Below are 41,647 nucleotides of genomic sequence, written 5' to 3'. Positions count from 1 at the left end.
CGTACACATCACGTCCGCGTACACATCACGTCCGCGTACACATCACGTCCGCGTACACATCACGTCCGCGTACACATCACGTCCGCGTACACATCACGTCCGCGTACACATCAGGTCTGCGTACACGGAGGCGAGTTCGGTGACATTCATGATCTTGTCCATTGTTCTCGAGAGGAACGTCAGGACGGTGAGGGCACGGCCCGTTCAGGCGATCACGCGGCGCTTGCGGGCCAGCGCGAGCATGCCCAGCAGGCACAGCACGGCCACGACTGCGGCGAACAGCTGTACCGCAGTGAGCAGGCCGGTCCCTGTGGCCAGGAAGCCGACTCCGATGACGGGGACGCCGACACCGAGGTAGATGACGACGTAGAAGCCGGAGAGAACGACGGCGCGCCGGTCCTTGGACGCGACACGGTTGATCTCGGTGATTCCTCCGAGGAAGGCCAGCCCCTGACCGACGCCCCCGATGACAGTGGCGACCAGCAGCAGCGCGAGCGAGGCGATGCCGCCGACCACGACGAGCAGGACCAGCCCGGCGGCAAGCAGGACCAGCCCGGCGGCAAGCAGGACCAGGCCGGTGACCTGGATGCCGAGCGCCTGGCGGCCCGAGACGGCGATCCGGGCGATGACGGAGCAGGCCAGCATGAGGGCGACGGCTCCGCCGACCAGGGCCAGGTTGTCACTGCCGAACAGCTTAGTGACACAGGCCGACACGAGGACGAGAAACAGCCCGACCACGGAGAAGGCCAGAAAGCTGGCCGCTCCGGCCGTCAAAGCCGGGGACGGCCGGGTCCCCGTCCGTGGCGGTCGGGTCGTGGCGCCTGACGCCACAATCGCCGAACGCACCGTCCTAATCGAGTCCGACAGCTTCGAGCAAGCCGTCACGGCACACGAAAGTACGGCCTACCAGGAAACGCTGCTCGCCCTCTCCGACGCCATCGAGCGCGACTTCCACATCGCCGAAGACATCAACTAACCGAGATCCAGCATGACGCCGACCAAGCCTGCTGCCCGCGGTCGCGGCCTGGTACGGCATCACGGCCCGCGAAGTGGCCGTACTGCGCCAGGCCTCGGAGGGCCTGCCAGCGAAGCAGATCGCCCGCTGTCTCGGCGTGGCCCCCACACGGTCAACGACCACTTCAAGGCGCTCTACCGCAAGGTCGGTGTCTCGGCCCGGGAGGAGCTCCTGGCCGCTCTCGCGCACTGAGGGCCTTCCGGACGGGCCGCACTCGTCCTTTGACGCCGACGAACGCGTGCGGCCCAGAGCGCCCCGCGAGGAGCGCTGTCAGGTGGCTGTGGAGATCACGAGCATCTTCGTCACCGACCCGTCGTCGCCGACCACGTCCCGTACGTGGTGGAAGCCCAGGCGTTCGGCCATCGCCAGGCTGGCGGCGTTCTCGGCGCCCACCATGCCGTAGACCTCCTTGAGGCCCAGGTTGTCGGAGGCGTGCCGCAGCAGGACGCGGATGACCTCGCTCCCCAGGCCCTTGCCCCAGTACTCGGGGGCCAGGGCGGTGATGAGTTCATGGCCGTCGACATTGCCGGTCTTCTTGGCCTCCGCGTGCCCGATGTACCTCCCCTCGTGCCACAGGCCCCACACGTCGAACAGGCCCTTCGGGTAGATGTCGGTGAGGATCATGCGGAACGCCTTGCGCAGGTCGTCCTCGGGCACCTCGTCCTGACCCATCCAACGGCGCACCTCCTCGTCGCGCAGGAGGGTGACGAAGGCTTCCTCGTCCTGTGACCGGTACGGCCTGAACTCCAGCCGTTCGCTGTGCAGTGTCGGCGTCATCGGCGAACTCCTCGAACAGAGCTTGGAAACAGAGTGACGGCGTCAGGACCCTGCGTTCTCCATCCGCTCGCGCAGGCTGCGCGGGCGCATGTCGGTCCAGACCTCGTCCACGTAGGCGGAGCACTCGGCCTCCGAGCCTTCCTTTCCCACGGGGTGCCAGCCGGCGGGTACGTCGACGTCGACCGGCCAGAGCGAGTACTGGTCCTCATCGTTGCGCAGCACCTGGTAGCGGGTGTTCTCGTCCATGTCAGGGTCTCCGTGGTCGGTGGGGCGGTCGCGGTCCTCCGGTCGGACCGCGTCGTCCGCGGTGGGGGCCGCGGAACGGGTTCGGGGCGAGGGCCGCGGGCCGGTGGTCCGCGGATGCCGGGGCGGCGCGGACTCATCGGCGGTCCCGTGCGGGGGAGGCAGCGCTGCCCCGGGCGTGCGCGGCGATGTACCGCAGGCCGGTGGCGAACTCGTCGGCCACGCGGCGTACGGTCTCCGTGTCGTGCAGGCCGGGGCGGTGGTGCCAGGTGAAGGCGAGGCGGCCGTTCTGCACGGCTCCCACCACCTCCAGGGGGTGCGATCCGCTGTCCCGGGGGTCGTGGTCCTGGCCGAACGAGCCGTGCTCGGTGCGCACAAGCCCTGCCTCGGACGCGGTCGGGCGGGCGTCCCACTGGCCGAGGTAGTTGAACACCACCTGCCCGTGCGCCACCGAGCCCAGCCGTTCGCGGACCTCGGGCGGGCCGAACGTGCGCAGTGCGCCGAAGCCGAGCCCGTTGCCGGGAACGGCGCGCAGTTGGCGGCGTACGGACTTCACGAGGCCCCGCCAGTCGCGGGCCGGGCCGAGGTCGTCCGGCTCTGGCACCGTCAGGGCGACCGGGTGGACGGTGGTGAACCAGCCGACCGTGCGGGACAGGTCGATGTCGTCGAACACGTCCTCGCGGCCGTGTCCTTCCAGGTCGAGGCGGACCCGGTCACCGCCGGTCCAGCGGGCGAGGGCCAGGGCGAGTGCGGCCAGCAGGACGTCGTTGACGCGGGTGCGGTACGCGGTCGGGGCGGACCGCAGCAGGGCCGTGGTGTCCTCCTCGCCGAGCTCGACCGAGAGGGTGCGGGTCTCCCCCGCGTCGGGTTCCGGCCGGTCGGCGGGTGGCAGCGGCTCGGCCGTCACCGCCTCCTGCCAGTACGGCAGTTCGTGGTCGAGGCCGCCCTCGGCGACATGGGCGGCGAGGCGCCGGGACCAGTCCCGGAAGGAGGTGGTGCGCTCTCCCAGCGCGATCGGCTGCCCCTGGACGGCCTGGTGATAGGCGGCCTCCAGGTCGTCGGAGAGGATCCGCCAGGACACGGCGTCCACGACCAGGTGGTGGGCGACCAGGAGGAGGTGGACAGGGCGGTCGGCGCCGCCGGTGAACAGGGCCGCCCGCAGCAGCGGTCCGTGGCCTAGGTCGAAGCCGGTGTGCAGGTCGTCGGCGGCCTTCTCCATGGCCGCGTCGGCCTCCTTTGCCGACAGACCCGTGAGGTCGTGCCGGTCGAGGAGGCGCTCGGCCTCGTCGCCGTCGAACGGGGGCCGGTTGAACTGGCGCCATCCGTCGGCGTCGTGGGTGAAGCGCATGCGCAGGGCGTCGTGGTGCTCTAGCAGGGCGCCCAGGGCCGCGCACAGCGCCGTCCGGTCGGGCGCCGCATGCAGTTCCAGGAGCGCCGACTGGTTGAAGTGGTGGTGACCCGCGCGCGGAGTGGTCAGGAACCACTCCTGGATGGAGGTGAGCGGCACGTCGCCGGTGACAGGGCCGTCGCCGGGGCGCTGGGGCGCGGTGCGTACGACGGTGGCGAGCTCGGCCACGGTCTGGTGGGTGAACAGGTCGCGGGTGGCCAGGTGCAGGCCCTCGCGACGCAGCCGCGACACCACCTGCATGCTCAGGATCGAGTCGCCGCCGAGGTGGAAGAAGTTGTCGTGCGCGCCGATGCCGTCGACGCCGAGGACGTCGCCCCAGATCCGCGCGACATGGCGTTCGGTGTCGGTGCGCGGCGGAGTGTGCGACGCCGTGCCGGTGTGGGCGGGTCCGGGTTCGGGCAGGGCGCGCCGGTCCGTCTTGCCGTTCGGAGTGAGCGGCAGGCGCTCCAGCGGCACGAACACCGACGGGACCATGTGCGCCGGGAGCAGTCCGGCGAGGTGGTCGCGCAGTTCACCGACCGGCAGGTTCTCGGGATCTCCGGTGGCGGGGACGACGTACGCGACGAGGCGGCCGTGCTCTACGGCGCCCTCCCGGGAGTCGGAAGCTTCCTCGTCCGCCTCCCCCACGGTGTCGTCCCGGTGTGGTGCCGTGCGGACGACGACCGCCGCGTCCCGCACCTGCGGGGCACCGCGCAGCGCGCTCTCGATCTCGCCGGGCTCGATGCGGAAGCCGCGCAGTTTGACCTGGTCGTCGGCCCTTCCTACGAACCGCAGTTGGCCGTCGGCGGCCCACACGACCAGGTCGCCGGTGCGGTACATCCGCTCCCCCGGCCCGCCGAACGGGTCGGCGAGGAACCGCTGGGCGGTCAGACCCGGCTGGTTCAGATAGCCGCGGGCGAGGCCGGGGCCCGCCACGTACAGCTCCCCGGTCACTCCGGACGGGACGGGGCGCAGGGCCGCGTCCAGGACGTAGAGGCGCGTGGCGCCGGCCGGGCCGCCGATCGGCGGGGCGGCGGCGCCGGGGCTCAGCGGGCCCGTCCAGGTGGCGACCACCGTGGCTTCCGTCGGCCCGTACGAGTTGATCATCCGGCGTCCGGGGGCCCACTCAGCCACGAGGTCGGGCGGGCAGGCCTCGGCTCCGACGATCAGGGTGCGCAGGTGCGGCAGGGATCCCGCGGTGTGGGGCGGGACGGTGGCCAGGGCCGCGGGCGGGATGAGGGTGTGGCTGACGCGCTGCTCGGCGAGGGCGTCAGCGAGGCGGTCGCCGACAAGCGGACCTTCCTCGCCCGTCACCAGCGTCGCCCCGCTGAGGAGCGAGGAGCACAGTTCGAGGACGGAGGCGTCGAAGCTGGGTGAGGCGAACTGCAGGACGCGGTCGCCGGGGCCGACGGCGTACTGCGCGGCGGCGGCCGCGGCGAAGCCCGCGAGGCCGTGGTGCGGGACGACGACGCCCTTGGGTGTGCCGGTGGAGCCGGATGTATAGATGACGTAAGCCGGGTGGGCGGGCGTCAGGGCGGCCGTGCGGTCGGCATCCGTGGGCGCGGTGTCGGGGCCCTCCTGAACCCACACGTCCGCCGGGTCGCCAAGGACCAGCGTCGCGCCCGCGTCGCGGACCATGAACTCACGCCGTGGTTCCGGGTAGTTGGGGTCGACGGGCAGGAAGGCGCCACCCGCCTTGGCGACGGCGAGCTGAGCGATCACGCTTTCGCGGGCGCGCGGCAGGGCGAGGGCGACGATCCGCTCGGGTCCGACGCCCTGGCCAATGAGGCGGTGGGCGAGACGGTTGGCGGCGCGGTCCACCTCGGCGTACGTCCACTGCCGACCGCCCTCGTCGAGGGCCACCGCGTCGGGCGTGCGTGCCGTCTGCCGCTCGAACAGCTCCGGCAGGGTCACCGCCGGGACGGATCCGGCCGCGCCCCGGCCCTGGTCGAGCAGGGACTTCAATTCCGCCTCCGCAGCCAGCGGCAGGGTGCCGAGCGGGCGGTGCGGGTCGTCCGCGACGGCTGTCAGGAGGGTGGCGAGTTGGTCGGCCATCCGCCGGGCGGTGCCCGTGTCGAACAGGTCGGTGTTGTACGTGAGTACGCCGTGCAGGCCTCCGGAGTCCGTCTCGGCGAACTCCAGGGTGAGGTCGAACGCCGCGTGCCGGAGTTCCGACTCGACGTCTTCGACATGCAGTCCTGGCAGGTCCAGGTCGGCGGCCGGGGTGTTCTGGAGGACGACCATGACCTGGAACAGCGGGGTACGGCTGGTGTCGCGGGCCGGCCGCACCTCGTCGACGACCTGCTCGAACGGCACGTCCTGGTGGGCGAAGGCGTCGAGGACCGTCTGCCGGACACCGTCGAGGAAGGCCGGGAAGGCCTGGCCGGGGTCGACGTGGGAGCGCAGGACCAGGGTGTTGACGAAGAACCCGATGAGGTTCTGGATCTCGGCGCGGTCGCGGCCCGACGTGACGGTGCCGACGGCGATGTCGCGGCCGCCCGACACCTTGGCGAGGAATGTCTGCGTGGCGGCGACGAGCGTCGTGAACAGGGTGGCGCCCCGCTCCCTGCCGACCTGGGTGAGGCGCCGGGCCGTGTCGGACGGCAGGACCAGGCGGGCACTCGCGCCGTTGCGGGTGCGTACGGCCGGGCGTGGCCGGTCCGTGGGCAGGTCCAGGGGTTCGGTGTCGGCCAGGTGCTCCTTCCAGTACGCGAGCTGCGCTTCGGCGCCGGGCGCGGTGCGCTGCCAGTGGGTGTAGTCGGCGTACTGCACCGGCAGCGGCGGCAACTCGCCTGCGCCCTCGTCCAGTTCGGCCCGGTAGAGGTGGGCGAGGTCGCCGGTGAGTACGGCTGTGGACCAGCCGTCGGTGACGATGTGGTGCAGGGTCAGGGTCAGGACGTGCTCGTCGTCCGCGAGTCGCACGAGGCCGGCGCGCAGCAGCGGGCCGCGCCGCAGGTCGAACGGGCGGGCCCGCTCGGCCGTCAGCAGGTCTTCGAGGCGGGCGGCGCGCTCCTCCCCGGGCAGCCCCGTCAGGTCCTGAAGCGGCAGTGGCACCACGCCTGGCGGGTGCACGACCTGCACACCGCGGCCGTCCACCGCGTCGAAGGTGGTGCGCAGCGACTCGTGCCGGGCCACCAGGGCGCGCAGGGCCGCGGCGAGGGCGCGGACGTCGAGTTGTCCGTGCAGGCGCAGCGCGAGGGCGGTGACGTATTCGGCGCCGCCGGGTGCGAACTCCTCCAGGAACCACATGCGTTGCTGTGCGTACGACATCGGCGCCGTCGCGTCGCGTTCCACCGGGACGACGCCGGGGCGCGCCCCGCCGAGTGCCCGGTGGTCGCCGAGCAGCGCGGCGAGCGCGGCCGGCGTCGGGTGGGCGAACACCTCGCGCGGCGACACCTCGGTCCCTAGCTCCTCGGCGAGACGGGAGGCGAGGCGGATGCTGAGGATCGAGTCGCCGCCGAGGCGGAAGAAGTCGTCCTCCATGCCGGGGAGATCGATGCCCAGAACTTCCGCGAAGACCTCCGAGGTGCGGCGTTCGGCCTCGGTGCGGGGTTCGGTCCGCGTGCCGGACTCCACCTGGGTGTCCGGGGCCGGGAGCGCCGCCCGGTCCACCTTGCCGTTGGCGCTGAGCGGGAGCGCCGTCAGGGGCACGAACGCGGACGGGACGAGGTAGTCGGGCAGCGCCTGGGCGGCGTACTCCCGCAGCGCGGCCAGATCCTCGCAGGCGGGGCCGACGACGTAGGCGACGAGGCGCCGGGTGCCCGGCCGGTCCTCGCGGGCCACCACGGCCACGTCCCCGACCCCCGGGTGGCCGGCGAGGGCGGCCTCCACCTCGCCGGGCTCGACCCGGAATCCACGGATCTTCACCTGGTCGTCGGCGCGGCCCAGGAACTCGACCGTGCCGTCGGGTTGCCGCCGGGCCAGGTCGCCGGTGCGGTACATCCGGGTGCCGGGCGGCCCGTAGGGGTCGGCGAGGAAGCGGGCCGCGGTCTCGCCCGGGCGGCCCAGGTAGCCGCGCGCCAGGCCCTCGCCCGCCACGAACAACTCGCCTGCGCAGCCCGGCGGTACGGGGCGCAGGCGGGCGTCGAGCACGTGGACGCGCATGTCGTCCAGCGGGCGGCCGACGGGCACGGTGTCGGGGACGCCGTTCGCGTCCGCCAGGGCGTGGGAGGTGGCGAAGGTCGTGGTTTCGGTCGGGCCGTAGCCGTCCACCACGGTCAGTCCGGGGCAGGCGGCGAGGACGCGGCGCACGGCGGCGGCGGGGACGACGTCACCGCCGGTCCACACCTGGCGCAGCCCCGCGAAGCAGTCGGGGGCGTCCTGGGCGAGGAGCCGGAAGACACCGGCTGTCAGCCACAGCGCGGTGAGTCCGCGACGGCCACCGCCACCGACATCAGCACCGGCGTCGGGGCGGGCCAGGCTGCGCAGCAGTGCCGCGTCCACCGTCTCGCCCGCGGCCACGACGACGCAGCCGCCGGTCAGCAGCGGCCCCCACACCTCGAAGGTGGCGGCGTCGAAAGCGACCGGTGAGTGCAGCAGGACGCGGTCGCAGACGCCGTCGGCGAAGCGGCCGTCGGTGGCGAGCGACGCCACGTCGCGGTGGCGTACGGCGACGGCCTTCGGCTCGCCGGTCGAGCCGGACGTGAACATCACGTAGGCGAGACGGTCGGGATCCGCCGCCGGGGCCGTCAACGTCTCGCCGGGCGCGGTGTACGCGGCGGTGACGTCGGCGGCGGTGAGTCGTGCCGAGACGCCTGCCCGGTCGAGGAGGGTGCGGCGGCGTTCGTCAGGGGCCCGGGTGTCGACGGGCACGTAGGCGCCGCCCGCCTTCAGGACCGCGAGCTGCGCCACCACGAGTTCGGCGGAGCGGTCCATCAGGAGCGCCACACGGTCCTCGGGTTGCAGGCCGTCGGCGAGCAGCCGGGAGGCCACACGGTCCGACCAGGCGTCGAGTTGGCAGTACGTCAGCTCATGCTGGTCGTCGTGCAGGGCGGCCGCGTCCGGGGTACGGCGGGCCTGTTCGGCGAACAGGCCCACGGGGCTGCGCGGCGCCACCCGGCGGGCGGTGGTGTTCCACCGGCGCAGCAGGTCACGGTCGGCGGCGGTGAGCAGGTCGAGGTCGTCGACCGTGCCGGAGATCCCGTCGGCGAGCCGGGTGAGGAGCGCGGCGAACCGGGTCGCCACGCGTGCCACGGTGGCGTGGTCGAAGAGAGCCGCGTCGTAGGCCAGGTCGAAGCCGAGCCGGTCGCTCACGTGGGCGCGCAGGCACAGCGGGAACGTCGTGGCGTCGTCGGCGCGCACCTCCGCCACGCCCACCCCCGTCCGGGCGGTGGCCGCCTCGTCGACGGGATAGTTCTCGAACACCACCATGCTGTCGAACAGGGCCTGGCCCGCCGGTACGTCGCTGAGCGCCTGGATGCGGGACAGCGCCATGAAGTCGTGCCGCCGGGCGTCGCTCTGCTCGTCCTGGAGGCCGCGCAGCCAGGACAGCACGCCGTCCCCGGGCAGCCGCACGCGCGTCGGCACGGTGTTGATGAACATGCCCACCATGGACTCCACGCCAGGCAGTTCGGCCGGGCGGCCCGACACGGTCGTGCCGAACACGACGTCGCGGCGGCCGCTGTAGCGGGCGAGCAGCAGGGCCCAGGCGGCCTGCACCACGGTGTTGACGGTCAGCCCGGCGTGAGCGGCCGTCTCCCGCAGCCGCCGTGACACGGCCACGTCCAGTTCGTGGTGGACGGCGTCGCCGGAGCGGGCGCGGTGGGCCTCGGCGGGGGCGCGGTCGTACGGCAGCGGCGTCGCGGCCGGGAAATCGGCGAGCGCGTCGGTCCAGAACTGTTCGGCCGCGCCCTCGTCCTGCGCGCGCAGCCACCGTACGAAGTCCGCGAACGGCCGCCGCAACGGCGGTGCCGCGTCCGTGCCTCCGGTCAACGCGGCGTAGCGCTCGCACACCTCGGTGAGCAGTTGCCCGGTGCTCCACCCGTCCAGGATCAGGTGGTGCGAGGACCACAGCAGCAGGACCTCGTCGCCGGGGAGGGCGGCGAGCGTGATCCGGGTGAGCGGCGCGGCGGTCAGCTCCATGCCCGCTTCACGGTCTTCGGCGAGCAGCCGCTCGGTGGCCGACTCGCGCTGCTCGGGCGTCAGGTCGCGCCAGTCGAGGTGGGTGACGGGCAGGTCCGCGTGGTGGTGCACCACCTGTACCGGGTGCGGCAGTTGCCGCCAGTGGACGCTCGTGCGCAGCGCCGGGGTGCGGTCGGCCACCTGCTGCCAGGCGTGCGCGAACGCCCGCGGGTCGGCCACCCCGGTCAGCCGTACCGCGGTCCGGTCGAAGTACGCGCCCGCGTCGTCGACGAGGCCGTGGAAGAGCATCCCGGCCTGCAGGGGTGTCAGGGGCAGCACGTCCGCCGCGTGCCGGCCGTCACCCACCAGCCGGTCCAGCTGCTCCTGGGTCAGGTCGGCGAGCGGGAAGTCGGACGGGGTGCGGCCGCCGACGCCCGGCCGGGCGCAGTGGTCCACGATGTCGCGCAGCGCCGCGCAGGTCTCCTCGGCGAGGCGGCGGACCGTGGACTCGTCGTACACGGCGGTCGGGTAGGTCAGACCGAGTTCGAGCCGGCCGTCCTGGACGACGCCGGTGAGGTCCAGGAGGTAGGGGCGGGGTTCGTCGGGGTCGGTGTCGCGCCCGGCCGACGGGAGCGAGGCGCCGCACAGACCGGTGCCGGTGCGTGCGCCTGTGCCGCTGCCAGTGCCCGTGTCCCACTGGCCGTGGTAGTTGAACCCGACCTGCGGCGACGGGGCGTCGGCGAGCGGGCTGTCCGGGAGCAGTCGGCGCAGGGCGCCGTGGCTGAGCCCGTGGTGCGGGACGGCGCGCAGCTGTTCCTTGACGGAGCGCAGGGTGTCGCGCCACCCGGCGTCCGGGTCGACGGTCAGGGCGAGCGGGTACTCGGCGGTGAACCAGCCGATGGTCCGCGACAGATCGACGTCGCCGACGGCGTCCGCATGGCCGTCAGGGCCGTCAGGGCCACCGGCGCCGTCGAAGAGGTCTTCGCGGCCGTGCCCCTCTACGCCGATGAGCACCGTGTCGTGGGCGCACCAGCGGCCCAGCGTGCGGGCGAAGGCGCTGAGCAGCACGTCGTTGACCTGGGTGCGGTAGACGTCGGGGACCTGGCGCAGCAGCGCCTCGGTGTCCTCGGGGGCCAGCGTGACGACGACGGTGGCCGCGGTGCCGTGGGTGTTGGGTCCGGTGCGGCCCGCGGGCAGGGTGGCGGGCGTGGCGGTGTCGGTCCAGTACGCCAGGTCGGCGTCCAGGCCGCCGGAGCGGGTGTGCCGGTCGAGCAGGGCGGCCCACTGGCTGTAGGCGGTCCCCACCGGGGGCAGGGCGACGGTCCGGCCCGCCGTGGCGGCACGGTGGGCGCTCTCCAGGTCGGTGAGCAGGATGCGCCAGGACACGCCGTCCATCACCAAGTGGTGCACGGTGATCAGGAGTTGGGCGGGCAGGGCCGGGCCGCGGTCGAAGACCAGGACGCGGACGACCCGGCCCTCGGTGGGATCGAGGGAGGCCTGGGCGGCGTCCGCCGTCCGCTGCGCCTCGCGCTCCACACGTGAGTCGTCGAGACCGGTCACGTCATGGCGCGTGACCAGTCCGTCGGGCGGTTCCGGCAGGACTTCCTGGCGCCAGCCGTCGCCCGTGCGGCGGAATCGGGTGCGCAGGGCGGCGTGCTGGCGTACGACGGTGTCCGCGGCCTCCGCCAGGGCGGACAGGTCGGTGCCCGGAGCCAGTTCGAGGCGCTGGGTCATCGTGAAGCGCAGCGGGTCACCGGGGCGGCGGCCGTCGAGGTACCAGCGCTGGATGGGCGTGAGCGGCGCCTCGGTCGGCGCGACGCCACCCGTCGCCGCGGGCCGGGGCGCGGCCTCCCTCGCGCACAGGGCGAGTTCGGCGACCGTGCGGTGGCGGAAGACGTCCTTGGTGGTGAGGGCGAGTCCTGCCTGCCGGGCGCGGGAGACGATCTGGATGCTGAGGATCGAGTCGCCGCCGAGCGTGAAGAAGTCGTCGCGCGCGCCCACCCGTTCGACGCCCAGGACCTCCGCCCAGATGGCGGCGAGCCGCTCCTCGGCGCCGGTCCGGGGTGCCACGTACGGCGTGGAGCTGTCCGGTTGTGCGGGCGGGGCGGGCAGCGCGCGCCGGTCGGTCTTGCCGCTGCTGGTCCGCGGGATCCGCGCCAGCGGCACGAAGGCCGCGGGCACCATGTGGTCGGGCAGGGTCCGCCGCAGCCGTATGCGCAGATCGTCGGCCGACGGGGGGTGTTCGCTCGCGGGCACCAGATGGGCCACGAGCATGTCGCGGCCCGCGTGTTGACGGACCGTCACCACGGCCTCGGCGACGGCCGGGTCGGCGAGGAGCGCGGCCTCCACCTCGCCGGGCTCGACCCGGAAGCCGCGGATCTTCACCTGCTCGTCGGCCCGGCCCAGGAATTCGAGGAGGCCCTGGGCGTCCCAGCGGGCGCGGTCCCCGGTGCGGTACATCCGCTCCCCCGGCCCGCCGAACGGGTCGGCCAGGAAGCGGGCGGCGGTCAGGCCGGGCCGGTTCAGATAGCCGCGGGCCACCTGGGCGCCCGCCAGGTACAACTCGCCCGGCACACCGGGCGGCACCGGCCGCAGCGCGCCGTCCAGGACGTAGGCGCGCAGGCCGCGTCCCGGGCGGCCGATGACCGGGCGTCCGGGCTGTTCGCCGCAGCGGCCGTACACGGCGTCGACGGTGCACTCGGTGGGGCCGTACATGTTGTACGCGGTGACGCCGAGGTCCGCCGCCGCGCACAGCTCGCGCCAGGCGTCCGTGCCGACGGCCTCGCCGCCCACCAGGAGCACGCGCGGGTGGTGACGGCCGGGGGCGAGGAGCCCCGCGGCGGTGAGCTCCCGCAGGAAGGACGGGGTGACGTTCACCACGTCCAGTTCACTGTCCGCGACTTGGGCACAGAACGCCTCCGGGTCCAGGCGTACGTCCTCGTCGACGAGGTGCACCTCCTGGCCGAGGGCGAGCAGCAGCGGGCCCTCCCACGAGGTGTCGAAGGAGAAGGAAGCGCTGAGCGCGGCCTTCAGGCGCCGTCCGTCGGCGGTGTGCGGGGCGACGAGCCCTTCGCGGTGGTCGTGGCAGAGGTTGATCAGGTGCCGGTGTTCCACGACGACGCCCTTGGGCCGCCCTGTGGAGCCGGAGGTGTAGATGATGTAGGCGCCGTGGTCGGGGCGCAGCGGCGCCCGGCGGTCGGCGTCGGTCGGGTCGTGCGCGGGCAGTCGGTCCCACGGCACCTCGCGCAGCGTCTCGGCCGTCAGGAGCGTGCGCGGGGCCGCGTCCGCGAGGAGGAACGTCACGCGCTCCTCGGGCAGGCCGGGGTCGACGCAGAGCAGGGTGCCGCCCGCCTTCAGGACGGCGAACACGGTCACGAACAGGTCCGTGGTGCGGGGCAGCCGGACCGCGACGACGTCCTCGGGGCCGACGCCGAGGGTGATGAGGTGGTGGGCGAGGCGGTTGGCCCGGTCGTTGAGGGCCGCGTAGTCGAGCGTGGTGTCGCGGGCCGTCAGGGCGGTGGTGTGCGGGGTGCGTGCCGCCTGCGCCTCGAACAGGGCCGGGAAGGCGCTGTCCGCCGCCGGCAGCCGGTCGCCCTGCCACTCCCGGACGACCTGACGGCGCTCGGCGGCCGTCATCAGCGGCAGCGCGCCGGCCTTCTCGTCCGGGTCGTCCGCGGCGGCTTCGAGGAGCGACGTCAAGTGGGCGGCGAGGCGTTCCGCGGTACCGGCGTCGAACAGGCCGGTGTTGTACTCCAGGTGACCGGTGACGCCGCCGCCGTGTTCCACGAAGTCGAAGGCGAGGTCGAAGGTGGCGTTGCGCACCGGCGGTGTCACGGGCTCGACGTCGAGGCCGGGCAGGCGGGGCGCCTCGCCGCCCAGGTTGTGCAGGGCCACCATGACCTGGAACAGCGGCGTACGGCTGGTGTCCCGCTCCGGCTCCAGAGCGTCCACCAAGCGCTCGAAGGGCACCTCCTGGTGGGCGAACGCGTCCAGGACGGTGGTGCGCGCCTCGGTGAGCAGCTCACGGAACGACGCGCCGGGGCGGACCCGACCGCGCAGCACGAGCGTGTTGACGAACATGCCGACCAAGTTCTCGAGTTCGCGGCGCTCCCGACCCGCGGTCACGGTGCCGACCGCGACGTCCTCCTGGTCGGCCCAGCGGGCCAGCAGGATCTGGCAGGCCGTGAGCAGCGTCATGTAGAGGGTGGCGTCGGCGCTTCGGGCCATGGCACGGAGCCGCTCGGTGAGCTCGGCGGGCAGCTGGAAGGTCACCAGGGCGCCGTCGCGGGTGCGCACTGCGGGGCGCGGCCGGTCGGTGGGCAGTTCCAGCGGTTCGAGGTCGGCCAGTGTCTCGCGCCAGTGGGCGAGTTGCTCGTCGGCGACGTCGGTGCGGGCGCGCTGCCAGGCGGCGTAGTCGGTGTACCGCACAGGCAGTGCGGGCAGCTCGGGGGCGCGCCCTTCCAGGGCCGCCGCGTACAGCTCGCTCAGGTCTCGGCCGAGGACGGCGCCGGACCAGCCGTCGGTGACGATGTGGTGGACGGCGAGGACCAGGACGTGCTCGTCGTCGGCCAGGCGGGCGAGGCGGGCGCGCAGCAACGGGCCGGTGGACAGGTCGAAGGGCGTCTCGGCGGCGCGGTCGAGGACGGCGTCCAGCCGTGCGTCCCGGTCGGCGCCCGACAGGACGTCGAGGGGCAGCTCGACCGCGTACGGCGGATGGACGACCTGCCGGGCCCGGCCGTCCTCCTCGGCGAAGGTGGTGCGCAGCGACTCGTGCCGGGCCACCAGGCCATCGAGGGCCGCGCGCAGGGCGGCCTCGTCGAGGGAGCCGCGCAGGCGCAGCACGGACAGCGTCGTGTACTCGGTGCTGCCCGGCGCGAAGCGGTCGAGGAACCACAGGCGCTGCTGGGCGTACGACAGCGGAGGCGGAGTGCCGGCGTCCGCGGCCGGAATGACGTCGGTTCCGGTGCCCCCGTCGGCCACCGGCTCACCGAGGGCGGCCGCAAGCGCGGACAGGGTGGGGCGGGTGAAGAGCAGCCGCGGTGAGACGTCCTGGCCGAAGGCCGTGCGCAGCCGGGAGGTGACGCGCACGGCGAGGATGGAGTCGCCGCCGAGCGCGAAGAAGTCGTCGTCGGCGCCCACGGCGTCGGTGTCGAGCACGTCCGCCCAGGCGGCGGCGACCGCGCGTTCCGCGGGGGTGCGCGGCGGGGTGCGGTCGGTGCCGGTGGCGAAGCCGTCCGCGCCGGGGGCGGGCAGCGCGCGCCGGTCGAGCTTGCCGTTGACGGTGAGCGGCAGGACCGCCAGCGGTACGTAGGCGGCGGGCACCATGTGGGCGGGAAGCAGGCGCTCGAGGTGGGCGCGCAGGTCGGCGGCGGACGGCGCGACGGCCGGCGCAGGGCAGCCGGGTTCACCGCCCGGAGCACGGCCGTCCAGACCAGTGCCACCCGCAGCACGGCCCGGACCACTGCCGTCCGGACCGCTGCCGTGTGAACCACCGCCGCGCGAACCGGCGTCCCGGCCACTGCCGTGCGCATCGCTGCCGCGCGGACCGGCGTTCAGAACAGCGCCGTCAGGACCGGCGCCCGGACCACTGCCGTGCGCGCCGGTCCCGGAAGCACCGCCCTGTTCGGTTCCGGCACCGTTCCCGACCCCGACGACATGGGCGACCAGGCGCCGCGTCCCGGAGGCGTCCTCGTACACTCCGACCGTCGCGGCGCTCACGCCCGGGTGGCGGTGCAGGGCGGCCTCGATCTCGCCGGGCTCGATGCGGTAGCCGCGGATCTTCACCTGCTGGTCGGCGCGGCCCAGGTACTCCAACGTGCCGTCGACCCTGCGGCGGGCCCGGTCACCGGTGCGGTACATGCGGCTGCCGGACGGACCGGACGGGTCGGCCACGAAGCGGGTCGCCGTCAGCCCCGGCCGTCCCAGGTAGCCGCGGGCAAGCCCCTCCCCCGCCACGTACATCTCACCGATCGCGCCGGGCGGCACCAGCGCGAGGTCGCCGTCGAGCACATGGACCCGCAAGTCGGGGATGCCCGTGCCGATGGGGCTCGCGGCGCCCGTGCGCGCCGTCCCCCGGTCCAGGGGCTCGTAGGTGACGTGCACGGTGGTCTCGGTGATGCCGTACATGTTGACCAGGCGCGGGGCGGTGTCGGGGTGGCGCGCGTACCAGTCGGCGAGCCGGTCGACGTCCAGGGCCTCGCCGCCGAAGATCACCGTGCGCAGCGCCAACCGCGCAGACAGGCCGGGGTGTTCGGCGTCGGCGCGGGCGAGCGGGTAGAAGGCGGACGGTGTCTGGTTGAGGACGGTGACCTGCTCGTCGACGAGCAGGCGCAGGAAGTCCTCCGGGGAGCGGACGGTGTCGTCGGGGACGACGACGAGCCGGCCGCCGTGCAGCAGCGGCCCCCACAGCTCCCACACGGAGAAATCGAAGGCGTAGGAGTGGAACAGGGTCCACACGTCGTGCTCGTCGAAGCCGAACCACTGCCGGGTGCGGGTGAACAGGCGTACGACGTTGGCGTGCGGGACGACCACGCCCTTGGGCCGGCCGGTGGAGCCCGAGGTGTAGATGGCGTAGGCGGGACTCTCCGGCAGCGGACGGCGGACCGGCTCCGGAAGGGCGGCGGGGCGCCCGGCGAGGTCGGCGCGCACGGTCGGGTCGTCGAGGAGCAGCACGGGCACACCGGTCCCTTCGGCCCGCACGCCGGCGCCCGTGGTCGTCACCAGCGTCACGGGTGCCGCGTCGCCGAGGAGGTGGGCGACGCGTTCGGCGGGGAGCCGGGGGTCGACGGGCAGGTAGGCGGCGCCCGACTTCAGGACGGCGAGGACCGCCACGACCAGGTCGGTGGAGCGGGGCAGGGCGAGGGCGACATAGTGCTCGGGTCCGGCGCCGGCCTCGGCGAGGCGGTGCGCGAGACGGCCCGCCTCCGCGTCGAGCGTGGCGTAGTCGAGGCGGGCGTCGCCGCAGGTGACGGCGGTGGCATCCGGCGTGCGGGCGGCCTGCGCCTCGAAGAGGTCCACCAATGTCTCCGTGGGGCGCGCGTGTTCGCCGCCGTCGCCCCCGACGAGGGCCTCCCGCTCCTCGGCGGTCGTCCAGGAAAGGGCCCGCAACGGACGGTCGGGGTCCGCGGCGATCTCGGTGAGCAGCAGGCACAGCCGGTCGGCGAGCGCCCGTACCGTACCGATGTCGAACAGGCCGGGGTCGTAAGCGAGGTCGAAGCCGACGCGGTCACCCTGATGGGCGCGGAGGACGAGCGGGTAGTTGGTGGCGTCGCGCGAGGTGACGTCCGCCAGGCGCACGCCGGACGCAGCCGTGCGGGCCTCGTCGAAGGGGTAGTTCTCGAAGGCGACGATGCTGTGGAACAGCGGGGTGCCGGACGGCACGTCGCTCAGCGAGGTCAGCTCGGCCAGGGAGACGGCGGCATGGCGGCGCGAATCGGCCTGGCTTTCCTGCAGTTCGCGCAGCCACGCGCTCGCGGTGGCCCCGCTGTCGACGCGGACGCGGGTGGGCACGGTGTTGATGAACATGCCCACCATGGACTCGACGCCCGGCAGGTCGTCGGGGCGGCCGGACACCGTGGTGCCGAACACCACGTCCTGCTCGGCGCCGTAGCGGGACAGCAGCAGCGCCCAGGCGCCCTGGACCACGGTGTTGACGGTGAGTCCGGACTGCCGGGCGGTGCGGGCGAGCGTCGCGGAGTCCGTGGTGGACAGGCCGCCCTTGTGGACGCCCGCGGAGCGCGCCTGGTGGGCCTCGCCCAGGGGGCGGTCGACGGGCAGCGGGGTCGGCGTGGCGAATCCGTCGAGGGCCGCGCTCCAGTGGGCGCGCCCGGCGTCGGTGTCCTGCTCGGCCAACCACCGCACATAGTCGGCGAAGGGGCGGCGTGCCACCGGCCGCGGGGTGCTTCCCGCGGCGCGGGCCGCGTACTCGTCGCACACCTCGGAGAGCACCTGGGCGAGGCTCCAGCCGTCCAGGGTCAGGTGGTGGGAGGTCCACAGCAGGCGAAGGCGCGCGTCGGGCAGGCGGATCAGGGCGAGGCGCGTCAGCGGGGCGGCGGCGAGGTCGATGCCGCGCGCGAGGTCGTCGGTGCGGAACCGGTGGAGGCGTGCGGACCGCTCGTCGTCGTCGAGCTCACGCCAGTCCAGGTGGGTGACGGGCACGCGTACGTCGCGGTGCACGACCTGGAGCGGCAGGGGTACGTCCTCCCAGACCACCGAGGTCCGCAGCGCGGGCGTCCGGTCGGTCACGCGCTGCCAGGCCGCGGCGAAGGCGTCGGGGTCGCCGACGCCCTCCAGGAGCAGGTCGGCCTGGTCGACGTACACGTCGTCGGGGCCGCCGACCAGGCGGTGGAAGAGCATGCCTTCCTGAAGCGGCGTCAGCGGCAGCAGGTCCTCCACGCCGCGCCCGTCACCGGCCAGGCGGTCCACGCCCGCCTGGTCCAGGCGGGCAAGGGGGAAGTCGGAGGGGGTGCGGCCGCCCGCGTCGGGCCGCGCGCAGTGCTCGGTGATCGCGCCGAGCGCCCGGACCATGCCGTCGGCCAGGCTCCGGACGGTGTCCGCGTCGTGCGTCCGCTCGCTGTAGTGCCAGATGATCTCCAGTTCGCCGTCGGCGACCACGGCCGAGACGTCCAGGAGGTGGTCCAGGGGTTCGTCGGACGCCGTGTCGCGGCCGGGCACGTCGGCGGCAGGTGCGAACTCACTCCCGCCGGAGGTGTCCCACTGGCCGTGGTAGTTGAAGCACACCTGAGGCAGGGGCAGTTCGCGCAGCGCCCGCGCGGAGGGGTCGGGTGAACCGAGGCGGGCCAGTGCCTCGTGGCTCAGGCCGCGCCGGGGCACGGCGCGCAGGCGCTCCTTGACGGCCTTGAGGGTCGCGCCCCAGTCGGGTGCGGCGGCCGGTCCCGCGGGGATGAGGGTGACGGGGTACTGGGTGGTGAACCAGCCCACCGTGCGGGACACGTCGACTGTGTCGTCCTCCCGGCCGTGCCCCTCAAGGGCCACGGTCACCCGCTCGGCACCCGTCCAGTCGGCGAGCACGCGCCCGAGGGCGCTGAGCAGCACGTCGTTGACCTGGGTGCGGTAGACGCCGGGCACCCGGCGCAGGAGTGCCTCGGTGGTGGCGCGGTCCACGCGGGTGCGGACGGTGCGCACGGATCCGGCGAGCGGCGTGTCGGTCCGGTCGACGGGCAGCGGGGTACGGGGTTCGGCGGCCTCCGCCGTCCAGTACGGCAGGTCGTCGTCGAAGTCTCCCGCGCGCACCCGGTCCGACAGGTGGGCAGACCAGTCGGTGAACTCGGCGGTGGCGGGCTCCAGTTGGATGGCTTCACCGGCGGCCGCCTGCCGGTAGGCCTGTTCGAGGTCGGGCAGGAGGATGCGCCAGGAGACGCTGTCGACAGCCAGGTGATGGGCGGTCAGGAAGAGCTGAGGGCGCTCGCCGGACGAGGGCAGCAGCAGGGCGGCGCGGAGCAGGGTGCCGGTGGCCGGGTCGAGGGCGGCTCGGGTGGCGTCCGCGGCCGCGGTGCGGGCCGCCGCGGGATCGGGGGCGGCAGAGAGGTCGTGGCGGGTGAGCAGGCCGGCGGCCGGGACGGCGCCGGGGTGCTGTTCCCAGATGTCGCCGTTCCGGGCGAACCGGGTGCGCAGCGCCGGGTGGTGCGCGGCGAGCGCGGTCAGTGCCCGCTCCAGGGCCCGCTCGTCGAGGTCGCGCGGCAGGTCGAGGAGCATCGACATGCTGAAGTGCCGCAGCGCGCCGTGCGTGGCGAAGAACCACTCCTGTACGGGGGTCAGCGGGGCGGGTCCGTCGGTGCGCGCCGGCCGGGGCGAGGGCCCGGCGGCGGTCCTGCGGGACGCGGCGGCCGTCAGGTCGGCGACGGTCTGGTGGCGGAAGACGTCCTGCGAGGTCAGCTGGAGTCCGGTCGCGCGGGCACGCGAGACGGCCTGGATGCTGAGGATGGAGTCGCCGCCCAGCTCGAAGAAGTTGTCCGTGACGCCGACTTGGGCGATGCCGAGGACGTCGGCCCAGATGTCGGCGAGCGTCTGCTCGTCCGCGGTGCGCGGGGCGACGAACTCCCGCTCGCGTGGGGCGGCGTCGAGGTCGGGGGCCGGCAGGGCTCGGCGGTCGAGCTTGCCGCTGGTGGTCAGGGGCAGCGCGTCGAGCAGGGTGAAGGACGACGGCACCATGTGGTCGGGCAGGACCAGGCGGCAGGCGGCCCGCAGCTGGGACGCCTGGGGCCGGACGGCGTCCCCGGTGGGCACGAGGTAGGCGGCGAGGCGCAGCTGGCCGTGGGTGTCGGACACCGCGACGACCGCGGTGCCGGTGATCTCCGGCAGGTCGAGCAGCGCCGCCTCGATTTCGCCCGGCTCGATGCGGTGGCCGCGCACCTTCACCTGGTCGTCGGCACGCCCGAGGTAGTCCAGGCGCCCGTCGGCGGTCCAGCGGGCCAGGTCCCCCGTGCGGTACATGCGGGTGCCGGGCGCGCCGTAGGGGTCGGCGAGGAAGCGCGCGGCGGTCAGGCCGGGCCGTCCCGCGTAGCCGCGGGCCAGTTGCCCGCCTGCGAGGTACAGCTCACCGCCGACACCGGGCGGCACGGGCCGCAGGCCCGCGTCGAGCACGTAGGCGCGCACGTTGGGCAGCGGCCGGCCCACCAGTGGCCGGTCGTCGCCCGAGATGCGGCAGGCCAGGGCGTCGACTGTGCACTCGGTGGGGCCGTAGAAGTTGTACGCGGCCACGTCCCGGTGTGCGGCCAGCTCGCGCCACAGGCCGGGGCCGATGGCCTCGCCGCCGAGCATCAGCACCCGGGGGCGGTGCCGCGGGTCGGTGAGCAGCCCGGCGGGCAGCAGCTGGCGCAGGTAGGAGGGCGTCAGGTCGAGAAAGTCGACGCGGTGTTCGACGACGTACTCGACGAGGGCGGCGGCGTCGAGCCGGGTCGTCTCGTCGACCAGGTGCAGCGGGTGGCCGTCGGCCATCAGCAGCACGCCCTCCAGCGAGGTATCGAAGGAGAACGACGCGGTCAGCGCCACGCGCAGCGGCCCGCCGCCCGCGTCGGCGACGAATCCCTCGCGGTGGCCCGCAAGGAGGTTCGCCGCGGAGCGGTGGGACACGGCGACGCCCTTGGGGCGGCCGGTGGAGCCGGAGGTGTAGATGACGTAGGCGGTGGTGTCGGGGTCGGGCGGGGTGAGGCGGGCGGAGCCCACGGGCTCCGACTCCCGGACGGCGCCCGACGACTCCCGCTGCCCGGCCAGGCCCACCGGACCCGGCTTCCCGACCTTGTGCGTGGCGCCCGGTATCCCGACCGCGCCCGTGGGCTCCTGCCCCCGGGCGGGGGCCACGGCGACCGGATCCCCGGACTCGACCGTCGGCTCGGGCTCCCGCGCCGGGTCCGACGAGTTCGGCTTCCCGCCCCCCTCCGCGGCATGCGGCCCCCCGTCCCCGGGAGCGGCCAGCCCCCGCAGCATCTCCGCGTCGAGGACGAGGGCCGGTCGCGCGTCGTCGAGCAGGAACCGTACGCGCTCCTCGGGCAGCGCGAGGTCGAGCGGCAGATAGCCGGCGCCGGACTTCCACACGGCGAGGATCGCCACGACCATGTCGGCGGTGCGGGGCAGGCGCAGCGCGACGAGCCGTTCGGGGCCCGCGCCCCGGGCGACGAGGTGGTGGGCGAGGCGGGTGGCGCGGGCGTCGAGTGTCGCGTAGTCGAGGCGCTCGCCCCCAGCCACCAGGGCGGTGGCGTGCGGGGTGCGCGCGGCCTGGCGTGCGAACAATTCGGGGCAGGTAGTGGTGGGGACGGGGCGTGCGGTCGCGTTCCAGTCGTCCGTGACGCGCCGTGCCTCGTCCGGGGAGAGCAGGGGCAGCGCGTCCAGCGGCCGATCCGGTTCCTTGGTGGCACCGTCCAGGAGCCACAGCAACTGGTCCGCCATCCGCTCGGCGGTGGCCGTGTCGAACAGGTCGGTGCGGTATTCGAGCAGTCCGGTGAGCTGTTCGCCGTCCGGTACGAACTCCACGCTCAGGTCGAACGCGGCTGCCTGGCGGGGCACGGTCACCGGGGCGACGGACAGGCCGTGCAGGGCGGGCGCCGTGGGCGGGTCCGGGTGCAGCAGGACCATGGCGTCGAACAGCGGGTTGCGGCCGGGCTCACGGGGCGCGCCGACGGCCTCCACCAGACGCTCGAAGGGTGTGTCGCCGTGCGCGAAGGCTTCGTTGACGGTGTCGGCCGCGGCCGTGAGCAGGTCGCGGAAGGAGCCGCCGGACGCCACGAGGGTGCGCAGGACGACGGTGTGGGCGAAGAAGCCGACGGCGCGTTCCAGGTCGGTGCGGGGGCGTCCCGGTGTCAGGGAGCCCACGATGATGTCGTCCTGCCCGGACCAGCGGGCGAGCAGCGCCTGGCAACCGGCGACCAGGGAAGTGAAGAGGGTGGCGTGCTGCTCGGTCGCGAGGGTACGCAGCTTGGTCGTGATGTCGGCGGGCACGGTGAACTGGTGGATCGCGCCCGCCCCGGGCTCCTGCCCGCCGCGCGGCCGGTCCAGCGGCAGCGCGGGCGCGACGGAGCCGGTCAACTGCTTCTTCCAGTAAGCGATTTGACGTTCGAGGCGCGCCCCGGACAGCTGTTCGCGCTGCCACACCGCGAAGTCCGGGTACTGCGCCGCCACCGGCGGCAGGTCCGGCTCCGCTCCCCTGGCGAAGGCGTCGTACGCGATGCACAGCTCTTCCAGGAGTACGCCCATCGACCAGCCGTCGGTGATGATGTGATGGGCCGTCAGCATGAGGACGTGCGAGGTGTCCGACTCCCGCAGCAGGAGTGCGCGCAGCAGGGCGTCGGCGTCGAGGTCGAAGGGGCGGTCGTACTCCGTGAGGAGCGCGGCGTCCAGCACGGCGCTGTCAACGGCGCCCGATGCGGTGGGGGCGTGCCCGTCCGGCGCGGTGAGGTCCCTAACCGGCAGCGGCACCGGGCCCGCCGGGCGCACGGTCTGGGCCGGCTGCCCGTCGCTCTCCTCGAACACGGTGCGCAGCGCCTCGTGCCGGGCCACCAGGGTGTCGAGGGCGCGGGAGAGGGCGGCGCGGTCCAGCCGGCCGGTGAGCCGCAGGGCGACCGCGCTGTTGTAACCGGCGTCGCCGGGGCTCAGCCGGTCCAGGAACCACAGCCGCTGCTGCGCGAAGGACAGCGGCAGGGGCCGGGAGCGGTCGGCGCGCGGGATGCCCCGCCGGGCGCCCGTGTCCGGCGCCCCGGCCCGTGCCGCCGCGCCCGCTCCCCCGGCGCGCCCCGCAAGACGGCGGCGCAGCGCCTCCTGAAGGTCCTGGGGCAGGGCCTCGGCGCGGTCTCGCTTCGAAGACGTCATGGTTGTGGGGGTCCTTACAGTTCGTCGTGGTCGCTGTCGCCGCGCGCGGCGTCTTCGAGTTCGCTCAGCACCTGTTCCTCCACCAGGTCGGCCAGGGCGGCGACCGTGCGGTGGACCAGGACGTCGCGGGGGGTGAGGCTCACGCCGAAGGCGTCGTTGGCCCGCGAGACGATGCGCAGGGCACGCAGGGAGTCACCGCCGAGCAGGAGGTAGTCGTCCTCCACGCCCACCGCCGCCTGCATGACCTCCTCCCAGATGTCGGCCAGGACCTCTTCCGTGGGAGTACGGGGTGCGACATGCCCGGCCGTCTCCGCCAGGTCCGCGGCGGGCGCGGGCAGCGCGGCCCGGTCGGTCTTGCCGTTGTCGGTGAGCGGGAAGCGCTCCATGACGACGTACGCGGAGGGCACCATCGGTCCTGGCAGGGCGCCCGCGGCGAGGACGCGCAGTTCGGCCGCGGCGGGGGGCTCGGCGCCCGGCAGGACCAGGAGATGGGCGACCAGACGCGGCAGGTCCGGTTCGTCCTCCCGCACGGTCACCACGGCGTCCAGGACGGCGGGGTGCCGCGTGAGGACCGTCTCGACCTCGCCGGCTTCGATGCGATGGCCGCGCAGCTTGAGCTGGTGGTCGGTGCGGCCGAGGTAGTGCAGTTCGCCGTCGGCGTCGCGGCGTACGAGGTCGCCGGTGCGGTACATGCGGGTACCGGGCGCACCGAAGGGGTCGGCGGTGAAACGGGACGCGGTCAGGCCCGGCCGGTTGAGGTAGCCACGCGCCAACGACGGCCCGCTGAGCCACAGTTCACCGGCAACCCCGTCCGGGACCGGCCTCAGCCGCGCGTCCAAGACATACGTACCGGTGTCCGGCAACCGCCTGCCGATCGGCGGAGCCGTGCCATCCGCGTCCAACGGAGCCGACCACGTAGCCACCACGGTGGCCTCGGTCGGCCCATAGGAATTCACGAGGCGGTGGTGGGGCGCCCACCGCGCCACCAACTCCGCCCCACACGCATCCGCACCGACGGTCAGGGTCTTCAGGTCGGGCAGCGTGCCGGGCGTGTCCGACGGAAGCGTGGCCAGCGCGGCAGGCGGCAGCAGCGTGTGTGTGATCCGCCCGTCGCGCAGCACCTGCGCCAACTCGACGCCCAGCAACGGACCCGGCGAAGGCACCACCAGACTCGCCCCCTGCGGCAGCGACATGCACAGTTCGAGCACCGAAGCGTCAAAGCTCGGCGTGGCAAACGCCAGGACCCGATCCCCGGGGCTCACCTGGTAGTGCGCGGCCTCGGCAGCGCCAAAGCCCGCGAGGCCCCGGTGCGTCACCACCACACCCTTGGGCGTGCCGGTAGACCCCGACGTGTAGATGACGTACGCCGGATCATCGAGCCGCAACGGACGGACCCGGTCGGCATCCGTGGGCCGACGCCCGAGCTCGCCGTCCGGTACGACGCCGAGCAGGTCCGCGACCTCCTGGGCGCCCACGGTCAGTGCGGGAGCAGCGTCCCGCAGCATCAACGCAACGCGTTCCTCCGGATATCCGGGATCGACCGGCACGAACGCCGCGCCCGCCTTGGTGACCGCGAGCTGGGCCAGGATCATCTCCGCCGATCGCGGCAGCGTCAGAGCCACGAGATCACCGGGCCCCACACCCCGCCCGATCAGCCGATGCGCCAGCACGTTCGCCCGCGCCTCCAACTCCGCGAACGACAGCGACAAACCCGGCGCCTCCAACGCCACAGCGCCCGGAGCACGGTCCACCGCCGCCTCGACCAGGACAGGCAGAGTCTCCGGCGCGACCGCCTCGATCGCCGGACGGGCCACACCCGCCAGCAACCGCGACCGCTCCGCGGGCGGCAGCACATCGACAGCATCCAGGCAGGTGCTGTCCGTCGCATCCGCCAGCGCGTGCAACGTGTGCAGCAGCTGATCGGCCAGAGAACGAGCCGTCGACTCCTCGAAATAGCTGGGGTCGTAACCGAGTTCGACGGAAAGCCGCTCCCCAGGCGAAATCACTACCGTGAGCGGATAGTTGGTGGCCTCGCGGGCCTCCAGGTCCCGCATCCGCACTCCGTGGGCACCCGCGGTGCTGTCGTCGACCGGGTAGTTCTCGAAGACGAGCAGACTGTCGAACAGGGGTGTCCCTGCGGACACTTCACTGAAGCCGTGCAGACGGGTGAGCGCCACGTGGCCGAAGCGGCGGTCCTCGGCCCGCGCGGCCTGCGTGCGGCGCAGCCACGCATCGCACGTCTCTCCCCCGTCCACAGTGACCCGAGCGGGCAGCGTGGTGATGAACAGGCCGGTGATGGTGTCGGCGCCGGGCAGGTCCGAGGGCCGCCCGGAGACGGTGGTCCCGTAGCAGACCTCTGGCTCGCCGCTCCATCGGGAGAGGAGCAGCGCCCAGGCGCCCTCGACCACGGTGTTGAGGGTCAGCCGGTGCAGGCGGGCGAACTCCTGGAGCCGCCGGGTGGAGTCCTCGCCGAGCCGCTGCGACAGCCAGGTGCCGGAGGAGGCCGTGGCACCCAGGGCGGGCCTGCGGTCGTAGGGCAGGGCGGTGGGGGCGGTGAGTCCGGCGAGGGCGGTGCGCCAGTGCTCCTCGGCGCGGGCGGTGTCGCGGCCGGCGAACCAGGCCGCGTAGTCCGCGAACGGGCGGCGGTCCGGCAGGCGCGGCTCGTCGCCCGCGGCGAGCGCGGAGTGGCAGGCCACGACGTCCGACAGGACGTGGAAGACGCTCCAGCCGTCGAGCAGGACGTGGTGGAACGTCCACACCACGCGTACCTCGTCCGGGGCGAGCCGGATCAGGGCGACGCGCAGCAGCGGCACGCCGTCGAGGGCCAGGCCGCGGGCCTTGTCCTCGGCGAGGAACCGCTCCAGTTCCGCCGTGCGCCGCTCGGGCGTCAGGGCGCTCCAGTCGAACTCGGTGACGGGCAGAGTGGCCGCGCGGTGCACGGCTTGGAGCGGGACGGGCACGCCGCTGAGGACCACGGCGGTGCGCAGCATCGGGGTGCGGTCGACGACGTGCTGCCAGGCGGCGGCCAGCGGGCCGGTGTCGCGCACGCCGTCCATGACGAACGTGACCTGTTCGGTGTACACCCCACCGCCGGGGTCATCCATGCCGTGGACGACCATGCCGGACTGGGTGGGGGTGAGCGGGTAGACGTCCACGATGTCGTGGCCGGTGCCCACCAGGCGATCCACGGTCTCCTGGTCCAGCGGGGCGAGGGGGAAGTCCGACGGGGTGCGGCCCCCGGCGCCGGGCTCGGCGCAGTGCCGCACGATGGCACGCAGTTCCTCGGCCAGTTCGGCGGCGAGACGGCCGACGGTGTCGCGCCGGTACACCTCGCGCGAGTACGACCAGGTGAACTCCAGGCGCTTGTCGGTGACATGGCCGAGGACATCGATGAGGTGCGGGCGTTCGGCGGCACGGTCCATGCCCCCGATGAGTCCGCCGTGGGGTGCGTGCAGCAGACCGCCCGTCGGGGTGTTGCCGTCCTGCTGCCCGAGGTAGTTGAAACCGAGCTGGGGCAGTCCGGGAAGCCGGTCCCCCGCCGTGGCGTGCAGATGGCGCAGGGCACCGTATCCCAGTCCGCCGCGCGGCACGGCGCGCAGGCATTCCTTGACGGACTTCAGGGCGGAGCCGGTGTCGGCATGACGGGGCACGTCGAGGGCGACGGGGTACACGCTCGTCAACCAGCCGACCGTACGCGACAGGTCGACGCCGTCGAACAGCTCCTCGCGGCCGTGGCCCTCCAGCGTGACCTCCACCCGGTCCCGTCCGGTCCAGCGCGCCACGACCCGGCCCAGGGCGCACAGCAGGACGTCGTTGACGCGGGTGCGGTAGGCGTCGGGCACGTCCTGGAGCAGCCTGCGGGTGTCCTCTCGGTCCAGGCGGACCGTCACCGTCTCCTCACAGGCGGCGGTGTTGGCGCCGGAGAGGTCGACGGGCAGCGGGGCGCTCCCCGACACCCGCTCCCAGTGGGCGAGTTCGTCGTCGAAGCCGCCCTCGGCGGTGTGGTCGACGAGGCGGTGCGCCCACGCGCGGAACGACGTGGTCTTCGGCCCGAGGTCCACGGGATGCCCGTCGCGCAGGGCGCGGTAGGCGATGTCCAGGTCCTCCAGGATCACGTGCCAGGACACGGCGTCGACCACCAGGTGGTGGGCGGCAAGCAGCAGTACGGGCCGCTTGTCACCGTCGGGGCGGCACAGCGCGGCCTTCAGCAGCGGTCCTGCGGTCAGGTCGAACCCGCCGTTGAGGCGGTCGGCCAGCTCGTGCAGCACCGCGTCGGCGCCTTCGGGGGTGCGCCGCGGCAGATCGTGCACCTCCAGGTGGGCCGCGGCGCCTGGGGCGGCGATGTGCTGGTGCCACTGCCCGCCGCCGCCCCTCTCGCAGCGCAGCCGCAAGGCGTCGTGGTGTTCGATGACCGCGGTGAGCGCGCCGCGCAGCAGTGTCGCGTCGGTGTCGGCGGCCAGGTGGTGGCAGGCCGTCTGGGTGAGCCGCGCCGGGTCGCCGGTGAGGGTGTCGAACAGATAGTGCTGTACGGGGGTCAGTGGCGTCTCGCCCACGACCGGGCCCTGTTCGGCCCGGATCGCCGTGGTCGGCAGGTCCTCGGCCGCCGCGGCCAGGTCCGCGACCGTCTGGTGCTGGAACAGGTGCCGGGGAGTGAGGGCCAGGCCGGCCCGGCGGGCGGCGGAGACGATCTGGATGCCGAGGATGGAGTCGCCGCCGAGGGTGAAGTAGTTGTCGCGCACGCCCACGTCGGGCACACGGAGCACCTCGGACCAGATGATGGCGAGCGTCTTCTCGGCGTCGGTGCGCGGCGCGTGGTCCCCGTTGCCGTTGCCGCCGGCCGGCCACACCGGTTCGGGCAGCGCCCGGCGGTCCAGCTTGCCGGTGGCGCCGAGCGGCAGCCGCTCCAGCGGCACCACCACGGACGGAACCAGGTGGTCGGGCAGCGTCCGTGCGAGGAAGTCGCGCAGTTCGGCGGAGTCCGGGACGTCGGCGCCGTCGGGGACCGCGTAGGCCACGAGGCGCTGGTGGCCATCGTGTTCGACCACCTGGGCAGCGGCCGCGGACACCTGTGGGTGCCGGGCGACGGCGGACTCCACCTCACCCAGTTCGATGCGGAAGCCGCGCAGCTTCACCTGGTGGTCGGTGCGGCCGAGGTAGTGCAGTTCGCCGTGTGCGTCGCGGCGTACGAGGTCGCCGGTGCGGTACATGCGGGTGCCGGGCGGGCCGAACGGGTCGGCGGTGAAGCGGGAGGCGGTCAGACCGGGCCGGTTGAGGTAGCCGCGGGCCAACGACGGCCCGCTGAGCCACAGTTCACCCGGCACGCCATCGGGGACAGGCCGAAGCCGCGCGTCCAGCACGTAGGTGCCGGTGTCCGGCAGCCGCCTGCCGATCGGCGGGGCCGTGCCGTCCGCCTCCAGCGGAGCCGACCACGTGGCGACCACGGTGGCCTCGGTCGGCCCGTAGGAGTTGACGAGGCGGTGGTGCGGCGCCCATCGCTCGACCAGTTCGGCCCCGCAGGCATCGGCGCCAACGGTCAGGGTCTTCAGGTCGGGCAGCCTGCCGGGCGTGTCCGACGGCAGCGTGGCCAACGCGGCAGGCGGCAGCAGCGCGTGCGTGATCCGCCCGTCGCGCAACACCTGCGCCAGCTCGGCACCCAGCAGCGGACCCGGCGGCGGCACTACGAGGCTCGCCCCCTGCGGCAAGGACATGCACAGTTCGAGCACCGAAGCGTCGAAGCTCGGCGTCGCGAACACGAGGACGCGGTCGCCAGGACTCACCTGGTAGTGCGCGGCCTCGGCAGCGGCAAAGCCCGCTAGGCCCCGGTGGGTCACGACCACGCCCTTGGGCGTGCCCGTCGAACCCGAGGTGTAGATGACGTACGCAGGATCATCGAGCCGCAACGGACGGACACGGTCGGCGTCAGTGGGCCGGAGCTGCACTTCCCGATCCTGGTCGCCGGTGAGCAGGCCGCTGAGGTCTTCAACCCCGAGGGTCAGTGCAGGCGCCGCGTCCCGCAGCATCAGCGCGATCCGCTCCTCCGGATATCCGGGATCGACCGGCACAAACGAGGCGCCCGCCTTGGTGACCGCCACCTGGGCCAGGACCATCTCCGCCGAACGCGGCAGCGTGAGAGCCACGAGATCACCGGGCCCCACACCCTGCGCAATGAGCCGGTGCGCCAGCACATTCGCCCGCGCCTCCAACTCCGCGAACGACAGCGACAAGCCGGGCGCCTCCAACGCCAGAGCGTCCGAAGCACGATCCACCGCCGCCTCCACCAGAGCAGGCAGAGTCACCGGCACGACCGACTCGATCGCCGGACGGGCCGCACCCGCCAGCAACCGCAACCGCTCCGCGGGCGGCAGCACATCGACAGCGTCCAGACGCGTGGAGTCCGTCGCATCCGCCAGCGCGTGCAACGTATGCAGCAGCTGGTCCGCCAGGGAGCGAGCCGTCGACTCCTCGAAGTACCGCGGGTCATAACCGAGTTCGACGGAGAGCCGCTCGCCGGGCGAAATCACCACCGTGAGCGGATAGTTGGTCGGCTGCACGTCGCGTTCCTGGTCGATGGCCAGGCCGTGCCGGGCCAGGGCGTCCGCGTCGAACGGGTAGTTCTCGAAGACCACGATGCTGTCGAACAGGCTGGTGCCGCCGGGAATGTCGCTCCAGGTCTGGAGCTGGGCGAGGGAGACGAAGTCGTGGCGCCGGGACTCCGACTGGGCGGCCTGGAGATCACCGAGCCAGTCGAGGAGGCGCCGCTGTCCGTCGACGCGTACCCGGGTCGGCAGTGTGTTGATGAACAGGCCGACCATGGTGGTCACACCCCGCAGGTCACCCGGGCGCCCGGACACGGTCGTGCCGAACACCACGTCGTCACCGCCGCCGTAGCGGGAGAGAAGCAGCGACCAGGCGCCCTGGAGCATGGTGTTGACGGTAAGACCGGCCTGCTGTGCGGTGTCCCGCAGCCGCGCCGACACGTCGGCGTCGAGCGTCACGCGGACCGAACCGGACGAAGAGGCGCGGTGCGCCTCGGCGGTCCTGTGGTCCCGGGGCAGCTCCGTCGGCGCGGTGAACCCGGCGAGGACGGTGCGCCAGTACTGTTCGGCCTGCTCGTGGTCCTGGTCGTCCAGCCAGCCCAGGTAGTCGGCGAAGGCCGCCCGGTCGGGAACCTCGGGGCGGCGTCCGGTGGTCAGCGCGGCGTAGCGCTCGCAGACCTCGTCGAAGACCTGGGCCGCGCTCCACCCGTCGAGCAGCACGTGGTGGAACGTCCACACCATCCGCACCCGGTCCGGCGACAGCCTGATGAGGGTGAGCCGCATCAGCGGTGCCGCCCCCAGGTCGACGCCGGCCGCACGGTCCGCGGCGAGCAGCCGGTCCATCTCCTGCTCGCGGCGCTCGGCGGACCATGCCGTCCAGTCGTGGTGGGTGACGGGCACGGTGGCGTGCCGCTGCACGACCTGGAGGGGTTCGGCGGTCTCCTGCCACTCCAGGCGGGTACGGAGGACCGGGTTGGCATCCGCCGTGTGCTGCCAGGCCTCGGCCAGGGCGTGCGGGTCGGTGACGCCGCCCAGCACCAGCTGGACCTGGTTGACATAGGTGCGGCCGTCCGGGTCCAGGAGGCTGTGGAACAGCATGCCCGCCTGCATCGGCGTCAGCGGGTAGAGGTCCGCGACGGCGCGGCCGTCCCCCACGATCCGGTCGAGGGCCGCCTGGTCCAGGCGGGCCAGCGGATAGTCCGACGGGGTGCGGCCTCCGGCGCCGGGCTCGGCGCAGTGGGCGACGATGCCTTCCAGGGCGTGGAGCATGCCGGACGCGAGGCCCGCGACGGTCTCCTCGCGGTGCGTCCGGTGGTTGTAGTACCAGGTGATCTCCAAGCGGTCGTCCTCGACGCGGGCAACCACGTCGAGCAGGTGCGGGCGCACCGACTCGGGGGCCTCGGCGCCGTCGAGCCCGCCGGGCACGGAGCGCACGAGCGCGCCGTCGTCAACGCCCCGGGCCCCGCCGTTCCAGCCGAACCGGCCCAGGTAGTTGAAGCTGACGCCGGCCTCGGGCGCGCCGGTGAGCCCCCCGTCCGTGTCCAGGTGACGCAGCGCGCCGTAGCCGATGCCCCGGTCGGGGACCGAACGCAGCTGTTCCTTCACGGCCTTCAGGGCGGTGCCCCAGTCCCCGTCCGGCACGTCGAGCGCGACCGGATACAGGGAGGTGAACCAGCCGACCGTGCGCGACAGGTCGACGTCGTCGAACAGCTGGTCCTCACGACCGTGCCCCTCCAGGCCGACGGCGACGGTCCCCCGTCCGGTCCACCCGGCGAGGACCCGGCCGAGGGCGGCCAGCAGGGCGTCGTCGATCCGCGTGCGGTAGGTGCCGGGGACCTCGCGCAGCAGCGCGTCGGTGCGCGGCCTGTCGAGTCGTACGGTGACCTCGCGGACGTCGGCCATGGTGTTGCCCTGGCCCCCGGTGTCCGGGTGGTCGACGGGCAGCGGTGCGGCGCAGTGCCGGGACACGTCCTGCCAGTGTGCGCGCTGTGCGGCGAAGCCTCCGGATGCGGTGTGCGCGCGCAGGCGGCGCGCCCACTCCTGGACGGAGGTGGTGCGCTCGGCGAGTCGTACCCCTTCCCCGGCGCGCGCCTGCCGGTAGGCGGTGTCCAGGTCCTCCAGGAGTACGCGCCAGGAGACGCCGTCGACCACCAGGTGGTGCACCGTCAGGAGAAGCCGTGGGCGGGCTCCGGTGAACAGGCGGGCGGTGAGGAGCGGGCCGGTGTCGAGGCAGAAGGAGGCGTGCGCCTCGGCCGTGAGGCGGGACTCGGTGTCCTCGGCCGCCGCCGCATCCAGGCCGCTCAAGTCATGGACTTCGAGCAGTTCGGGTGCTGCGGCTTCGGCGTCGGCGCAGGTCTGCCGCCACGCGCCGTCGTCCTGCCTGCCGAAGCTGGCGCGCAGGGCGTCGTGGTGCGTCCAGAGGGCGGCGAGCGCGCGGCGCAGGGCGTCGACGTCGACGTCCTCGGCGGTCTCCACGACGACGGACTGGTTGAAGAACTCCGGGCGGTGTGGCCCCGCATCCAGGAACCAGTGCTGGATGGGCGTGAGCGCGACCTGCCCGGCCACCGGGTCGGTACCGGCGACGGGTGCGGCGGTACCGCCGGCGGCTGCGAGAGCGGCGATGCTGGGGTGCCGGAACAGGTCGCGCGGGGTGAGGGCGAGACCGGCGGCGCGGGCACGCGAGACGACCTGGATGCTGAGGATCGAATCGCCGCCCAGCATGAAGAAGTTGTCGTCGGCGCCTACACGTGCCACGCCGAGCAGTTCCGCCCATATCTCGCTGAGTATCTGCTCAGCACCGGCACGCGGCGCCCGGTAGGCCGCGTCGCCCGTCGCGGTCCAGTCGGGCTCGGGCAGCCTGCGCCGGTCCACCTTGCCGTTGGCCGTCAGGGGCAGTTCCGGCACGGTGACGAAGGCGGCGGGCAGCATGTAGTCCGGCAGGTCCGCAGCCAACCGGGCGCGCAGTTCGGCCGCGGGCGGAACCGGCGCGCCCGGGGCAAGGACGAGGTGGGCGGCCAGGCGTTTGCGTCCGACCTGCTCGTACAGGGAAACGACCGCTTCGGCGACGGCCGTCTGTGCCGTAAGACGGGCCTCGATCTCGGCGGGCTCGACCCGGAAGCCACGGATCTTGATCTGGTCGTCCGCGCGCCCCACGAAGTGCAGTTCGCCGTCCCCGCTCCAGCGCACGATGTCGCCGGTGCGGTACATGCGGGTGCCGGGCCGGCCGAACGGGTCGGCGAGATAGCGGGCGGCGGTGTCCCCGGGCAGCCCGGCGTAGCCTCGGGCCAGACCGGCACCCGCGACGTACAACTCACCCGGAATGCCCGGCGGTTGGGGCTGCAGCGCGTCGTCGAGGACGTACACCCGGGTGTTGTCCAAGGGCCGTCCGATGGGCAGCACCGCGGGCAGCGGGTCGCCCGCGCGGAAGGGGCGCCGGGTGGCGAACGTGGTGGTCTCGGTGGGGCCATAGCCGTCGACGACGGTCAGGCCGGGGCAGGCCTGAAGGACCCGCGCGACCACCGCGCCGGGCACGGCCTCACCGCCGGTCCACACCTCGGTGGCACCGCGCAGACAGGTCGGGTCCTCCTGGGCGAGCAGACGGAAGAGTCCGGCGGTGAGCCACAGGCACCGCACACTCTGCTCGGTGATCGCGTGGCGTACGGCGGCGGCGTCCAGGTCGCCCGGCGGCGCGAGCACCGCCGTTCCGCCGTGCAGCAGCGGCACCCACAGCTCGTACGTCGAGGCGTCGAAGGCGTGCGGGGAGTGCACGAGGACCCGCTCGTGCCCGGCGAAGGCACGGTCGAGGGCGAGCGCGGCGACGTCCCGGTGGCGTACGGCGACGCCCTTGGGGAGGCCGGTGGAGCCCGATGTGAACATCACGTACTGGACGTTGTCGGGGTGCACGAGGGGGATGTCCGGCCCGCTGGAGGCGGCGTCGAGGTCGCCGTCGACACGCAGCACCGTGCCGTCCGGCAGCACGTCCCGCGCGCGCTCCTGCCACGAGCCGTCGGTGAGCAGCAGCGCCGCACCCACGTCGGTGAGCATGCGCCTCAGCCGCTCGTACGGTGCCCTGCCGTCCAGCGGGACGTACACGCCGCCGGTGCGTGCGAGGGCGAGCTGCGCGACGACGAGGGTGACCGAACGGTCCATCAGGACGCCCACCGGGACTTCCGGCGTGACGCCGAGCGCGATGAGCCGGGTGGCGAGCGCCGCGGCCCGGCCGTCCAGCTCTCCGTAGGTGAGCCGTTCGTCCCCGGCTTCCAGGGCGACGGCGTCGGGCGTGCGGCGCACCTGTGCGGCGAACAGGTCCGCCGCGGTGACGTCCGGGGCGTGCGCGGCGGTGTCGTTCCACGTCTCGAGCACCTGGTGGTGGCGGGCGGGCGTCAGCAGGGGCAGCCGCGCGGGCGCGCACTGTGGCCCGGCCGTCATGCCGTCCAGGAGGACGGTCAGGTACTCGGCCATCCGCGCGACGGTGGCGGCGTCGAACAGCTCGGGGTCATAGCCGACCCTCAAGGCCAGTTCCGTCCCGGGGTACGCCACGAGGCTGAGCGGGTAGTTGGTGGTCTCGATGCCGTCGAGCCCGCTCAGCCGCAGCCCGTGGGCGGCGGCGAGGTCGTCGTCGACCGGATAGTTCTCGAAGACCACGATGCTGTCGAACAGCGCGGCCCGTTCGGGCAGTTCGGTGAGCGCCTTCATCCGCGTGAGCGGTACGTGGTCGAAGCGGCGGTCCTCGCTCTGGCCGCGCTGGAGGTCGCGCAGCCAGTCGAGGAGGGTGCCCTCGCCCGCCACGGCGACCCGGGTGGGCAGGGTCGATATGAAGAGGCCGGCCATGTCCTCGGCGCCGGGCAGCTCGGGCGGCCGCCCGGAGACGGTGGTGCCGAACACCACGTCGGCCCGGCCCGCCTGCCGACTCAGGAGCACCGCCCACGCGCCCTGGACAAGGGTGTTGACGGTCAGCCCTTCCGCCCTCGCGAGGTCTTCGAGCGCCCGGCTCGTGGCCTCGGGCACGGTGACGCGGACCGCGTCCGTGGACTCGGCGCGGTGGCTCTCGCTCGGCTCGCGGTCGTAGGGCAGCGGGGTGGTCTCACTCAGGCCCAAGAGGCGGTCCCGCCAGTGCTGTTCGGCCTCCGCCGTGTCGCGCTCGCGCAGCCAGGCCACGTAGTCGCGGTACGGACGCCGGTCGGGCCTCGCCGTGAGGGAGTCGTCGGCGCCCGGCGCACCGGTGATCCTGGCATGGCCGGCGAACACGTCGGACAGGACGTGAAAGAGGCTCCAGCCGTCGAGGATCAGGTGGTGGAAGGACCACACCACCCGCACGGAGGTGTCGGAGAGCCGGGCGAGGGCCAGGCGCTGGAGCGGGGCCGGGGTGAGGTCGACGCCGCGCTCGCGGTCCTGGGCGAGGAAGTCCCGGAGCCTTGTCTCCCGGTCGTCCTCGCTCAGCTCGCGCCAGTCGAGGTGGGTGACGGGGACGGTCGCGTGCCGCCGCACCACGAAGAGCGGCTCGGGGACGTCCTGCCACACGACGTCGCCGCGGAGCACGGGCGTGCGGTCCGTGACCTGCTGCCAGGCCGCCGCGAACGCCTCGGGGTCGGACACGCCGTCCAGGACGAACGACAACTGCTGGAAGTAGACGCGCCGGTCGTCCTGCGACAGACCGTGGAAGAGCATGCCCGCCTGGGTGGGTGTGAGCGGGTGGACGTCCTCCACGGCGCGGGGGTCGACGCCCGTGATCCGGTCCACGGCCGCCTGGTCGAGCTCCACCAACGGGAAGTCCGACGGGGTGCGCCCGCCGGTGCCGGGGGTGGCCGCGTGCAGGGCGATGTCGGCCAGCGCGTCGGCGAACCGCGCGGCGAGGCCGGTGACAGTGGACTCCTGGTGCAGTGCGGCGGAGTAGAACCAGGTGAACTCCAGCTCTTCGCCGTCTAGTTGGCCCACGATCTCCAGCGGGTGGGGGCGGGCGGCGAGCGGGTCGGCGTCCAGCTCCAGCGGACGGAACACACCGCCGTAGAGGCCGTCCGACTCGTCACCGACACCGAACCGCCCGAGGTAGTTGAAGCTGACCTGCGCGGCGGGCGCGGGCGGCAGCACGCCGGTCTTGGCCAGGTACCGCAGGACGTCGTGCCCCAGACCGTGCCGGGGCACCGCGCGCAGCTGTTCCTTCACCTGCTTGAGCACGGCGTCCCAGCTCGCGTCCGGCGCGACGGCGAGGGCGACGGGGTGGCGGGTGGTGAACCAGCCGACCGTACGGCTGGTGTCGACGTCGGAGAAGAGTTCCTCGCGGCCGTGCCCCTCGACGTCCACGAGCACGCGCTCGTGTCCGGTCCACGCGCACAGCACCCTGCCAAGCGCACTCAGCAGCACGTCGTTCACCCGGGTGCGATAGGTGTCCGGCAGCGTACGCAGCAGCGCGGCGGTGTCCTCGGCGGTCAGGCGTACGGTCACCGAGCGCACCGAGGCGTAGGTGTCGGCGCCCGTCAGGTCCCGCGGCAGATCGGCCGCGGCGCCCGCGGTGGCCCGGGTCCAGTACACCGCCTCGTCGTCGAAGCCGCCCTCGGCGGCGTGGGCGGTCAGGCGTCGGGCCCAGTGTCGCAGCGGCGAGGTCTTGGCGGGCAGCGCCGCGATCCCGTCGCGGCCCTCGCGGCGGGCGCGGTAGGCCCGGTCGAGGTCCTCAAGGAGGACGCGCCAGGAGACGCCGTCGACCACGAGGTGGTGGACGGCCAGGTGCAGGACGGTGGGCAGGCCATCGCCCCGGTCGTGCAGGACGGCGCGCACCAGGGGGCCGTGGTCGAGGTCGAAGGGGCCGAGGTGCGGTGTGTCGGTGCCGGGGCCGGTGTGGTGGGTCAGGCGCAGCCGGGGCATGGTTGCGTCGATGTGCCACCGGGCGCCGCCCGGCCCTCCGACGACGCCGGGGAAGCGGGAGCGCAGCGCGTCATGGTGGGCGACGACGTCGTTGAGTGCGTGCTCCAGGGCCGCCGCGTCGACGGTGCCGGTCAGCTCCGTGGACAGGGTCTGCGCGAAGCGGCCCGCCCGCTCGCTCGCGGTTGCGAGGTACCCGGCACGTTCGCCCTCGCTGTCGAACAGCCAGCGCTGGATGGGGGTCAGCGGTGCCGTGCCGGTGGCGGCCACGACGGCCGGGGCCGCGGTTCTGCGAGGTCCGGAGGCGTCCGCGCAGCGGGCGAGGGCGGCGACGGTCTGGTGCCGGTAGACGTCACGGGAGGTCAGCGTGAGTCCCGCCTGCCGGGCCTGGGCCACGACTTGGATGCTGAGGATGGAGTCGCCGCCGAGGGCGAAGAAGTTGTCGTCGGTGCCGACCCGCTGCACACGCAGCACATGGGCCCAGATCCCGGCGAGTACCCGCTCGGTGGGGGTGCGGGGCGCGACGTGCCGGGTGACGTGCCCGGCGGGCGCCGGTGCCGGGAGGCGGCCGCGGTCCAGCTTGCCGTTGGGGTTCAGCGGGAGCGCGGACAGCACCGTGACGGTCGCGGGGACCAGGTAGTCGGGCATAGTGCGGCCGAGCGTCCTGCGCAGCGCCTCCGGTTCGGGACGCGCCCCCGGAGCCGGGACGACATAGCCGGCCAGACGCCGGTGGCCGTCCCTCTCCACGACGGTGGCGGCGCTCTCCGCCACGCCCGCGCAACCGCGCAACGCCTCCTCGACCTCGCCGAGTTCGATGCGGAAGCCGCGCACCTTGACCTGCTGGTCGATCCGACCGAGGTACTCCAGTTCGCCGTCGGCGGTCCAGCGCGCCAGGTCCCCGGTGCGGTACATGCGCTCCCCCGGCAGCGCGAACGGGTCGGCGAGGAAGCGGGCGGCGGTCAGGCCGGGGCGCCGCAGGTAGCCGCGCGCGAGGCCGCCGCCGCCCAGGTACAACTCGCCCGTCACGCCCGGGGGTTGGGGCCGAAGGAGCCGGTCGAGGACGTAGGCGCGGGTACGGGCCACGGGCCTGCCGATGGGCGGGGACTGGCCGGGCACCTCCTCGCCCGCGAACCAGGCGGTGGCGTAGACGGTGGCCTCGGTGGGGCCGTAGATGTTGGCCACCTCGCAGGACGGCATGGCCTCGCGCAGGTCGCGTACGGTCTGCGCGAGCAGCGCCTCGCCCGCGAGGACGACCGTGTCGGCCTCAAGGGGCGCGCCGCCCGCGGTGAGCATCCGGGAGACCACCGACGGCACGCCACTGAGGAGGCCGGCCCTCCCGGGCCCGTCGGCGTCGGCGAGCGCCGTCAGGTCGGCGACCACCTCGACGCTTCCGCCCGCGAGCAGCGGGCAGAGCAACTCGAAGACGGACACGTCGAAGTTGAGGGACGTGGAGGCCACCACGTGCGCGAGACGGTGGGCGCCGAACCGCTCCCCCGCCCAGGCTGCGAGCGCGGCGACGCTGCGGTGGGTGACCACGACTCCCTTGGGGCGGCCGGTCGAGCCCGAGGTGTAGATGACGTACGCGGGGTGGTCGGGGAGCAAGGGCCGCAGGCGGTCGGCGTCGGTCAGGTCGGCATCGGTCGAATCCGCGTCGGCCGGGTCTGCGTCGGCGAGGGCGGCGTCGGCCGGGTCCAGGGTCTCGTCGGCCAGGCACTCCTCGATGATCAGCGGAGCGCATCCGTCGGGCAGCGCGTCCGCGGTCTCCCGGGCGGCCAGCACGAGGGCCGGCGAGGAGTCGTCGAGCATGAAGGAGATGCGCTCGCGCGGATACGCGGGATCCACGGGCAGATAGCCCGCACCGGACTTCAGGACCGCCCACAGGGCGGGCAGGAGGTCGGCGGTGCGGGGCAGGCACATCGCCACGAGCGTCTCGGGTCCGGCGCCGCGCGCGACCAGGAGGCGGGCGAGCCGGTTGGCGCGCCGGTTCACCTCGGCGTAGTCCAGCCGCGTTGCGCCGCAGCGTACGGCGGTGCGGTCGGGGGTGCGCGCCACCTGCGCCTCGAACAGTGACGGCAGCGCGCCGTCACCGCGCTGATCCTGACCGGCGGGCGTGGGCGGGTTCCAGGATTCGAGCAGGGTGCGCCGCTCGTCCTCCGACAGGAGCGGCAGCTCGGCCAGGGTCCGGTGCGGGCCCTCCACCATGCCTTCGAGGAGGCGGTGCAGATGACCGCTCATGCGGGCGACCGTGGCCTCCCCGAACAGGTCGGTGTTGTACTCGACCGTCAGCTCGCAGCCGCCGTCCGGCTTCGGCGAGAATTCCAGGACCAGGTCGAAGCGCGCGGCCGGGCGCGGCAGCGGGTGCTCCTCGACGCGCACCCCACCGCAGTCTGCGGGAAGGTCCGCGGCGGTCTGCTGGACGACGAGGGCCTGCACCAAGGGGGTGCGGCTCGGGTCGCGGGGCGGCGCGAGTTCCTCGACGACGCGGTCGAACGGCACCCCGTCGTGAGCGAACGCGTCGAGGACGGTCGCGCGCATGCTTTCCACGAACCCGTCGACGGTCATCGTGTCGTCGACCTCTTCGCGCAGCACCACGGTGTTGGCGAAGAAGCCGGTGACCTCCTCCAGGTCCCGGCGGCCTCGGCCGTTGGTGACGGTGCCGAACGCCACGTCGCGCTGTCCGGAGTAGCGGGAGAACAGCACGGCCGCCGCTCCGGCGAACAGCGTGAAGACGGTGGTGCCGCGGCCTCCGGCGAGCCTCCGCAGATCGGCGATCAGTCCGGCCGGGAGCCGGTGGCGGTGCGCGGCGCCCACGGTGGTGCGCACCGCGGGGCGCGGCCGGTCGGTGGGCAGCTCCAGTTGCTGCATCCCCGTCAGGTGCCGTTTCCAGTACGCGAGGTCCTCGGCCTGGCCGTCGCCGCCGCCGGACCGCTCGTGCTCCCACACGGCGAAGTCGGGGTACTGCACCCCCGCCGCGGGCAGCGTGTCCGGTGTGCCGGCGACCTCCGCGCGGTAGAGCGCGGTCAGTTCCCGGGTCAGGATGCCCACCGACCAGCCGTCGGTGACGATGTGGTGCTGGGCAAGCAGCAACAGATGGTCGGCGGCGGCGCGGTGGACGACAAGGGCCCGGGTCAGCGGCCCCGCCTCCAGGTCGTAGGGGCGGCTCAACTCGTCGGCGAGGAGCCGCTCCGCGGCCTCGGCGCGCTGCTCGGCGGGCAGTTGCCGCACGTCGGCGGTGCGCAGCGGCAGGACGGACTCGCGGCTCACCCGCTGTACGCCCTGCCCGTCGACGGTGGCGAACGTGGTGCGCAGCGATGCGTGGCGGGCGGCAAGACGGTCCAGGGCCCGGCGCAGTGCCGCGGTGTCGAGGTCTCCGCGCAGCCGCACCGCCACGCCGGTGTTGTACTCGGTGCCGCCGTCGCTGAGGTCGTCGAGGAACCACAGGCGCCGCTGCGCGCTCGACAGCGGGAGCGGCCGGTCGTGCGGGGCGGCCGGTATGGGCTCCGGGGCCACGGCGGCGGCCGGGTCGCCGAGCAGGGGTGCGAGCGCCGCGACGTTGCGTGCGGTGAAGACGTCCCGCAGGAGGAGGCGGACGCCCAGCTCGTCACGGATGCGGGACAGGGTCCGCGCCGCCAGGATCGAGTCGCCGCCGAGGTCGAAGAAGTCGTCCTCCACGCCCACGGCTTCGACGGCGAGGACGTCGGCCCAGATGCCCGCGAGGGCCTGCTCCGCGGGGGTACGCGGCAGAACGCGGCCGGGCGCGGAGGCATGCGCGGGGGCGGGCAGGGCACGCCGGTCGATCTTGTGCTGCGGGGTGAGCGGGAGTTCGTCGAGGACGACGACTGCGGAGGGCGCCATGTGCGCGGGCAGCGCCGCGGCCGCGAAGGCCCGCAACTCCGCCGGGCCCGGGGCCTGTTCGGCACCGTCGACCCCCGTGACGTAGCCGACGAGCCTGCGCCGTCCCGGCTCGTCCTCGCGCACCACGACCACGGCCTCGCGCACGCCGGTGTGGGCAAGGAGTGCCGCCTCGACCTCGCCGGGTTCGATGCGGAAGCCGCGCACCTTCACCTGGCGGTCGACCCGGCCGAGGTACTCCAGTTCGCCGTCGGCGGTCCAGCGGGCCCGGTCCCCGGTGCGGTAGAGGCGGGCGCCGGGCGGGCCGAAGGGGTCGGCGACGAAGCGTCCCGCGGTCAGTCCTGGCCGGTTGAGGTAGCCGCGGGCCACGCCGTCGCCGCCCACGAACAGTTCGCCGTCACCGCCGGGGGGCACCGGCCGCATGTCCGCGTCCAGGACGTGGGCGCGGGTGCCGGGCAGCGGGCCGCCGATCGTGGGGGTGCCGCATCCGGCGGCGAGGGGCCCGGTCCAGGAAGCGACGATGGTGGCCTCGGTCGGACCGTAGGAGTTGATCATCCGGCGGCCGGGTGCCCAGGCGTCGACGAGGTTCGCCGGGCAGGCCTCGGCGCCCACGATGAGCGTCCGCAGGTGGGACGCGCCGCCGGGGCCGGGGGGAGGCAGGGTGGCGAGGGCGGCCGGCGGGATGAGGGTGTGGCTGATGCGGAACTCGTCCAGGACCGCGGCGAGTTCGTCGCCGAGCCACGGCCCGTCCGGCGGGACCACGAGGGTGGCGCCGGTCAGCACCGAGATGAACAGTTCGAGCACGGAGGCGTCGAAGCTGGGTGAGGAGAACTGGAGCACACGATCGCCCGGCCCCACCGCGTACCGCTCCGCTGCGGCCTCGACGAAGCCCGCGATGCCCCGGTGGGTGACCGTCACGCCCTTGGGCCTGCCGGTCGAACCGGAGGTGTATATGACGTAGCCGGCATGGTCGACGCCGACCGACGTGCCCGGCACTTCGGCGTGCGCTCCCCCGGCGTCCGCGCCGTCCGCGACGGCCATACCCTGCGCATCGTCCGTACCCCGCGCCTCGCCCGTACTCTGCGCGGTCTCCATCACGTCGCGGACTCGGCGCAGGTCGTCCAGGACCACTGCGGGCCCGGCGTCGTCCAGCATCAACGCGCGCCGCTCGGCGGGGTAGTCGGGGTCCACGGGCAGGAAGGCCGCGCCCACCAGGGACACGGCCAGTTCGGCGGCGATCAGTTCCATGGAGCGCGGCAGGACCAGGGCCACGGTCCGTTCGGGGCCCGCTCCGCGCCGCATGAGTTCGGCGGCGAGCCGCCAGCTCCGGGCCGCCAGCTCACGGTAGGACCACGTCCGTCGGCCGTCGGTCAGCGCGGGCGCCTCGGGCGTGCGCGTCACCCACGCGCCGAACAGTTCGGCCAGCGTCCGGTGCGGCGCCGGATCCGTCCCCTCTGTCCCGGTGGCCGCGGCGGCCTCGGGGGGCCGCGGCTGCGAAGACGCCGGAGTGGATGTGTCGTGCGGCTCGTTCATGGGGGCAGTCCTTCAGTACGGGGACGGTGCTGGGCGCGCCGCTGCGGGAGGCGCCCCCGGACGGCGGAG

At 73.8% G+C, this 41,647-nt stretch carries 6 protein-coding genes; 1 reads left to right on the top strand and 5 read right to left on the bottom strand.

Going from position 1 to position 41,647, the window contains the following annotated elements:
* Positions 1–204: 204 nt before the first annotated feature.
* Positions 205–774 (bottom strand): hypothetical protein, encoded by a 570-nt coding sequence (locus tag ACZ6BG_RS19795; protein ID WP_469003047.1) that lies wholly within the window; start codon positions 772–774, stop codon positions 205–207.
* On the opposite strand from ACZ6BG_RS19795, the gene ACZ6BG_RS19790 reads away from it, so the two are divergent.
* On the top strand, positions 698–976 hold the full coding sequence (locus tag ACZ6BG_RS19790) for a DUF1330 domain-containing protein (protein ID WP_469002855.1): 279 nt from the start codon (positions 698–700) through the stop codon (positions 974–976). The two genes, ACZ6BG_RS19795 and ACZ6BG_RS19790, sit on opposite strands and share 77 nt — an antisense overlap.
* A 309-nt stretch (positions 977–1,285) precedes the next feature.
* Here ACZ6BG_RS19790 and ACZ6BG_RS19785 read toward each other — a convergent pair whose 3' ends face one another.
* The 4 genes from ACZ6BG_RS19785 to ACZ6BG_RS19770 all read right to left on the bottom strand — a co-directional run bounded on the left by ACZ6BG_RS19785 (position 1,286) and on the right by ACZ6BG_RS19770 (position 41,578).
* On the bottom strand, positions 1,286–1,792 hold the full coding sequence (locus ACZ6BG_RS19785) for a GNAT family N-acetyltransferase (protein WP_468461461.1): 507 nt from the start codon (positions 1,790–1,792) through the stop codon (positions 1,286–1,288).
* Positions 1,793–1,834: 42 nt separating this feature from the next.
* The gene (locus tag ACZ6BG_RS19780) at positions 1,835–2,038 is read right to left on the bottom strand and encodes an MbtH family protein (protein WP_468461459.1); all 204 of its coding nucleotides are present in this window, start codon (positions 2,036–2,038) and stop codon (positions 1,835–1,837) included.
* 133 nt (positions 2,039–2,171) lie between these two features.
* Positions 2,172–22,802 carry a non-ribosomal peptide synthase/polyketide synthase gene (locus ACZ6BG_RS19775; protein ID WP_469002852.1) on the bottom strand — a complete coding sequence of 6,877 codons (20,631 nt, stop codon included), beginning with the start codon at positions 22,800–22,802 and terminating at the stop codon, positions 2,172–2,174.
* A 14-nt stretch (positions 22,803–22,816) separates the two neighbouring features.
* A complete protein-coding gene (locus ACZ6BG_RS19770; protein ID WP_469002849.1) occupies positions 22,817–41,578 on the bottom strand; it encodes a non-ribosomal peptide synthetase in 18,762 nt (6,253 codons plus the stop codon).
* Positions 41,579–41,647 lie beyond the last annotated feature (69 nt).

The sequence above is a fragment of the Streptomyces sp. NPDC041205 genome, from assembly GCF_055591765.1.
The sequence above is the reverse complement of the archived record's forward strand: the minus strand, read 5'-3'. Positions and strand labels throughout refer to the sequence as shown.

What these genes read in the sequence shown, in the direction of transcription:
- ACZ6BG_RS19785 (WP_468461461.1), bottom strand. Translation starts at nt 1,792, where the DNA reads ATGACGCCGACACTGCACAGCGAACGGCTGGAGTTCAGGCCGTACCGG.
- ACZ6BG_RS19780 (WP_468461459.1), bottom strand. Translation starts at nt 2,038, where the DNA reads ATGGACGAGAACACCCGCTACCAGGTGCTGCGCAACGATGAGGACCAG.
- ACZ6BG_RS19775 (WP_469002852.1), bottom strand. Translation starts at nt 22,802, where the DNA reads ATGACGTCTTCGAAGCGAGACCGCGCCGAGGCCCTGCCCCAGGACCTT.
- ACZ6BG_RS19770 (WP_469002849.1), bottom strand. Translation starts at nt 41,578, where the DNA reads ATGAACGAGCCGCACGACACATCCACTCCGGCGTCTTCGCAGCCGCGG.